57 protein-coding genes and 1 tRNA gene (2 of these 58 running past the window's edge) are annotated in these 55,986 nt (G+C 59.4%); 32 read left to right on the top strand and 26 right to left on the bottom strand.

What is annotated here, in order from left to right; translation table 11 throughout:
* Positions 1-61, top strand: the 3' portion of a protein-coding gene (gene soxR, locus FMN63_RS13625) for a redox-sensitive transcriptional activator SoxR (protein WP_148584507.1). 404 nt of this gene lie to the left of the window's left edge; 61 of the gene's 465 nt are visible here — the last part of the coding sequence; its start codon lies off the left edge, out of view; the stop codon is at positions 59-61.
* Between the two features lie 60 nt (positions 62-121).
* Here the strand turns inward: soxR and FMN63_RS13620 are convergent, their stop codons facing one another.
* Positions 122-379, bottom strand: a complete 258-nt coding sequence (locus FMN63_RS13620) for a YjhX family toxin (protein WP_148584506.1) — start codon at positions 377-379, stop codon at positions 122-124.
* 833 nt (positions 380-1,212) lie between these two features.
* On the opposite strand from FMN63_RS13620, the gene FMN63_RS13615 reads away from it, so the two are divergent.
* Positions 1,213-1,515, top strand: a complete 303-nt coding sequence (locus FMN63_RS13615) for a phosphatidylglycerophosphatase (RefSeq protein WP_148584505.1) — start codon at positions 1,213-1,215, stop codon at positions 1,513-1,515.
* 70 nt (positions 1,516-1,585) lie between these two features.
* Here the strand turns inward: FMN63_RS13615 and FMN63_RS29850 are convergent, their stop codons facing one another.
* Positions 1,586-1,768, bottom strand: a complete 183-nt coding sequence (locus tag FMN63_RS29850; protein ID WP_286192686.1) for a DUF6455 family protein — start codon at positions 1,766-1,768, stop codon at positions 1,586-1,588.
* Between FMN63_RS29850 and FMN63_RS13605 the strand changes: the two genes are divergently transcribed.
* The 10 genes from FMN63_RS13605 (at position 1,767) to FMN63_RS13560 (ending at position 11,844) form a co-directional block, all read left to right on the top strand.
* On the top strand, positions 1,767-2,084 hold the full coding sequence (locus FMN63_RS13605; RefSeq protein WP_153297098.1) for a hypothetical protein: 318 nt from the start codon (positions 1,767-1,769) through the stop codon (positions 2,082-2,084). The two genes, FMN63_RS29850 and FMN63_RS13605, sit on opposite strands and share 2 nt — an antisense overlap.
* Before the next feature lie 1,661 nt (positions 2,085-3,745).
* On the top strand, positions 3,746-4,810 hold the full coding sequence (gene fliK / locus FMN63_RS29500; protein WP_162530041.1) for a flagellar hook-length control protein FliK: 1,065 nt from the start codon (positions 3,746-3,748) through the stop codon (positions 4,808-4,810).
* Positions 4,811-4,823: 13 nt separating this feature from the next.
* Positions 4,824-5,108: an EscU/YscU/HrcU family type III secretion system export apparatus switch protein gene (locus FMN63_RS13595; protein WP_148584502.1), complete on the top strand. Its 285-nt coding sequence runs from the start codon at positions 4,824-4,826 to the stop codon at positions 5,106-5,108.
* A gap of 229 nt (positions 5,109-5,337) precedes the next feature.
* Complete coding sequence (gatB, locus tag FMN63_RS13590) at positions 5,338-6,816, top strand: Asp-tRNA(Asn)/Glu-tRNA(Gln) amidotransferase subunit GatB (protein ID WP_148584501.1); 1,479 nt, start codon at positions 5,338-5,340, stop codon at positions 6,814-6,816.
* A gap of 4 nt (positions 6,817-6,820) precedes the next feature.
* Entirely contained in the window at positions 6,821-7,216 is a 396-nt protein-coding gene (locus tag FMN63_RS13585) for a GFA family protein (protein WP_148584500.1), read from the top strand.
* A 246-nt stretch (positions 7,217-7,462) separates the two neighbouring features.
* Positions 7,463-8,143, top strand: a complete 681-nt coding sequence (locus tag FMN63_RS13580; protein ID WP_148584499.1) for an amino acid ABC transporter permease — start codon at positions 7,463-7,465, stop codon at positions 8,141-8,143.
* Positions 8,140-8,850: an amino acid ABC transporter permease gene (locus FMN63_RS13575; protein ID WP_148584498.1), complete on the top strand. Its 711-nt coding sequence runs from the start codon at positions 8,140-8,142 to the stop codon at positions 8,848-8,850. The genes FMN63_RS13580 and FMN63_RS13575 overlap by 4 nt, the downstream gene beginning before the upstream one ends.
* 39 nt (positions 8,851-8,889) lie before the next feature.
* Positions 8,890-9,678 carry a transporter substrate-binding domain-containing protein gene (locus FMN63_RS13570; protein WP_162855029.1) on the top strand — a complete coding sequence of 263 codons (789 nt, stop codon included), beginning with the start codon at positions 8,890-8,892 and terminating at the stop codon, positions 9,676-9,678.
* 109 nt (positions 9,679-9,787) lie between these two features.
* Positions 9,788-11,332 (top strand): glycosyltransferase family 39 protein, encoded by a 1,545-nt coding sequence (locus FMN63_RS13565; RefSeq protein ID WP_148584497.1) that lies wholly within the window; start codon positions 9,788-9,790, stop codon positions 11,330-11,332.
* Between the two features lie 35 nt (positions 11,333-11,367).
* Positions 11,368-11,844: a GNAT family N-acetyltransferase gene (locus FMN63_RS13560; protein WP_148584496.1), complete on the top strand. Its 477-nt coding sequence runs from the start codon at positions 11,368-11,370 to the stop codon at positions 11,842-11,844.
* Positions 11,845-11,848: 4 nt separating this feature from the next.
* Here FMN63_RS13560 and FMN63_RS13555 read toward each other — a convergent pair whose 3' ends face one another.
* The 3 genes from FMN63_RS13555 to FMN63_RS13545 all read right to left on the bottom strand — a co-directional run bounded on the left by FMN63_RS13555 (position 11,849) and on the right by FMN63_RS13545 (position 13,291).
* The gene (locus FMN63_RS13555) at positions 11,849-12,247 is read right to left on the bottom strand and encodes a nuclear transport factor 2 family protein (protein ID WP_148584495.1); all 399 of its coding nucleotides are present in this window, start codon (positions 12,245-12,247) and stop codon (positions 11,849-11,851) included.
* 33 nt (positions 12,248-12,280) lie between these two features.
* Positions 12,281-12,754: a DUF2147 domain-containing protein gene (locus FMN63_RS13550; protein ID WP_148584494.1), complete on the bottom strand. Its 474-nt coding sequence runs from the start codon at positions 12,752-12,754 to the stop codon at positions 12,281-12,283.
* A 114-nt stretch (positions 12,755-12,868) separates the two neighbouring features.
* Positions 12,869-13,291 (bottom strand): DUF2147 domain-containing protein, encoded by a 423-nt coding sequence (locus FMN63_RS13545; protein ID WP_148584493.1) that lies wholly within the window; start codon positions 13,289-13,291, stop codon positions 12,869-12,871.
* Positions 13,292-13,859: 568 nt separating this feature from the next.
* Between FMN63_RS13545 and FMN63_RS13540 the strand changes: the two genes are divergently transcribed.
* Positions 13,860-14,099, top strand: coding sequence for a hypothetical protein (locus FMN63_RS13540; RefSeq protein WP_148585568.1), 240 nt, complete (start codon positions 13,860-13,862; stop codon positions 14,097-14,099).
* Positions 14,100-14,211: 112 nt separating this feature from the next.
* Here the strand turns inward: FMN63_RS13540 and FMN63_RS13535 are convergent, their stop codons facing one another.
* A complete protein-coding gene (locus FMN63_RS13535; RefSeq protein ID WP_148584492.1) occupies positions 14,212-14,976 on the bottom strand; it encodes a DUF930 domain-containing protein in 765 nt (254 codons plus the stop codon).
* A gap of 341 nt (positions 14,977-15,317) precedes the next feature.
* Positions 15,318-15,611, bottom strand: a complete 294-nt coding sequence (locus tag FMN63_RS13530) for a hypothetical protein (RefSeq protein WP_148584491.1) — start codon at positions 15,609-15,611, stop codon at positions 15,318-15,320.
* A 452-nt stretch (positions 15,612-16,063) separates the two neighbouring features.
* Between FMN63_RS13530 and FMN63_RS13525 the strand changes: the two genes are divergently transcribed.
* A tRNA-Ser gene (locus FMN63_RS13525) sits at positions 16,064-16,153 on the top strand.
* Between the two features lie 112 nt (positions 16,154-16,265).
* On the opposite strand, the gene FMN63_RS13520 is transcribed toward FMN63_RS13525, so the two are convergent.
* Positions 16,266-17,138 carry a LysR family transcriptional regulator gene (locus tag FMN63_RS13520; RefSeq protein ID WP_162530040.1) on the bottom strand — a complete coding sequence of 291 codons (873 nt, stop codon included), beginning with the start codon at positions 17,136-17,138 and terminating at the stop codon, positions 16,266-16,268.
* Positions 17,139-17,269: 131 nt separating this feature from the next.
* Here FMN63_RS13520 and FMN63_RS13515 point away from each other — a divergent pair, with 131 nt between their 5' ends.
* Entirely contained in the window at positions 17,270-17,995 is a 726-nt protein-coding gene (locus FMN63_RS13515) for a type 1 glutamine amidotransferase domain-containing protein (RefSeq protein ID WP_148584489.1), read from the top strand.
* A 60-nt stretch (positions 17,996-18,055) separates the two neighbouring features.
* Positions 18,056-18,772, top strand: a complete 717-nt coding sequence (locus FMN63_RS13510) for a dienelactone hydrolase family protein (protein ID WP_148584488.1) — start codon at positions 18,056-18,058, stop codon at positions 18,770-18,772.
* 921 nt (positions 18,773-19,693) lie between these two features.
* Here the strand turns inward: FMN63_RS13510 and FMN63_RS13505 are convergent.
* The 10 genes from FMN63_RS13505 to FMN63_RS13460 all read right to left on the bottom strand — a co-directional run bounded on the left by FMN63_RS13505 (position 19,694) and on the right by FMN63_RS13460 (position 30,056).
* Positions 19,694-21,193 carry a methyl-accepting chemotaxis protein gene (locus FMN63_RS13505; protein ID WP_148584487.1) on the bottom strand — a complete coding sequence of 500 codons (1,500 nt, stop codon included), beginning with the start codon at positions 21,191-21,193 and terminating at the stop codon, positions 19,694-19,696.
* A 51-nt stretch (positions 21,194-21,244) separates the two neighbouring features.
* Positions 21,245-21,604: a hypothetical protein gene (locus FMN63_RS13500; RefSeq protein WP_148584486.1), complete on the bottom strand. Its 360-nt coding sequence runs from the start codon at positions 21,602-21,604 to the stop codon at positions 21,245-21,247.
* A 216-nt stretch (positions 21,605-21,820) separates the two neighbouring features.
* The gene (gph, locus tag FMN63_RS13495) at positions 21,821-22,483 is read right to left on the bottom strand and encodes a phosphoglycolate phosphatase (RefSeq protein WP_209001107.1); all 663 of its coding nucleotides are present in this window, start codon (positions 22,481-22,483) and stop codon (positions 21,821-21,823) included.
* Positions 22,480-23,034 carry a thioredoxin family protein gene (locus FMN63_RS13490; RefSeq protein WP_148584484.1) on the bottom strand — a complete coding sequence of 185 codons (555 nt, stop codon included), beginning with the start codon at positions 23,032-23,034 and terminating at the stop codon, positions 22,480-22,482. The genes gph and FMN63_RS13490 overlap by 4 nt, the downstream gene beginning before the upstream one ends.
* Before the next feature lie 244 nt (positions 23,035-23,278).
* Positions 23,279-24,082, bottom strand: a complete 804-nt coding sequence (locus FMN63_RS13485; protein ID WP_148584483.1) for an ATP-binding cassette domain-containing protein — start codon at positions 24,080-24,082, stop codon at positions 23,279-23,281.
* Positions 24,079-24,957: an ABC transporter ATP-binding protein gene (locus FMN63_RS13480; protein WP_148584482.1), complete on the bottom strand. Its 879-nt coding sequence runs from the start codon at positions 24,955-24,957 to the stop codon at positions 24,079-24,081. The genes FMN63_RS13485 and FMN63_RS13480 overlap by 4 nt, the downstream gene beginning before the upstream one ends.
* Positions 24,954-25,805, bottom strand: coding sequence for an ABC transporter permease (locus FMN63_RS13475; RefSeq protein WP_148584481.1), 852 nt, complete (start codon positions 25,803-25,805; stop codon positions 24,954-24,956). Before FMN63_RS13475 ends, FMN63_RS13480 begins: the two co-directional genes overlap by 4 nt.
* Positions 25,798-26,808, bottom strand: a complete 1,011-nt coding sequence (locus FMN63_RS13470; protein ID WP_148584480.1) for an ABC transporter permease — start codon at positions 26,806-26,808, stop codon at positions 25,798-25,800. The genes FMN63_RS13475 and FMN63_RS13470 overlap by 8 nt, the downstream gene beginning before the upstream one ends.
* A gap of 101 nt (positions 26,809-26,909) precedes the next feature.
* Positions 26,910-28,436, bottom strand: a complete 1,527-nt coding sequence (locus FMN63_RS13465; RefSeq protein WP_148584479.1) for an ABC transporter substrate-binding protein — start codon at positions 28,434-28,436, stop codon at positions 26,910-26,912.
* Between the two features lie 51 nt (positions 28,437-28,487).
* A complete protein-coding gene (locus FMN63_RS13460; RefSeq protein WP_148584478.1) occupies positions 28,488-30,056 on the bottom strand; it encodes a phytoene desaturase family protein in 1,569 nt (522 codons plus the stop codon).
* 111 nt (positions 30,057-30,167) lie between these two features.
* Here FMN63_RS13460 and FMN63_RS13455 point away from each other — a divergent pair, with 111 nt between their 5' ends.
* Genes FMN63_RS13455 through FMN63_RS13435 form a run of 5 tightly spaced genes read left to right on the top strand, consistent with a single transcriptional unit; the run spans position 30,168 to position 36,742 of the window.
* Complete coding sequence (locus FMN63_RS13455; RefSeq protein WP_148584477.1) at positions 30,168-30,959, top strand: cyclase family protein; 792 nt, start codon at positions 30,168-30,170, stop codon at positions 30,957-30,959.
* An 11-nt stretch (positions 30,960-30,970) separates the two neighbouring features.
* Positions 30,971-32,527 carry a phytoene desaturase family protein gene (locus FMN63_RS13450; protein WP_148584476.1) on the top strand — a complete coding sequence of 519 codons (1,557 nt, stop codon included), beginning with the start codon at positions 30,971-30,973 and terminating at the stop codon, positions 32,525-32,527.
* Positions 32,524-33,018: a MarR family winged helix-turn-helix transcriptional regulator gene (locus tag FMN63_RS13445; protein ID WP_148584475.1), complete on the top strand. Its 495-nt coding sequence runs from the start codon at positions 32,524-32,526 to the stop codon at positions 33,016-33,018. The genes FMN63_RS13450 and FMN63_RS13445 overlap by 4 nt, the downstream gene beginning before the upstream one ends.
* Before the next feature lie 23 nt (positions 33,019-33,041).
* Positions 33,042-35,192 (top strand): thiamine pyrophosphate-dependent enzyme, encoded by a 2,151-nt coding sequence (locus tag FMN63_RS13440; protein WP_148584474.1) that lies wholly within the window; start codon positions 33,042-33,044, stop codon positions 35,190-35,192.
* Positions 35,192-36,742, top strand: a complete 1,551-nt coding sequence (locus FMN63_RS13435; protein ID WP_162855028.1) for an indolepyruvate oxidoreductase subunit beta family protein — start codon at positions 35,192-35,194, stop codon at positions 36,740-36,742. Before FMN63_RS13440 ends, FMN63_RS13435 begins: the two co-directional genes overlap by 1 nt.
* Positions 36,743-37,106: 364 nt before the next feature.
* On the opposite strand, the gene FMN63_RS13430 is transcribed toward FMN63_RS13435, so the two are convergent.
* Positions 37,107-38,240 carry an aminotransferase class V-fold PLP-dependent enzyme gene (locus FMN63_RS13430; protein ID WP_148584473.1) on the bottom strand — a complete coding sequence of 378 codons (1,134 nt, stop codon included), beginning with the start codon at positions 38,238-38,240 and terminating at the stop codon, positions 37,107-37,109.
* A gap of 243 nt (positions 38,241-38,483) precedes the next feature.
* Between FMN63_RS13430 and FMN63_RS13425 the strand changes: the two genes are divergently transcribed.
* The 7 genes from FMN63_RS13425 (at position 38,484) to FMN63_RS13395 (ending at position 44,934) form a co-directional block, all read left to right on the top strand.
* Entirely contained in the window at positions 38,484-39,191 is a 708-nt protein-coding gene (locus tag FMN63_RS13425) for a GntR family transcriptional regulator (protein WP_209001106.1), read from the top strand.
* Positions 39,192-39,223: 32 nt separating this feature from the next.
* Positions 39,224-40,312, top strand: a complete 1,089-nt coding sequence (locus FMN63_RS13420; RefSeq protein WP_148584471.1) for a cupin domain-containing protein — start codon at positions 39,224-39,226, stop codon at positions 40,310-40,312.
* 75 nt (positions 40,313-40,387) lie between these two features.
* Positions 40,388-41,590: an ABC transporter substrate-binding protein gene (locus tag FMN63_RS13415; protein WP_148584470.1), complete on the top strand. Its 1,203-nt coding sequence runs from the start codon at positions 40,388-40,390 to the stop codon at positions 41,588-41,590.
* A 17-nt stretch (positions 41,591-41,607) separates the two neighbouring features.
* The gene (locus FMN63_RS13410) at positions 41,608-42,381 is read left to right on the top strand and encodes an ABC transporter ATP-binding protein (RefSeq protein ID WP_148584469.1); all 774 of its coding nucleotides are present in this window, start codon (positions 41,608-41,610) and stop codon (positions 42,379-42,381) included.
* On the top strand, positions 42,378-43,097 hold the full coding sequence (locus tag FMN63_RS13405; RefSeq protein ID WP_148584468.1) for an ABC transporter ATP-binding protein: 720 nt from the start codon (positions 42,378-42,380) through the stop codon (positions 43,095-43,097). Before FMN63_RS13410 ends, FMN63_RS13405 begins: the two co-directional genes overlap by 4 nt.
* Positions 43,094-43,984 (top strand): branched-chain amino acid ABC transporter permease, encoded by an 891-nt coding sequence (locus FMN63_RS13400; protein WP_148584467.1) that lies wholly within the window; start codon positions 43,094-43,096, stop codon positions 43,982-43,984. Before FMN63_RS13405 ends, FMN63_RS13400 begins: the two co-directional genes overlap by 4 nt.
* Positions 43,984-44,934 (top strand): branched-chain amino acid ABC transporter permease, encoded by a 951-nt coding sequence (locus FMN63_RS13395; protein ID WP_148584466.1) that lies wholly within the window; start codon positions 43,984-43,986, stop codon positions 44,932-44,934. Before FMN63_RS13400 ends, FMN63_RS13395 begins: the two co-directional genes overlap by 1 nt.
* Before the next feature lie 17 nt (positions 44,935-44,951).
* Here the strand turns inward: FMN63_RS13395 and FMN63_RS13390 are convergent, their stop codons facing one another.
* A complete protein-coding gene (locus FMN63_RS13390) occupies positions 44,952-45,410 on the bottom strand; it encodes an Lrp/AsnC family transcriptional regulator (RefSeq protein WP_055659083.1) in 459 nt (152 codons plus the stop codon).
* A 113-nt stretch (positions 45,411-45,523) separates the two neighbouring features.
* Here FMN63_RS13390 and FMN63_RS13385 point away from each other — a divergent pair, with 113 nt between their 5' ends.
* Positions 45,524-46,726 (top strand): methionine gamma-lyase, encoded by a 1,203-nt coding sequence (locus FMN63_RS13385; protein ID WP_148584465.1) that lies wholly within the window; start codon positions 45,524-45,526, stop codon positions 46,724-46,726.
* Positions 46,727-46,997: 271 nt separating this feature from the next.
* Here the strand turns inward: FMN63_RS13385 and FMN63_RS13380 are convergent, their stop codons facing one another.
* Positions 46,998-47,468 (bottom strand): Lrp/AsnC family transcriptional regulator, encoded by a 471-nt coding sequence (locus FMN63_RS13380; RefSeq protein WP_148584464.1) that lies wholly within the window; start codon positions 47,466-47,468, stop codon positions 46,998-47,000.
* A gap of 122 nt (positions 47,469-47,590) precedes the next feature.
* On the opposite strand from FMN63_RS13380, the gene FMN63_RS13375 reads away from it, so the two are divergent.
* The gene (locus FMN63_RS13375; protein WP_148584463.1) at positions 47,591-49,948 is read left to right on the top strand and encodes a thiamine pyrophosphate-binding protein; all 2,358 of its coding nucleotides are present in this window, start codon (positions 47,591-47,593) and stop codon (positions 49,946-49,948) included.
* A gap of 311 nt (positions 49,949-50,259) precedes the next feature.
* On the opposite strand, the gene FMN63_RS13370 is transcribed toward FMN63_RS13375, so the two are convergent.
* From FMN63_RS13370 to FMN63_RS13355, 4 genes are all read right to left on the bottom strand, one after another.
* Positions 50,260-51,093 (bottom strand): amidohydrolase family protein, encoded by an 834-nt coding sequence (locus FMN63_RS13370; protein ID WP_148584462.1) that lies wholly within the window; start codon positions 51,091-51,093, stop codon positions 50,260-50,262.
* Entirely contained in the window at positions 51,090-51,521 is a 432-nt protein-coding gene (locus FMN63_RS13365; protein ID WP_148584461.1) for an RbsD/FucU family protein, read from the bottom strand. Before FMN63_RS13365 ends, FMN63_RS13370 begins: the two co-directional genes overlap by 4 nt.
* Positions 51,511-52,563: an aldo/keto reductase gene (locus tag FMN63_RS13360; protein WP_148584460.1), complete on the bottom strand. Its 1,053-nt coding sequence runs from the start codon at positions 52,561-52,563 to the stop codon at positions 51,511-51,513. Before FMN63_RS13360 ends, FMN63_RS13365 begins: the two co-directional genes overlap by 11 nt.
* A gap of 83 nt (positions 52,564-52,646) precedes the next feature.
* Positions 52,647-53,360, bottom strand: coding sequence for a GntR family transcriptional regulator (locus FMN63_RS13355; RefSeq protein ID WP_148584459.1), 714 nt, complete (start codon positions 53,358-53,360; stop codon positions 52,647-52,649).
* Positions 53,361-53,569: 209 nt separating this feature from the next.
* On the opposite strand from FMN63_RS13355, the gene FMN63_RS13350 reads away from it, so the two are divergent.
* Together FMN63_RS13350 and FMN63_RS13345 are read left to right on the top strand one after the other, a co-directional pair.
* Entirely contained in the window at positions 53,570-55,096 is a 1,527-nt protein-coding gene (locus FMN63_RS13350; RefSeq protein WP_148584458.1) for a UxaA family hydrolase, read from the top strand.
* 45 nt (positions 55,097-55,141) lie between these two features.
* Positions 55,142-55,897 carry an SDR family oxidoreductase gene (locus FMN63_RS13345; protein ID WP_205514090.1) on the top strand — a complete coding sequence of 252 codons (756 nt, stop codon included), beginning with the start codon at positions 55,142-55,144 and terminating at the stop codon, positions 55,895-55,897.
* Here the strand turns inward: FMN63_RS13345 and FMN63_RS13340 are convergent.
* On the bottom strand, positions 55,887-55,986 hold the final stretch of the coding sequence (locus FMN63_RS13340) for a hypothetical protein (RefSeq protein ID WP_148584456.1). 203 nt of this gene lie beyond the right edge of the window; 100 of the gene's 303 nt are visible here — the last part of the coding sequence; the start codon falls outside the window, past its right edge; its stop codon occupies positions 55,887-55,889. The genes FMN63_RS13345 and FMN63_RS13340 overlap by 11 nt on opposite strands.

The following is a 55,986-nucleotide window of genomic DNA, read 5'->3' as shown; positions in this document are numbered from 1 at the left end:
CAGCAAAGGGCGGGGCCCGCGCTATCTGCTTGGCGACCGTCCGGAAATCACTGAAGACTGAACCGGTTTCAGGTTTCGGAAAAGCCGCCGGGAAGCGCACAGGCACTCCCGGCGGTTGCTCTCATCTGTTGTCCAGCTGTGCCCTCACGCGTTTCAGCCCAAGCGGGGTAATGCGATAGGGACCACTTTTTCTGGAGGCGATCAGCCGTTTGTATTTCAGCTTCCGGAACAGGTGCGGCGAACAGCCTCCCCAGTACCAGCCATCGCGCGTAACGGTTTCATGTTTGACGACACGGCCGTCCTCGTCCTTTTGCACAAGGATATGGCCGCCTTGAGCCAGCAGGTGCAGGACCCGCTGCTCGGCTTTGGAAATGTCCATTGATGTGAAGTTGCCTGAAAGTATGCACAGAAATGCAGCCGCTGCAGCAAACCGCTTGCAGCGCTGTTGTGACTGTCCCCGGCTAACGTCAGCCGGGGTTTACCGGGACTGTTGCAATCCGCGCATAAAACCTCTCAGTTGGAAAAATTCTCGTAGCACAGGCATCAAGATGCGGCAACGCGCCGAGGTTCAACGGAGAGGCGAGGCGTGAGATATGTCGGTGGCTGTTGTAAATCCGCAGCGATCCGGACCATCGGTGTTCGTTTGTCCGGCTTCAGGCGTTGATAGGCCTCAGCTGTGTTCGGCGGGCCAGTAGCCGTTGTCGGGGTCACGGGAAACAGCGACAGCCTCGACATCCTGCGAGCCACAAGAGGCGCAAGTCAGTTTTTCGCTCAAAGACGATACTCTTTGATCTCCCGTGAACCGGGCAAAGTTCATGTAACGGAAGCGGCCACAGTGATGGCAGAATATGGCGAGACGCCTGTCCGTCCTGTAGAGGGTCTCAACCGTGGGATCGTCAGTTTCAATAGAGGAATGCAAAGTCATGGTTTTAAATACTTGCTACAGGTAATGGGAACTTTCGGTGGCAATTCATGGTAAATACTTACTGAGACAAAAGTAGCATAGAGTTTTGCTATGCAAAACCATTTTAATTGATATGAGTGATCGTTCATGTTTCGGAGCCTTGCCGGGACAGGCGGCCTGTTTCATGAAATTACATAGTCTTACGGTAAACCGTTCAGACGGTGCCTGCAGCAATTTGCCACCAATTTAGTGACGCCAAAACCGGAAACCGGCTCGCATTTTGCCCCGTGCGCGGGTATGAGAGGCTCATGATGACGCTTTCCGAAACCTGGTACGACCTCTTAGGCCTTGCTGGCCTGCTCAACCCTTTTGCGCTGCTGATCGGCGGATATTTGGGATGGAAGGCAGACCGGCCGCAAAAGCTCTGGATCGCGGGATTTGCTGCTGCAGCGCTGACGCTTATTCTGGACGTCGCAATAGGCGCGCTGCCTGTACCGCAGCCATTTGCTCATGACGCGGGTGCGCTGGCGGTCTTTCCATTCCGCTTTGTCGGTGGCCTGATCGCCTCTGCCGTGACTTATTGGCTCAGCCGCCGCGCAAAACGCGCCTGAGGCACATCAAAGCCCGGCCCCTGGGTGGAGATGCAAGGGCCAGCGCGGGCCACAGCCTTGAGCTGAAGGATCAGCTTTTGATCCAGCTGTTGAAGAGAGACGCGTTGGGGCAGTTTCGCAGCGCCTCGTCGGCACCGTCCGGATGGCTCTCCAGCCAGGAACGACAGGCTTCTGTCTCAGTGCAATTGATGCAGCGATGAGCGGCAGATCTCAAGGCCGCGTCCGTGTGCGCGCCCGTTGGGACATGGTTCATGGCGCCGATTGTTTCCAGCATTCTGCCCATAAGTTCGGCACGCTCGTTGAGGCGATTCATCCAGTTCAAGCCGTTTCTCCTTCCCATGGGACATGTGCAGACCATGTCTGCCAAGGCCTTCTGTCTGTTGGCACCGTTCTGGTTTTTGGCGCCGAATAAGGAGGACACTCTGCTGCAGAAACAACTGCGTTACCTTGATCAGGGTCAACTCTGGGCAAGCATCGCGAAAGCGGCCATACTGAAGGTTCATGATTCTGCGACCCTGCCAGGCAGCCTCCTGCACTTCGGAGCGCCGCAACACCTGGAGACGGTGTGATGGTTGAAACGGTGAGCGCATCGCCGCTGCCTCAGGCATCCGGCAATGGCGCGGTAAACCAGGGGCTTGAGCCGGGAACGGAACTCAAGGCCAAGGTCGAGGCGAACCTGCCGGGAGGCGTGGTGCGCCTGGCAACTGCCGATGCAAAGCTGGAGCTGCGCGTTCCTGCGCCTCTCCCTGAAGGCGGCGCGGTGACTGTAACCGTATCCGGCACCCGGCAGCAGCCCGCCATCCTGATAACCGTCGGCAAGGAGCAGGCGCAGACGCAGCAGCCGGCCACACCAGCGCCATCGTCGCCAAATCCGGGATCCCAACCCCAGACGCCTCAGGCCCAGTCACCCCAGACACAAACCGTCCAGACTCAGACACCCCAGACTCAAGCACCACAAACTCAAGCACCACAAACTCAAGCACCACAAACTCAGGCACCTCAAGCTCTGGGATCACAAGGCCAGATACCCCAAGCTCAGGGATCGCAAGCGCCAGCCCCAATAGGCCAGGCCGGCCAGGCCCTCTTGCTGTCGGAGGCCGGCGCGCAATTGCAGCCACAGCCCTCGACGGCTGCGGCCTATCCCAAGCCGGCGCCGGTTCTGGCGCATTTGATACAGGTCCTGTCCGTCAACACGGCGCCGGGGCAGGCAACCGGTAGTGGCCAGCCTCTGCCACAGGCTCCACCTTCGGCAGGTCCTGTTCCTGCCTCTGCCCCACAAGGGGGCGCTTCGGCGCAGCCAGCAGTTCCCGGAAACACGGCACAGGCTCAACCTCTGCCCCCGGTGACCGCTTCGGTACAAGTTCCTGTCAATGCGACACCTCCGGCAGGTCCTGCAGTTCAAGGTTCTGCGGTGCCTCCGGTTGCAATCGGCCAAGCTCAGTTTTCCGCGCCGGTTCCAAACAGTGCAACCTCAAGCGCAGGTGCCGGGCAACTGGCGGCAGCTATGCCGCAGACAGCGACCGCGCCGGCCCCAGCAGGTACGACACCTCAAGCAGGGGGCCCTGTCACCACAGCTCCTCAGTCCTCGTCGCCTGCCGCCTTGACGAACACTGCAACCGGTGTGGTTCAGCCGGGGGCAGGAGCCCCGGCACCAAGCAGTTCAGGTCAACCCGGGGTTGGTTTGCCGGGCCAGCAAATCAGCCAACCGGTGTCGACGCCGGCGGCAGCGACCGCTCCAGCCGCTACGGGCTCACCCCTGCAAGCCGCACCGGTGGCGACCGCACCTTTTGCTTCCCCCACCGTCGCATCTGCTCAAGGACTGCCGACCTCACCAGCAACAGGCTCAGCGGTTGCTTCAACGCCGCCCGCTTCGCAGGGCAATCCGGCATCAGCGCCACTGCCAGGTGGTGTTGCTGCAGGAAACCCCAGCCCGCCAGCCGGAAGCACGCCTGGCGCTCCAGCTCCGGTCGTCGGACAGGCATCGGGTTCGATGCCAGCAAGTGGGGGAGGAACGGCTACCCCGCTTGCCAACACAGCACCGGGGCCAGGTCCGACGTCAGGCGTGATCAGTAACAGTTCCAATCTGGGTACACAGCCGCCGCCGCTCGTCTCAACGTCAAATGCCGGTCCGTCTTCCGCGCCCGCCGCATACCCGCCTGGGCCTGGAGCGGCCAATCAAGCCACTGCACAGACAAGCAGCACCTTCTTGTCATCGGGGGGACAAGCGGCAGTGCTGACGCGCACCGCCGTTTCCCAGCCCTATCCGGCTTCTGCAGGCGGATCCGTTTCACAAGCCGCCACTTCTGCCGGACAAGGGCAAGCCGCCAGTCTGCCGCCGGCAAGCTCACAACCGGCCAGCCAGATCGCAGACATGCTCAAGCAGCCGCTGAGCGAGCAGCAGGCCGGTCTGGGCAGTCTCTTTGCCCAGATTGGAAGCCTCATGTCGGCGCAGAGCAGCGGAAACGTTTCTTTGCCTGATCCCGTGGTCAAGGCAATGCAGCAGATCCTCGGGTTTCGCCTGCCGTCCACCCAGGCACCGACAGCGCAGGACTTGCAGCAGGCCGTACGCCTGTCCGGACAATTCCGCGAAGCACAATTGGCTCTGCCTTCTGGCGCGCCTGTAGCGGGGCAAGCTGCGCTGCCCGACCTGAAATCCGCCCTGTTATCGTTCAAGGCCCTGTTGCAGCAACTGGGTGCGCGCTCCGAAATCAGCCGTCCCGCGGGACAGCCCCCGGCGCCCTCCCGGCATGGGGCGCCGCACGGGCAGGCGCAACAGACCAGCAGCGGCTTCTGGGCAGGGGCGGCCTCGCAAAATCTTCAGGCTCTTCTGAAGGAAACCGATTCTGCCTTGGCACGGCTGCGGCTCACCCAGCTCAGCAACACGAAACTGTCGAGGGAGGATGCGCCGCGCGTAGGCTCGCGACCGATGGATCTTGTGGTTGAGCTGCCGCTTGCGTTCGGTCATGAAACGGCCGTCCTCCAGATGCAGGTCGGCCGCGATGGCGCTGGAAACAAGGACGAAGACGAGAGCGAACCGGCCTGGCGCCTGCGTTTTGCGCTCGATCTGACGGCCACAGGCCCACTGGAAGCCGCGATCAGCCTGCGCGGTGGTGGTACCTATGCCAGCTTGTGGGTTGACCGCAAGGAGACCTTCGACAGTCTGAACGCAGTGCGCGAAACCATGGAAGCCGCTTTTGCCGATGCGGGGCTGGATCTTCAGGAACTGCGTCTGATCCGGGGACTGCCGCCAAGAACCGCCGCCAAATTTGGCGCGCTGATCGACAGGCAATCATGAGACGGAACCGGCCATGAGCGAACAGGACAAACCAGGCAAGAAGCTGGCGGTCGCGCTACAATATGCGAATGAGGGCGCTCCTGTCCTCACCGCCAAGGGCACCGGATCCGTGGCGGAGCAGATCGAGCGGCTTGCACGTGAAGCAGGCGTGCCGATTGAACAGAACCCGATGATGGCGGAGGCCCTGTCGCAGATCGAGGTCGATCAGGAAATTCCGATTGAGCTGTATCAGGCGGTTGCCGTGTTGATCGGATTTATCATGCGCACCGGGCATGCCAAGCACCCTCCGCAGGAATGACCCAATCTGGCTGGCCCCAAGGTCAGCCGCTGCAGGGAGGGGATTGTCAGGCCGTTCAGCGACGAAGTTGCGTCCTGCTGTGCGAAAGCCGACGTTTCGGGCAAGGAAAACCTTGCAGCCGGGACAATTCCCGACTAGGTCATCAAACGGCTACAAATTCGCGCCGCAGCAAGTCTTCCCCGCTGTTTGATCGAGCGCGAAATCAAAACGAACAGGATTTTTGACGACTATGACGATTGTCGACGTACGCACACCCGATCCGAAGAAATTCATCAAGGGCGCGACGGGCGATTGGGAAATCGTGATCGGTATGGAAGTCCATGCCCAGGTCACGTCCGAAGCCAAGCTCTTTTCCGGCGCCTCCACGGAATTCGGCAAGGACCCAAACGATAACGTCAGCCTTGTCGACGCGGCGATGCCGGGCATGTTGCCGGTGATCAACGAGGCATGCGTGCGTCAGGCGATCCGCACCGGCCTCGGGCTCAAGGCCGAGATCAATCTGAAATCCGTGTTCGACCGCAAGAACTACTTCTACCCGGATCTGCCGCAGGGCTACCAGATTTCCCAGTTCAAGCAGCCGATTGTCGGCGAGGGCAAGATCCTGCTCGACATGCCGGACGAACAGGTCGAGATCGGTGTCGAGCGTCTGCACCTGGAACAGGACGCCGGCAAGTCGTTACATGACCAGCATCCGACCATGTCGTTCGTCGACCTGAACCGCTCCGGCGTGGCTCTGATGGAAATCGTCTCCAAGCCGGATCTGCGCTCTTCTGACGAAGCCAAGGCCTATCTGACCAAGTTGCGCACCATCCTGCGTTATCTCGGCACCTGCGACGGCAACATGGACCAGGGCTCCATGCGGGCTGACGTCAACGTTTCTGTGCGCCGCCCGGGCGGTGAATTCGGCACCCGCTGCGAGATAAAGAACGTCAACTCGATCCGTTTCGTCGGTCAGGCCATCGAATATGAAGCCCGCCGTCAGGTTGCCATTCTGGAAGACGGCGGCTCCATCGATCAGGAAACCCGCCTGTTCGACGCGGTAAAGGGTGAAACGCGGTCCATGCGCTCCAAGGAAGAAGCGCATGACTACCGCTATTTCCCGGACCCGGATCTGCTGCCGCTGGAGTTCACGCAGGAATTCGTCGACGAACTGGCACAGCACCTGCCGGAATTGCCGGATCAGAAGAAGAATCGTTTCGTTTCACTTGGCCTTTCCCCTTACGATGCCTCCGTGCTTGTATCGGAGAAAGAATTAGCTGACTATTTTGATAAAATGATTGCAACAGGTGTTGACGCGAAGCGAGCAGCTAATTGGTTGATAAACGAACATTTGGGCCGGGTTAACAAAGACGTACCCGTCAATCTGATGGTTGTTTCACCAGAAGCAAACAGTGCCATTGTGCAGATGATATCGAACAGCACAATCTCTGGAAAAATTGCAAAAGATGTCTACGAGATCGTCTACGAAACGGGCAGAGATCCCGCAGAAGTCGTTGAAACAGAGGGCATGAAGCAGGTGACCGACCTCGGTGCCATTGAAGCCATCGTCGACGAGATCATTGCCGCAAACCCGGACAAGGTTCAGCAGGCCATCGCCAAGCCGGGTCTGCTCGGCTGGTTCGTCGGCCAGGTGATGAAACAGTCTCAGGGCAAGGCTAACCCGCAGGCCGTCAGCGACATGCTGAAACAGAAGATCGGTCTGGAATAAGACCATGGCCGGTGAGGGGACAGCTTCGAAAGTCGAGCTGCCCATCACCGGTTCCTGCCATTGCGGGGCTGTGTCTTATGAAATGAAGACACCGCCTCGTCACGCTGTTGAATGCAACTGCTCTCTCTGCCGCCGTCTTGGCACCATCTGGGGCCATGGGAAAACCGGCGATATCGAGATCAAGGCAGCACCCGGTGCAACGCTCAGTTATTCCTGGGGTGACAAGGGGCTGGCGTTCTATACATGCAGCACCTGCGGCTGCACCACGCACTGGCAAAGCCTGTCGGCAGACTATCCCGACCGCCTGGCCGTAAACCTCCGCCTTGCCCCTCCCGGTACCATCGAAGCCATCGGCCTGCGCCATTTCGACGGTGCCGATACCTGGACCTTTGTGGACTGAAGCGGCCCGCTCTTGCTGACGGCCCTGATTTCCGTTTATGTCGGGCGATTACAGTTTGCTCAAAAAAGACCCTGATCAATAAATAGGCAAATGCCTTCGTCGTTCGCTTATACTTAAAGTAGTGTCGCAGATTTACTGCGCAGACCTCCAATTCTTTCCTTTGGCACAAGCCTTGCTTTTTGGGCTCAGGTTCGAACCATTGGAAGAATGAGATGAAGGGTGGCCTTGCTTCTCTGGTTGGCATGAATGTCAAACCTTAGATTTTTCGAGATATACCGGAATCCGGAATACCTGTGGCTTCTTGCCAAGGGGGCTTTCATCAGTGCCGCGCTGACGATCGGCGGCGGCGTTCTCGGGTTTCTGCTGGCCGTACTGTTGGCCGCTGTCCGTCATTACAAGATCCCGGTTCTGGCCCAAGTGGCGGCGGCTTATGTGGAATTCATCCGGAACACGCCCCTGATCGTGCAGATGTTTTTCGTCGCTTTCGGGCTGCCGCTGCTGCTTGGCTATCAATGGCCCTTCTGGGCCCATGCACTGCTGGCGCTCTCGATCAATTTTTCCGCCTATTTTGCCGAGATCCTTCGCGCGGGGTTGGCCTCCCTTGATGATGGTCAGACTGAGGCCGCCGATGCGCTCGGCCTGCCGCGCTGGCTCAGCTTCGTGAAGGTGTGCCTGCCTCAGGCGGTCGCCTCCATGTTTCCCTCGCTCAACAGTCAGTTCATCTTCCTGTTCCTGACGACCGGCATCATTTCGGAAATTGGCGTTACCGACCTGACCTGGGCAGGCCTGTTCATCGACAGCCGGAATTTCCGATCTTTCGAGATCTTCTTCACGCTCACGATCATCTATCTGCTGATGTCGCTGGGGTTCAAAACAGTCCTGTCGCTGCTGCATGACTGGCTGTTCAAATGGAAGGTGGTTCGATGAAAGACGCCTTTGTCGCTATCCTTGGCAAGCCTTTTGGCATCGTCCTGTTCCAGCTTGTGGAAGCGACCCAATATACGATCTATCTGTCGCTGATCGCTTTCATCGGTGGCGGCTTGATCGGTGCGTGCGTCACCGCCGCTCGGGTCTCGCCGGTCAGGACACTTCGCCGGATCTTCACTGCCTACACCTGGCTGTTCCAGTCAGTCCCCCTGTTGATGCTGCTGTTCCTGCTTGGGCTGGGTGTTCCGCATCTATTCAAGATCCAGGTGGATCCGTGGCGGGCGGCCGGCATTGCCCTGACGCTTTATACCAGCGCCTATCTGGCTGAAGTCTGGCGCGGGGCACTGACAGCCATTCCTGCAGGTCAGCATGAAGGCGGCAAGGCGCTGGGCATGACCTTTGCGCAGATCATGCTTCTGATCATTCTGCCACAGGCGTTTCGCCTGGCCATTGCGCCTACGGTCGGCTTCATGGTGCAGATCATCAAGGGTACGTCTCTTGCCTACATCATCGGCTTTCACGACCTTATGACGATTGGCAAACGCTGGGCGAACGCACCCGTGCCCGGCACTCAGCCCTTCGTCATCTATCCGCTGATGGCGATGATCTACTTTTCTCTGTGTTTTCCGTTGTCTGTGTGGTCGCGGCGTCTGGAAAGGCGTCTTGGGTCCGCATCGTCCAGAGGTGGGGCTGCCGCCGCCACCTGACAAATCGCGCTTGAAGAACAACCGAAGGAGGGTCGCGTAATGTTGAAAAGATTTCTGGGGCTGACCGGCTTGGCGGTATCTGCCGCCTTGATGATCGCAAGTCCCGCATCCGCAGAGCTGAAGGACATTCTGGAAGCCGGCAAGATCAAGATCGCTACACCGGAAAACTTTCCGCCATTCGGCTCGCTGGGCAGCGAAGGCGAGTATGAAGGCTACGATATCGACGTCGCCAAGATGATTGCCGAAGATCTCGGCGTCGAACTGGAACTGGTGCCCGTCACCTCCAAACAGCGCATTCCGTTTCTGGAAACAGACAAGGCGGATCTGGTAATCGCGACGCTCGGTGCCAATCCGGAAAGGGCAAAGTCGATCTGGTTCTCTTCTGCCTATGCCCCGTTCTTTTCCGGAGCCTTTGCCAAGCCTGACGTTGAAGTATCCGCCATCGAGGATTTCTCGGGCAAGAAAATCGCCGTCACCAGCGGCACGCTTGAAGATCTGGCAATCACGGCGGATGCGCCGGAAGATGCCGAGATCATCCGGTTTGGCGACAATGCCGCCACCATCGCTGCCTATGTTTCCGGCCAGGCAGATGTCATCGTGACCGGCAACATGGTCGCGCTGGGTATTTCCAATGACAACCCGGACTTCGATCTGGAAAACAAGTTCATCATCGCCAACTCGCCGTCTTTCATTGGTGTGAAGACGGGCAACATCGACCTGCTGCAGTGGGTCAATGTTTTCGTTCTGCACAAGAAGCTGAACGGCAAGCTGGATGAACTTTCGAAGAAATGGCTGAAGACACCACTGCCGCCGTTGCCAGCCCTTTGAAGCCATCCGGATGAACGCTTGAAACGCGCGGTGCCAAGCCGCGCGTTTTTTGTTTTCGCATGGGAAAATGCGAGGTTACAGGCTTCTGAAAATCTTGTATCCCCCTGCCATGATGTTTCGCAGTTCGACCGCCGGGACAAGGCCGGCTCCGTTTTATGCAACGCCTGCTGGCGTCTGGGCCATCGTCGCCCTCTGGGGGCTCGCGCATATCCTGCTGAGGGCACTGAACACGCCGGTGCTCGGCACGGACGACATGTTCGAGAACGTTCTGGTGCAGACCCTGGAGCCCGGTTACATGCTGCGTCAGCCGCCGCTTTACGAGTGGCTGCTCTGGTCTGCGCAACAGGTGTTCGGCCCGACGATCTGGGCGGCGCTTTTCGTCAAATACACCCTGATTTCCATAGCCGCGCTGTTTCTGTTCCTGATCGCGCGCAAGGCCATTCACGACACGCGCCTTGCGGCGCTGTGTGTCTTTTCCTATTCGCTGTTCTACCAGTTCGGCTGGAACCTTCATGAAGGTGTGACCCACACGGTGGTTCTGACCACCGCTTGCGCCATGAGCGCTTTCTTCTTCCTGAAGGCACTGGAGACGGGGCGGCTCGGCTTCTACGTGTTGTTCGGCATGGCGGCCGGGGCAGGGCTGCTCGGCAAGCATTCCTACCCGATTTTCGTTCTGGCCCTGATCCTGGCCGCGGCAAGCGACCAATCCTGGCGCAGCCGGCTGCGTGTTTCAGGTCTGGTGCTCGTGCCCTTTGCGGCGGCACTGATCTACAGCCCTTACGCCTACTGGATCTTCAGCGAAGGGCTGAAGCTGCTGGCATCGGTCTCCGACACCATGGGCGTCAGCGCACAAACATCCCATCTGATGCGCGCCGGCGAAGGGCTCGGGAAGCTTGCCTTCGGACTTGTCGGCTTTTCCGTTCCGCTGGTTCCGCTACTGCTGCTGTTGTTCTGGCCACGCTATCTCGGTCGCAGGCAACCCGAAACACCCCCCGTCAGTAACGTGGCGCGCCTGTGCGGGCGCACGGTTCTGGTGATGATCCTGCTGACCGCGCTGATGATTGCGCTTACCGGCGCGACCTACGTGAAGGAACGGCACATGCACCCGCTGCTGTTGCTGTTGCCCGTGTGGCTGTTCGCCGATCTCGAGCGCTTTGGTTTCCAAAGACAGTGGCGCTGGCTGACAGCCATTCTTCTGGCAGTCGTCGCCGTTGCCTTTCTTGCCCGCGTTCCCGGGTTGATAGCCCCGGACAAATTCTGGTGCGGTGGCAAGTGCCGGCATATGAAGCCCTACGCGGACCTGAAAGCGCCACTGGCCGAACTGGGAGCAGCGGACGCGACCCTGGTTGCTGACGATGGTTACACCGGCGGCAACCTGAGGGTTCTCTTCCCTGACGCCCGCCTTGTAACCAAGGCCATTCCGGCCAGAACGCCGCCACGTTCAAGCTGTTTCTTCATCTGGGAAGAGGGCGACAGGGAGCCGGATGCGCCTGCCGCAGAGCGCTTTCAGCAAGCCGCTTTCTGGGGCGCTGCCGAGCCGCTGGAGGCAACATATCTGACCGGCGCCTGGCCGCATTTGTGGAAGGCAACCGGTTGGCGGACGAGCTGGTGGGGCGTTGCCAAGCTCCCGCCTGAAAGCCCCGTCTGCCGCTGACCGAACACTTTCCCGACCAAAGGCGCGAACCGATCATGCCGGACACAACACACTCAGCGATTTCCATCGAAAAAGCCCGCCCGGAACATCTGCGTGAGATTGTTGCTATCATCAATGCGGGCGCAACCAGCGTGCGCAAGGACAAGGAGTTTGCCGACTGGCAGGACTACCGAGCAGCTTTTGATGCTCTGGTTACGGCTCCTGAGTGCGACATCTATGTAGCGCTTTCGGAAAGGGGCGAGGTGGTTGGTACCTTCCAGATTCATTTCATGAAGGGCCTCGCCTTTCAGGGCCGCCCCAGGGTGGAACTGGAAAGCGTTCATGTGCGCGCAGACCAGCGCGGCGCCGGCATCGGCAGGTTGATGATGGAGAAGGCCGAGGACCTGGCACGACAGGGCAACGCCTGCATGGTGCAACTGACGTCGAACAAGGAACGTGAAGGCTCCCATCACTTCTACAAACGCCTTGGCTATGATCAAAGTCATCTCGGCTACAAGAAGATGTTCGTCTGAGCCTTCAGGTATCAGCCGGTGTCTGGATCGGCGTGCCCTGATGGAACCTCAGTTTCCAGGCTCCGTTATGTCTGCTCCAGATCGAACTGCGGTTCGCCCGTTCAACCTCACCGCTCTCGCGTCGGACTTCGCTGACATAGGTCACGAGCACCGAGTTCGTGTCGATCAGCGTGAACCTCAGGCGGGGCAGGGGCAAACGCATATCGATGGGCCGCTTGGCACTTGCAGGCAGGATCAGGTCTTCACGCGTGTAAACACGGCCGGATCGGCCGAATTCCAAAAAGTCGTCCGCAAAAAGCTGATCCATCAGGACCGGATCGTAACGCGTTTCGGTCTGCCACAGGCTTTCTTCCAGCCTTGTGAGCGTTTCGACATCCGCTGGCTGGAGGCTCGTGTCAGGCATGGTTCACCGGGCTGATCTTGGAAATTGGCGTGGTCAGTCGACCCGGCGCCAGGTTTCCTTCTCGCACACATTGAAGACAACGCGGACGCAGCCCTGTACTTCCAGGGCGGATGCGCTTTTGCGGTGTACGGTGGCATTTGCGCTGAAGCCGCGCCGAGGGTCGTAGACCCGACCTTTCCAGCTATTCTTTTGCGGTGCAAGCCGCCAGAGCACGGTCAGGCCGAGCACCTTCCGCTTGCGCTTGCTTGGGTCATTGTTTTTGAGATCCGGCGTGGATTCCATGGAATAGCCTTTGGGCGCCGGAAACCGGACGATCTTGCCACAGGGCACCTTGCCGCATTTTTCAATCTTGATGACGGCCCCTGCCGGTGTCTGCCATTTGCCGTTGATGTCCGGCGCGGCCGCGGCTTCTCCACCAGCCCCCGCAAGCAGAAGCGCAAACAGACCCGCGCGTGAATAAAGTTTGGAAGCTGGAAAAGCAGACACAAAGAAAGAAAAAGGAACCAAGATTATCCCCCGCCGCAATGCTGGTGACGACTGCGCCACAATCTGTGACCGGCAATTGCGACGGAGGAAAGGCCAAATCAGTTGATTTGGCAATTTCAGGCTCTGGTCAGGCGTTTATTGCACCCGTTTCCAGGTTTCCCCCTTGCAGATCAGGCCACCCATGACGCAACCCTCCAGCTTCAGCGCGTTGGCGGACGTCAGTTCAATGAAACCGGTATAGGTCTTGCCATCCTCGGCGTTATAGACCTTGCCCTTCCACTGATCTTCCTTGTCGGTCGGCTTCATGGCGTGAACGATCTGCACGCCCAGTAGCGGCCGATCCCGTTTGGCCGCGTCCGGGTTCTTCGTGTCATTGCGCGGGTCTCTCAGCCAGATCAGCTTGCCGCACAGGGAGCTGCCGCAGGAGCTGATCCGGATCTTGGAAGCGCCGTTGGGCCGGACCCAGTCGCCCGTGGCATCGCCGGCCAGGGATATCGTTGCCGTTGTGGTGATGAGGGCGCCCGCCAGAAATGCGGACGTCAGAATGGTCTTGAGCATTTGTTCCTCCCAAAGCGGAAAGCCTTCCGTTTACGGAAAGGGAATGTATAGGCCTGAAAACCCGCTGAAAAGCCGTCACCCAACGTCACCTCTACCGAAAACCTTGTGCTGGTGGAGAGAAAGCGAAGCGCTGCGATCTGGTAGCCCCGGAGAGGGACACAGTCAGACAAAGAGATGTGGAAACGAATCCATGGTGAACAGAAGGTTGATCGACCTTGTCAAATTTTCGGAGAATGTGATTGATTGAAAAGAGGAAATTTCAACCACATACTTACCGCATTGTGAATTTCAGACTTATTTAAAATTTTATTCGCATTACGTTAAACCTGTCTCTTAACGCCCCTTTTAACTGCTGCTGATGAAGTAGAGATCAAGAAACAACGGGGAAAGCTTCGTGAAAGCTTGTGTTTCTTGGGTCGGTCCGTGGCGGGCATTTGTGTTCAGCAACGCGACCGATAGGCAGTAGGAACCGGAACGGTCGATCCAGAAGGATCGGCCCGTTCCACAGAAGTCGAAAAGACGACGAAAGGGGAGCGTTATGGCTCGTTTTGAAATCAACTCGGCCGATATGGCCATCATCGGCGAAAAGCCGGTTACCGCTGACATCCTGTTCCAGATGGGTCTGGACAGCGCATGTGGCCGTCATGGCGCGACGGACCTGATCACCGCGCATAAGTGGTTCAACATTGCCGCTCTCAAGGGCAACAAGGACGCAGCACGTTACCGCAAGGAAATCTCCGGTGAAATGTCCTCGACCGAAATCGCCGAAGCGCAGCGTTCGGCCCGTGAATGGCTGTCGATGCATTGAACTGCGTGAAGGCTGCCGGCCATACGGCACCTGAACCAAATTTCACACCCTGACGCGGCAGCACAGTTTTCTGCCGCGTCCAGTTCCCGGACCTTTGCCGGGACCGATCCCGTCAATGGATCGGCGCCAGACCGTATTCGTCCCAGAGCGATCGGTCGATGGGCGCACCAAGCGCATATTCGAACCAGTTGACGACCTTGCCGCTGGCGTCCAGCCGGCACCTATAGGCGATCTCATACCAGACCCTGTTGCTTCTGAGAGCACCGGCGGGCACGACGATCGTATCTTCCTTTTGAAATGAATTTCGGAAAGCATGCGGCGCAAGCCGTGTTGGCTTGAACCCCGGCCGTGCATGGCGCACCTGCTCCATCGCCTCCAACGCGCATATCTGCTCGCGCCCGTCTTCACTAGTAAGTGTCGGAAGAAACTCACGTGCCTGCGCGGAGCGCGGGTCGTCCAGCACGTCAGTGGCAAAATAGGTTTTGGCAGTAACCCACTCCTGTTCAGGTTTGGGGGCAGAAGACGGCGGGGCTGTCTGTTCCGGCACACGGGCACTAGAGGAGGGCGGCTGGTCCGAAGCGCCCGTCGAACCGGAAGCAGGATCGGGCAAACTCTGCGGCGGAACCGCTGCCGTTTGCGGCCGGCTTTCTTGAGGTTCCTCCGCTGGCACTTCCGGCGGGGATGGTGGCAGGAATTCCGGAATGATCTCGACCGAGACAGGCTCAGGCGGAACCGGCAAAACGCTCCGCCACAGGGCTGCGTCGCTCAACACCACATAAAGCACAAGGTGCAGCCAAAGCGCACAGAGCCACGGAAACTTTTCCGCGACAAAGCGTGTCAGGTGTGCCGGATGTGTCGGAGGAGTGAGCTCGGCCATGGCACTTCTCCGATACTCGGACAAGTTGAAGAGTGCCCATCGCACCAGAGGACTGCGGCTTAATTATGAAGGTGCGATGGAACATGAGCGCGTTCAAGAGTGGCACAGGAAGAAGGTCAGAACACGCGCACACGCAGCCGGCTGATTTGCGGTTTGTCTATTGGGCCTGAAGCTGTCTACGGCCCAGTTCCGCCGCGCTGCTCAGCGGGTAATTGAACCGGAATATCAGGGGCGTGACAACATTCTCCCGGAGGCAAAATCAGATGAGTGTGCCATCGCCCGAACGCTTGAAAGTGAGAGAAATTTCACACCGCTTTCAAGGTAAATCTGCCAGGATGCTCTCATTCGCTTGACTGAAAATCGGGCGATACAACCGTGGAACCGGATGGGTCGTCTACCGCGGAAACTTTTCCGACCACGGTTGCCGTGCCGCCTTTGTTGCGTAGCGTTCCGTTGATCATGCCGTCAAACGTCACCCGACTGTTTTCCCCCAAGATCAGATCGCCGTTCAAAATGCCGGACATTTTGAACGAGACGTTTGGCGCGACAGAGATATCTCCGTTTGCGATACCGCTTAAGCGGCTGTCGTCGGTAATCGTCAGCGGCCCCTCGATAATTCCTTCGATCTGTCTCATCGGAATTTCCTAAGTATACGGCCCGGGTTGGGGGCAGCGATGGTATCGACTGATCCTACGAGCAAAGCATACTGCCGTACAACCGGTTGCCGGGTTTCTTCGAAGATGTCGAACAGCCGGATCTTGGCCATGTTCTTCGACAAATTGATTGCGTTCGCAGCGTCGATGTTTCCAGGGCGGGAAAAACGGGTTTGTCCGGTGCGCACAACGAGCCTCAATAATCAGTCCGCGTTTCAAACGAAGTCACAAACCGAACGGTGAGAACCGCGCGCAGCCGCGCGTAATCCGGCAGCGTGGACATCGGTGGTGATTTGCCAGGACAAACCCGTGTATCTCCATTCGCCCGCCGATTATTTCGGCACACGGTTACGCAGCAGGGGGCGTGGAAAACCTGCTCTGTAAATCAAAAAGGGCTTGCTTCCCAAGGCTTCGGGCACTAAACGGGACGGACCGGAGAGGTGGCCGAGTGGTCGAAGGCGCTCCCCTGCTAAGGGAGTAGACGGGCAACCGTCTCGAGGGTTCGAATCCCTTCCTCTCCGCCATTGGCCGCCGATTGCCGCTTCCAATAGCCATCGCGCCGCCGATTGTACGCTACTGACCCCCCCCTCATCGGGCTCGGCTGTTGAGTGCGTACTATCGAATGACTCCCGAACCTTATCTGGCTTCCAGCTTTGCAAGTTCTACGAGGCATCTGTCTCGGGTGAACACGACACGGGGGCTGCGGAGCGCGGCCTTGCGCCATGCGAGGAAGATGCGATTGGCCGGAAGCCGGTTTATCGGGTCGACATGGACTAGCTTTCCCTCGCTGATCGCGGCGCTGCAAAGATAGTCAGGAAGAACCGCGACGCCAGCTCCAGCCATCGCGGCATCCCGCAAAAAAGTCAGCGACCCTGCGATCAGAGCCGGGCGCGCTGGAATGTCGGTGTGAACGGCGGCAAGATAGCTGCGGATCAGTGGCAATGTTTCATCATAGGCCAGCCACGGCCAGTCAGCGCGAGGGATCGAAGTTAGATCGAGATTCGGGGCTGCAACGACAAGCAGCTCTTCCTCGAAAACGGATTGATAGCCAAGCGCCCGATCATCGGGTTCGGAGGCCGTGATCGCAAGCTCTATCACCTCATCCGCGAACCACTGATAGATTGCATCCCGCCCACCCAAGCGGATATGCAGGTCAATTCCCTGCGTGGCCAAGACGGCGGTAACGGGCGGCATTGAAGCCCCCACGAACTCCGCAGGTCCGGCGAAGTGAACGACGCCTTCCAACGCATCCGAACGCAACCGCAGCCGTTCAAACGCAGCGTCAGCACCATCAAGCCTGTCGCCGATCATGTTTACCAGCTCATTGGCAACCACAGTCGGCTCGACGCCTCTCGCGTGACGACGAAACAGGGCATGGCCAAGCTCGGCTTCCAGCGCCCTGATCTGGCCCGACGCGGCGGGCTGGGTGATGTTCAAAATGTCCGATGCGCGCGAAATGGATCTCGTGCGCCAGACCTCGGCGAAGGTGCGAAGATGATTGAGGTTCATGGCCAAAAACCGCGGGTCGACATAAGATAAATTATGGCAGCTACATGAACTTCTTGCTACTGCGAATAACTGGAGCGACCTACATCCTGAGCATGGCTTCTGATGCCGAGCCCTCATAAATGGATGAACGAATGACTTTCGCACCAAATCGAGCCTTGATTGTTCTGACCTCCGTCGGCGCCTTTCCCGCCGAGGCCGGCGCGCAGGCGGGACGCAGGACGGGTTTTTACATGGATGAGATGGCAACGCCCTATTGGGCCTTGCATGATGCCGGCGTGACCGTCGAAATCGCTTCAATTGCCGGTGGCAGACCGCCTGCCGATCCAGTTTCGATAGGCGAGGAAGGAAGCCGTAAATCCTCGGTTCAGCGGTTTCTGGACGATCCTGCCGCGATGGCTGCACTGCAGAGCTCCATCGCCATCGCAGATGTCGATCCCGATGCCTATGGCCTGATCTTCCTTCCCGGTGGCCATGGCACCATGTGGGATTTCGCTCAATCCGCCAATCTGGCCCGTGTTGTTGGCCGCATGTTTGATCGAAATGCCATTGTCGGCGCCGTTTGCCATGGCCCCGCCGGATTGATCGAGGCAAGGACTTCTAGCGGGACCCCCATCGTTCAAGGGCGGCGCGTCAATTCCTTTACCGACGCCGAAGAGGAGGCCGTGGGATTGACGAAAACGGTGCCATTTCTGGTTGAAAGCGCATTGCGGGCCAATGGAGCGATCTTCGAAGGCACCGACAATTTTGCCAGCTACGCTATCCGTGACGGGAATCTGATCACCGGCCAGAACCCGGCTTCGGTTCAGGCCGTCGCCGAATTGCTGGTGGCGGCAATCGACCCGCCGGTCGCGGCTTAAATCCGGGGCCATCCCGTCTGCCGGACCCTGATCGTCGTTACTTCACACGAGGGACAGGTCATGACTGACACAGCTATCCACTACTCCGCTGGCGCGCGCAATTATATCGGCACCTTCATAGCCGCGAGGGTCGAGACACCGCGTGCCGGCGTGGTCCTGCTCCCCGATTGGCGCGGACAAGGTCCGTTGGCGCATGACCATGCCCAGCACCTCATCGCCCTCGGTTGCACGGTCGTCATCGCCGATCTCTATGGCGACGGATTCAACCCGGACAGCCCGGATCAGGTCGGCCCGATGGTGCAGCACCTTCTCGGCCACCGGCACGAAGGAGCGGCCGCAGTGGCGTCCTGCGTCGCAGCTCTGAAAGCGGCACTGCCTGAAGGCACGCCGATCTTTTGCCTCGGGTTCAGCGCCGGCGGCACGGCGGCGCTGGATTTCGGACGCAGTGGCGGCGCTGTTGCCGGGATCATCACATGTTCGGCGCTCCTTAAGGCGGCAGCGGAGGGGATGGGGACGCGGATCGCGGCACCGGTGCTGGTGTTGCAGGGAACGCAGGATCAGGTCTCGCCGATGGCGGTGATTGCCGAACTGGTTGCCGAAATGGATGCCGCGGGCAACGACCTGCGTGTCATGCTGTTCAGTCAGACCGGCCACGCCTTCGACAATCCGGAGGCTGGAAGCGACCCAAAAGCGCGCCTTTGTTATTCACCGCTGTCCGCGGCCCGCGCCCGCTCGGCTATCAAGGCCTTCATAGACGAACAGGTAGAAGCGTCGTAAAAACCGGACCGCTCCGGCGGGGAGATTTCCTGCGACGAAGGATTGAGTCGCCTTGGAGGGCTATGGCGTAGACATGGTTCTCATCGCTATCCCGCATGGCCCGCCACTTGCCCCCGGGCCCATTTTTCTCTCTATTTCTCCCCGATACGTTCAGCCAGTTTTCCTGCCGGGAACTTGTGATCCCTGGTCGAGCCGACAGCAATGTAACGCGCTTGTCTCGGTGTCCTGGAAGCGTGTCTGTTTGAAGACCTATTCTTCCCCACGGCTGCTGGACTGCTTTCTAAGGTGGCTGCAACCCGTTCTTTGATGCAGAGCGCATCACGAACGCCCTTCAGGCGTATGGATCGCGGACCTTTGAGACAGTCACCTTAGCTCAGACGCACACGGCCAATCCAAAACCAAATCAATATCTGGGCGGAGAGCAGTTATATCCCGCTGATGCTATGCCTCAGCTGCCGTTGGCAAGAACGGACATTGGCGGGCCGCTTTGAAGGCGGGGGAGGCTAATGGGGCGATTACGATCAGCGTTGGGTCTGGAGAGAGGCGTGGTATTGATGCCGGCGGGATTTTGGGAGCCGGCGAGACAGATAAATGGAACCTGCCCAGAACTGCCGTCTGCCGGGTCCACGAAAGGGCGCACCGCTATCAGTTGACCGGTTCGTTATGGCCAGCGTTGCGAGGCCCGGGACTTAAGAGCAGGAGCGTTCACCGCGAGGGTTGAATGTTTCCCGTTGGTACACTCTGGATCAATGAAAAGATGTTCGGGTCCTTACCCAGTCACGGCTCTTCATTGCCAGTCAACACGCCATGATATCTGCTTCGCTGTCTCGCGATGCGCCCCTGGAAGCACTCGTGAAAATGGCAAATATTCTTTCTGTAACCTGAAAAAATATTTGCCATTTTGTGGGAGTTATTTGCCAATCAAATGGCTTTTGTTTTGTTCAGATAGTCGTCGACTTCTGTCCGCAAAGCTTGGGATTGGTTGGAAAGTTCCTCAGCCGTATCGGCAAAGTTTCCAACCGATTTGAGATTTCTTTCAGAAACACTGGCGACATCTGAAAGGTTGTCGGCAACGTCTTTTACGCCGTTTGCAGCTTGTTCGACATTGCGAGCAATTTCGCGGGTGGCGCTGTCCTGTTCTTCAATGGCGCTGGAGATGGAAACCGAGATTTCCTTCACCTTGTCGATGGTCTTGCCGATGCCATCAATGGCATCAACAGCTTCCTGTGTGGCGCTCTGAATTTGAGAAATCTGGTCCACGATGCTGTCCGTAGCGCTCGAGGTCTGATTGGCCAGTTCCTTGACTTCCGCTGCCACAATGGCAAAGCCCTTACCGGCATCCCCGGCTCTGGCAGCTTCAATCGTGGCGTTGAGAGCCAGAAGATTGGTTTGTTCTGCAATGGCAGTGATCAGCTGGACAACCTCGCCAACTTTTGAGGAGGCCTTGGCCAGACCCTGAATCTTCTGGTTGGTTTCTTCTGCTTCCCTCGCAGCCCCACTTGCAATGTCGGTTGACTGGCTAATCTGCCCGCTGATCTCGGCGATCGAGGCGGATAGTTCTTCAGAAGCTGCTGCCAATGTTTCGAGATTGCTTGAAGTCTCGTTGGCTGCTTGAGACATGGTCTGGCTTTGTTGGTTTGTTTGTGTCGCTCCGGCGGCCATTTCCTGGGCGGACGCCCGGAGTTGGGTCGATGCGGAGGACAAAGATCCGACAACTTCTGCCACGCTCGTATCGAGTTTCTCGGCCAACGCAAACATGGCTGCCCGCTTGGTCTCTTCTTGTTCTGCGCGGATTCTGGTTTCTTCTACCAGTTGTCCAGCCTCGGTCTGAGCCAGATTCAGATCTTTCATCGCCTGATAATTGTCTGTGAACTGGCGATTGATGCGAAAGGCTAGCCAGAGCATCGGCCCGCCCACCAGCACAACATATGTGGCATGGATGAGGAAATGATGCAGAACATACTCAGCCGACGGCCAGATATAGAGCGGCAAAAGCAAGGAAAAGACCAGGTGGTGCACAGTCGCCAATACGTTGACGATGAGGATTGTGCGCCAGCAGCAATAGATGACCAGCACTGCATTCAAAACGAAAAACAGCATGTGGGCATCCAGAACCAGTCCATCCGGCAATCCACTTGCGCAATAGACCAGGAGCGCCCAGTCAGTGGTCAGGGATGCCCCAATGGCAAATCTGGTCGACGGTCCAATTGGATCCTTGAGAAACATGAGCGTCGAGATGCCGGCAAGAGCTGCTGCGATCACAGATGTCGTCAGAGCTGGTGCAGACGTAAAAGAAGAGACGCCTCCAATGACCGCGACCATGAGCCAAAGGCCGGCAACGAATGCCTTGCTCGCTATTTGGCGAAGTCTTACCAGTTCAGGGGCGGTTTCAACGTCGGATGATGCGGAGGTAGCGTGCATTTGTGGCCTCTGGATAAGCTTGATCAGGATTAAGCTGATTTGGTGCTTTTCTTAAATGTTGCTGCCGTAGCTCGTTGAAGGTTTCGGATTGCAGCCTCCGATACCCAGGGAACTGATGACCGCCCATGCACCAAGCGCCCGGACCTTTGCCGGGTAATCCTGTTGCTCAGGCAAAACTGTCACAAATGTTCCGTCAAAGTCGGATCGTATAAGTTTGGATGCAGGTGTCAGCGCTCTGGTAACCGCCTGTCGTTCGCTGTCCCACGGAGATGAAATGACAATCACCGGGGCATCTTCGGCGAAACTAAACAAGGTCAGATAGCCAACAACCAGAAATCCCGCCACGCTGATCAGGGCAAATGGTACGTAGGTAGAGATTGAATACTCTGAGACGATTTGAGGTTTTACCATCGTCGTTTTTGCTGATGTTACCATATTTGTACGACAAATTATCTTGCGGAACTTCGGTGTTTGCTGGACTTTACGTAATCGAACAATAATACAATCGTTTTAATGAGGGCTTAATTTAACCGAAGACGATATCAACTTTGAGTTGAGATCGGTCGGGGTAAATGCAAGGAGCCGCAATTCGTTTGGACGGGGGGCCGGAATTGTCGCAAACCCGCTTCAGGCCGGGGCGGACAAAAGGTTCTCGGCAAGGGACGGAAGGTCGGTGAAGTTCGAAAAGACCACCGTGTGCGGGATCTCGGAGACCGGGCTTTTGCGGTAGCCCTCGCTGAACAGCGCGAAGGGCATGCCGGCGTTGACGGCGCTTTCGGCATCTACCTCGCTGTCGCCGACATAGACGACGGGGCCACCTCCGAGGGACGATTGCAGATAGTGCAGGCCTGCCGGATCGGGTTTGCGGGTGGTCAGACTGTCACCGCCCACCAGCGCGTCGAAGAAATGCGACAGGCCAAGGTCTTCGATAATCTTCTCGGCAGGCCGCTGTGGCTTGTTGGTACAGATTGCCAGAACATATCCGGATTTCCGCAGTTGGGTGAGCGTCGCTTCAACGCCGGGGTACGGCGCGGTCAGGTCTGTCGCATGCGCCTGGTAGTCGTCTAGGAAGGCCGAAATCAGGCGGGTGCGATCCCTGGGCTGAAGGTCTGTGGCATTGATCATGCGGTCGACCAACGTCGGAATCCCGTTGCCGATAAAAGACCGGATGGTCTCAAGCGACAACGTCGGCAGGCCTTCGCCTTGCAGCAGGCGGCTTGCCGCTGCGTGCAGATCCTGTGCGCTGTCAATCAGCGTTCCGTCGAGGTCGAAAATCAGGATCGGTGTCACGCAGTTTTCCATTTGATGGAGCATCCCATGGACGGGATCTGGTCTTCCGGTCCCTTGCCCGTTTCCGCCACCTGCCGCATGGCTTCGAACAGGTCACGCCGCAGGTCCGCAGGCCCGGTTTCCCGGCGAGACGCATCAAGACGCCCGCGGTATTGCAGTTCCAGCGCGGTGTTGAAGCCGAAGAAATCCGGCGTACAGACTGCATCATAGGCGCGGGCGACAGACTGGTCTTCGTCGTAAAGATAGGGGAAGGAGAAGTTCTCCCGCTTCGCCAGTTCGGTCATTTTCTCAAAACTGTCTTCGGGATAGCTCTCCACATCATTGGCGCTGATCGCGGCAACGCCAATTCCAATCGCCTGAAGATCGCGGGCGTCGCGCAGGATCCTGTCACGCACGGCAACCACATAGGGGCAGTGGTTGCAGATGAACATGATCAACGTGCCCTTGGGGCCGGCAATGTCGGACAGCTTGTAGGTTTTGCCATCGGTTGCAGGCAGCTCGAAATCGGGAGCTTTCCAGCCGAAATCGCAAACGGGTGGAATGGCAGCCATCGTGTCGTCTCCCCCTGGGATGATGCGTTGTTTCAAATGAGAGTAGGTCAGCCCTTTGAAGAATTGAAGGGATGGGCGAGCTGAATTTTGCCAGCGGAAAAAGCCGATGCACAAGCACCTGGCTGGTTGAGAAGGGCTTCAGAAGATCACCAAAAGCCAGACAAGCGCTGGCGAATGCTGAAACAGCACATCTTTCCGCCGGAGATGGAACGCCGATCCGACCGTGCAGACCAGCGCCCCTTCTTCAGAACCAGGCCTGCTGTGGATCTGGCAATGGAATGGCGTCGAGCAGGGTGCGCGTGTACTCCGCCTTTGGATTGGCAAAAAGCTCTGCCGTTTCGGAGTTTTCGACGATCTCGCCCTTGTAGAGCACCAGGATGCGGGTACACAGCCGCCGGATGACCGAGAGATCATGGCTGATGAAGGCCAGTGTCAGGCCAAGGTCCTTGACGAGGCTCTCGAGCAGGTTGAGCACCTGCGCCTGGGACGACACATCGAGCCCGGACACGATCTCGTCTGCCAGGATGAAGTCGGGTTTCAGGGCAATTGCCCTTGCGATCCCGACACGCTGGCGCTGTCCGCCGGACAATTCGTGTGGATATCGGGACGCGAAGTGCCGGAGCAGGCCAACCATGTCCAGAGCTTCCTCGACACGCCCCCTGATATTGTCGAGCCCCTGAAGACGCAGCGGCCCGGCGATGATCCCGCCGACACGCCGACGCGGATTGAGCGAAGACATCGGGTCCTGAAAGATCATCTGGAAGCGCCGGCGGAGGGGACGCAGGTTGTCCTCATGAAGATGGGTGATGTCGGTGCCTTCAAACAGGATCGCACCGCTGTCGGGCTCAATCAGGCGGATCAGCGCCCTGCCGAGTGTGGATTTGCCCGACCCGGACCCACCGACGATACCGAGGACTTCACCCCTGGGAATGTCGAAGGTGAGCCCTTTCAGAACATCGATCCGCGGTGCTGCCCCCAGAAGCGGTTTGCGGGACATATCCGGAAAGGAAACGCGCAGGTCCTTCAGCTCGTAAATCATCTCGCTCATGGCCGGGATCCCGCCTTCACTTGATCATCAAAAGCAGCCACTTCGGCTTCCACTGCTGCAATCACGCTTTCGGGCACCTGCGTCAGCGACCCTTCCGGGTCTGTGTACTTCGGCGTTGCCGCAAGCAACGCCCTGGAATATGCGTGAGACGGGGAGGCAAAGAAATTCTCGACCGTGGTTTCCTCGATTACCTTGCCCGCATAGAGCACGCTCAAGGACTGGGCGATCTTCGAGACGACGCCCAGATCGTGGGTGACGAACAGCAGCGCGGTGCCGTGGCGTTGCTGCATTTCGCGGATCAGCTTGAGGATCTGCTTCTGCACGGTCACGTCGAGTGCGGTTGTCGGCTCATCAGCGATGATCAGCTTCGGTTCTGCTGCAAAGGCGGAGGCGATCAGAATGCGCTGGCGCATGCCGCCGGAAAGTTCGTGCGGGTAGGCCTTCATTACCCGGTCCGGCGACTGGATGTGAACCTCCTCCAGAAGTTCCAATGCCCGCTTCTCTGCATCCGGACGCTTCCAGCCGAGAATATCCACCAGCCTGTCGGTGATTTGCGGTCCGACGCGGCGGGAAGGGTTGAGCGCGGTGAGCGGGTCCTGCGGTATCAGGGCCGCCCGGGCACCGATCCGCTGACGTCTGGCCTTCTGGGGGAGCGTCTGGAGGTCTTCACCATCCAGCAGGATCTTGCCGCCGGTCAGCCTTGCAGCCTTTGGCAGAATGCCGAGAACGGCCTTGCCGATCATGCTCTTGCCAGCGCCGCTTTCTCCAACGAGGGCCCGCACTTCACCCGGGGCGACATCAAGCGAGACCTGCCGGAGCAGCGGCATGCCGTTCTTCAACTGGACCGTCAGGTCCTGAATGGACAGAAAGCTCATCGCAGCACCGGATCGAAATGGTCCTTCAGGCCTTCGCCAAGCTGGGAAAAGCTCAGCACCGTCAGGAAAAGGGCGAACAAAGGAAACACCAGAACCCACCAGGCCTGATAGATCGAGGTGCGGCCTTCAGCGATCATGCCGCCCCAGGTCGGCTGGTCGGTGGAAATGGAGAGGTTCACGAAGGACAGGATTGCCTCGACGATCACCGCAATGCCCATTTCCAGCGTCAGCAGGGCAACGATGGTCGGCAGTACGTTCGGCAGGATCTCCGTCAGGGCCGTACCAAAACGGGTGCGGCCGGCCACCTGCGCCGAAGCGACATAGTCCATCGCCCCTTGGCCCATCGCCTCCGCCCGAACCACGCGGGCAAAGCGCGTCCAGTCGATGACCACAATGGCGATGATGACGGACATCAGCCCGGTGCCGAGCACGGCAATCAGCAGGATCGCGAACAGGACCGGCGGAAAGGCCATCCAGATATCGATGAAGCGCGAGATCACCAGATCCGCCCAACCCCGATAGTACCCGGCGATCAGGCCGAGGGTCGCGCCGATAAGGCAGGTGAGCGTTCCGGCAACCAGCGCCACGATCAGCGCCAGCCTTGCGCCATAAAGCATGCGGCTGAGCACGTCGCGGCCGAGGCTGTCGGTGCCAAGGAGATAGGCTGGATCGGCGCCCTGTTCGAAGAAGGGCGGCAGCCGTCCGGCGAACAGGTCCTGCGCCAGCGGGTCATGCGGGCTGATCAAGGGGGCGAAGACGGCTGCCAGCACCAGGAAGGTGAGCCAGCCCCCGCTGAGCCAGAGTCTGAGGCCGGGCAGGCGGCGGATATGTCCACGGGCATCACGCATGGCGCAGCCTCGGGTTCAGGGCGGCATAGGCCATGTCCACCACCAGATTGACCATTGTGAAGAGCAGGGCAAAAACCAGAACGATGCCCTGGATCAGCGGCAGATCGCGGTTGATCACCGCGTCAATCGCCATGTTGCCAAGGCCTTCGTAGGAAAACAGACGTTCGATGATAACCGTGCCGCCGATGAGGAAGGTGAACTGCACGCCGATCAGCGTGAGTGTCGGCAGGATCGCGTTCGGCAAGGCATCACGCAGAATGATGGAGCTTTCCGCGTAGCCCTTTGTCCGGGCAAGGGTGATGTAATCGTCGTGCATGCATTCCTTCAGGGATTGCTTGAGGAGCTGCAGAATGATGGCTGCCAGCGGGATCGCCAGCGCAAGGGCGGGCATCAGCATGTGGCCCATGAGGTCCAGCACCACGTCGAAGCGGAAGCGAGCGAGCGCTTCGAACAGATAGAAGTGGGAGGTGAACTCGAACCCGAGCGATGGCGAGATCCGGCCGGAAATATGAAACAGCGGCCACAGGACACCGAACAGCAGGATCAGGGCCAGCCCCCACAGGAAATCCGGCAGGGACAGCGCGATGCCTCCGGCAACGTCGATCCCGCCTTCCACCTTGGAACCGCGGTAGAGCGTAGCTGTGAGCGCGGCTGCACCGCCGATGAAAACGGCGATCAGCAGTGCCATTACCGATAGTTCCAGCGTGGCGGGCAGGCGACCGATCACCAGGTCGTAAACCGGCTGGCGCAGGGTGATGGACGTGCCGAAATCGCCCTGGACCACATTGGAGATCCAGATCACGAATTGCTCGAAGATGCCCTTGTCGAGCCCGTAAAGCGCTTTCAGTCGGTCTATGTCGGCCTCGCTCGCCCCGGGCGGGAGCATCATGGCGATAGGGTTGCCCGGAACGACACGAATGACCACGAAAACGATGATCGCGGCCCCGAACAGGGTGATGAATGTTGTGATGAGGCGCGTCAGCAGCGCGCGCACGATTTGCATGGCAATATTTGGCCCAAAAAATCGGAAAAAAGCCGCCGCAACACCCCGGGAGCAAGCTTTGGAGGGTGTTGCGGCGAAGGCGGGTTCGAAAATTCCGGTTTTTAAGGACGCGTCATCAAGGCAGGCAGCAGCGCGCCGGAAGCATGCGGCGTGACCTTGACCTTGTCGCTGTGCAGGATCGGCTGGACGTACTGCAGCAGAGGAATGACCAGGGCGTTGTCTGCAATGTAGCGGTCAACGTCCTTCCAGCCTTCGATGCGCTTGTCCTCGTCGGCCTCGCCCCATAGTGGCAGGATCTTCTGCATCAGCTCTTCGCCATCCCATACGGAATGAGGCGAGGGACCGAACATGGCAAAGCCGGTCGAGGTCGTCGGGTCGCCGATGGCATTGCCCCAGTTGTAGAAAGCGGCCGGAGCAAGCTGGTCGGCTGCGCGCAGTTCGTAATGCTTGGCGATCTCGTAGACTTCGATTTCCGCCTCGATTCCGATCTTGCGCCACAGGCCAACGATCGCCTGGATGATTTCGTAATCCTTGGGCTTGAAGCCGCGCGTGGTCTGGATCTTGAACTTGACCGGATTGTCCGGGCCATAGCCGGAAGCAGCCAGCAGTTCCTTCGCCTTTTCCGGATCGTAGGGAACGGTGATGGAGGCATCATACGCGCTGTACTCGGGTGTCTGCAGCGTGTCGATGGGAACGCCATAGCCGGACAGGAGACGCTCGATGATGGTCTTCTTGTCGATGGAATAGGCCATGGCCTTGCGCACGTTCTCGTCCAGCATCGGATCGACATCGTTGATGAAGATCATGCCGATATCGGAGATTGGCGCGGAGGTGCCGACAATGCCGTCTTTCTCCTTCAGTCGGTCGAATTCCTCGTAAGGCATTTCCAGCGTAACATGAGCGTTGCCGGACATCACTTCAAAGGTACGGCTGGAGGCATCGGTGACGAACTTGATCGTGACCGTCTTGAACTCCGGTACGTCGCCCCAATAGTTTTCGTTGGCTTTCAGGCGAACGAAGGCATTGCGCTCGAACTTGTCGACCATGTAGGGCCCAGTGCCAATCGGCTTGGCTTCAAAGCCTTCTGCGCCGACTTCCTCAAAGTATTTCTTCGGCAGGACATAGCCGGTCAGGAAGCTCATCCATTTGAAGATGGTCGGCTCGTATTCCTTGACGTCGGCAGTGATCCTGTTGCCGTCGATCTGGAAGTTGCCGATCTTGCCCCAGATGAACTGGATCGGGTTGCCGGTGTCCGGATTGCCGGCGCGTTCCAGCGACCAGACAACGTCTTCCGGGGTCAGCGGATCGCCATTGTGCCAGGTGACGCCCTCGCGCACATCCATCCAGATTTTCGACTTGTCGTCGTTCCAGCCCCAGGCGGTGATGATGCCCGGTGCAAAGCTGAGATCGGTGTTCTGATGGATGAACATGTCGAACACGGACTGGTAGATGCCCTGGATGGTCGGGTTGACCGCAGACGGGCCAACAGTCGGGTCCCAGCTCGGAAGGTTGACGTTGTAGGCGATTACCAGTTCATCGATGTCGCTGGCAAAGGCAGGTGTTCCGACGGCTGTCAGCAATCCACTGGCAGCCGCACTTTTAAGCAGTGTGCGTCTTGAAACTTTCATTGTTACTGTTCCCCATTCTTACCTCTGGAGCCGGTGCGTTTCTTTTTGTCGCTATCCGGCAAGTTTTTGTGCGAGCAGATATCCGGGCCCCGCGCCGGTTCCCGCACCCGGCCAGACGGCAGCGCCGGTGTGGTAAAGGTTTCCTACCGGTGTCGTACCGTCGGCAAAGCCGCGTACGGGCCTGAACATGAAATGCTGGCTCAGATGATGGCTTCCACAGACCTGATCTCCGCCGACCAGATTGGGATTGTCCGCCTCCAGCTGGGCGGGCGATACGATATGCCGGCCGAGGATCTTTGCTCTCGTGCCGGGAGCATAGCCTTCCAGGATGTCGAGGGCGCGCTCGGCAAAGGGCTCCGCCGCTTCGCTCCAGTCCGTGGCCGTAATCTTGCCGGCGGCGTCCCCCTTGATGGTGCCAGGCGCCATGCGCACCTGAAGCCAGAGCACATGCTTTCCCTCAGGGGCCCGGCTCGGGTCGACGACGGTTGGCTGGCCGCAGACGATCACCGGTTCATCCGGCAGCAGACCGGCCTGTGCCTGTGCATAGGTTCGGGCCATCTGGTCGAGATCCGGCGCCATATGCACATAAGCGAATTTTTTCAGCTCTTCGCCGGCTGCCCAGTCGGGCAGGGCGTCCATCGCCAGATGGATCATCATCGTGCCGGGCGCATGGGTGAATGTCTTCAGTCCACTGTCATAGCGCTTGTCGCCCGTCTCGCCGGTGAGTTTCAGCAAGGCAGACGGGGCGACGTTGGCAATAACGGCCTTGCTTGCCATAACCTGCCGCCCGTCGCTCAGTTCGACGCCGCGTGCTTGCCCGTTTTCGACAATCACGCGCGTTACCTCTGCGTTGCAGGTCACCGATCCGCCGCCTGCCTCGATCCGCGAGATCATGGCCTTGACAATCGTGTCCGCGCCGCCCTGACCCAGCACCATGCCGAAGGCCTGATTGGTCATGCCTTCCAGATAGGGAAACAGGGCGCCGCCTGACATGTCGGGCGCGAAATCAAGATGCATGCCCCAGGCGGCAAGAAGCGCGCGCACCTTGGGCGAGGTGAAGGTTGTGGTCAGCCAGTCGCGCGGGGCCGAGAGCAGGAAGCGGCCAAGGTCCATGACGCCGCCCGAACCGTTTTTACGCCACTGCTTGAACAATATATATGCAAATGCACGTTTTTTTGCCGGACTGCCAAGAATAGAGAACAATGTCTCTGCATGCTCGGGAAATTCTGACGCCAGTGTCCGCCAGACACGTGCATCTTCCGGGCTGACCTGTTCGATTCTTGAAGCGGTCGTCTCCAGGTCGTTGCTGACGCCAAGCCAGGTCCCGTCCGGGAAAACAGAAGAGAAACAATCGGATACCGGAGCGAATGCAAGACCGTGACCGCCCAGTTCCTCACCGTATTTCTTGAAGAAACCGGAGCCTGCGAACATGGACAGGTTCATGGCGGCCCAGTCGTGGCGGAAGCCCGGAAGAGTGTACTCACCGGTTTTGACGGCGCCGCCGGGTTCTGCAGCGCGCTCGAAAACGCCAATTTTCCAGCCCTGAGCGGCAAGATGCACAGCACAAGCGAGGCTGTTGTGCCCGCTGCCGATAATAATGCCGTCAAACGTCTCCGTCACGATTAATCCCCTCCATCGTTCGAAGAAGATAATTGCAAATACAAATAAATCTGTCTAGCATTGAATTGTGATAACAAGCCGACAGGCTACAGAGGTACAGAGGGAACGAATATGTCTGCACAGAGCGCGCTCAGCGGGCTTGGAGCAAAACTCCTGTCCGGAGAAGTCGAAGTGGTGGATTGCACGGGCGTTCTGGGTCCGAATACGCCGATCCTGCAGCTTCCGCCCGATTTTGCAAAGAATACGCCGAAGGTCGAGATTCACAAGATCAGTGAGTATGACTCTGACGGCCCGTTCTTCGCCTGGAACTGGATGGTGCTGGGAGAGCACTCTGGAACTCACTTCGATGCGCCGCATCACTGGATTACCGGCAAGGACTACAGCGACGGCTTTACCGATACCCTGGACGTGCAGCGCCTGATTGCGCCGGTCAACGTGATCGACTGCTCCAAGGAGAGCGCGGCTGACCCTGATTTCCTGCTGACAGCGGATTTGATCAAAGCCTGGGAAGCCGAGCACGGCGAGATCGGAGCCGGCGAGTGGGTGGTGATGCGCACCGACTGGGACAAACGCGCCGACGACGAGGCAGCGTTCCTCAATGCCGACGAAACCGGCCCGCACAGCCCCGGACCGACCCCGGATGCCATTGAATATCTTCTGTCCAAGAAGATTGTCGGTTGGGGCAGCCAGTGCATCGGAACCGATGCTGGTCAGGCTGGTGGCATGGAGCCGCCGTTCCCGGCGCATAATCTGCTGCATCGGGACAATTGCTTCGGTCTGGCCTCGCTTGCAAATCTCGACAAGCTGCCGGCCAAGGGGGCGATCCTGATCGCCACGCCGCTGAAGATCGAGCGCGGCACAGGCAGCCCGATCCGTGCGCTGGCTCTGGTCGCGAAAGCCTGAGGCGATCCGGGATGGCCGCTCCGCATGTCATCGTAGGGTCCGGCATCAACGCTCTTGTCGCGGCAGCCATGCTGTCGCGACGGGGAGAGCCGGTTCTGCTTCTGGAACGCTCTGACGTCCTCGGTGGCTGTATGCGGACCGAGGAAATCACGCTGCCGGGGTTTCGGCATGATGTGATGGCGGCAACCTTTGTGCTTTTCCTGACCTCTCCTGCCTATGCGGAATTGGCGGAAGATCTTGGCCGTCACGGCCTCGACTTCTGCCACTCTCCGCATCCGACCGCCGTTTTGCGGCCGGGAGGCGAGGCGCTTAAGCTGACGACGGACCGCGCGACCAACATTGCCGCCTTCGAAGCCCTTGCGGCTGGAGACGGCAAACAGCATGAAGCTGATGTCGGCGGTATCGAAGCCGACGCGGAGTTTCTGTTTGCCTTGCTGGGCGGTCCACTCTGGTCCGGCAAGATGGCGCGCCTGATGCTCAGTCAGGCCTGGAAGCGCGGTCTCGGCGGTTTGAAAGCCTGGCTCGGTTCCTGTCTCCAGCCGGCTCGCGGCTGGCTGGAAGGAAGCTATCAGAGCGAGACCCTTCAGGCGCTTTGGGCGCCCTGGGTTCTGCATACCGGTCTGACACCGGAAAGCACCTATTCGGGCCAGATGGGCCGGGTAATCGCATTTGCGCTGGAAGCTGCCGGCGCACCGGTGGCCAAGGGTGGCTCGGGTTCCGTACCCGAGGCATTCAGAAGCCTGATCGAGGCCAAGGGTGGCAAAATCCGCACGGGTGTCGATGTCGAACGTGTCCTGGTCAAGGATGGCAAGGCGGTCGGCGTAGAAACAGTGGACGGTGAAACCATCAAGGGCCAGTCGGTGATTGCTTCCGTCACGCCGACACAGCTTTACCAGCGGCTCTTGAAACAGGAAGCTCTTCCAGAACAAACCCGGACCTATCGCTACGGCCGTGGAAATTTTCAGCTTCACTATGCCCTGGACGGGAATCCGGACTGGATCGCCGATGGCTTGGAAGATGTCGCGCTGGTTCATCTGGCGGACGGCATCGACAGTGTTTCGAAGTCTGCCAACGAGGCCGAGCGTGGCCTGTTGCCGGAAGTTCCGACGATCTGCGTTGGCCAGCCCCATAGGCTGGACCCGTCGCGTGCACCGGCCGGCAAGGGCATCCTGTGGCTTCAGATACCCGATGCCCCGCGCACGATAAAAGGGGATGCGGTCGGCAAGATCGAGACCGGGGCCGAATGGACCGAGGCTGTTCGTGAGGCTTTCGCTGACCGTCTGGAAGACATCCTGAGGCATCACATCCGCAATTTCGATCAGATCAAACTTGCCCGGCGGGCCTATTCTCCGGCGGATCTGAACGACCTCAACATCAATCTGGTCGGCGGCGATCCCTATGGCGGGGCCTGCAGCATCGATCAGTTTTTTGTCTGGCGCCCCTTTGCGCATTCAGCTAATAGCGCCACCCCAATCCGGAATCTCCACATGATCGGAGCTTCGACCCATCCTGGGCCGGGGCTCGGCGGCGGTTCCGGTTACAATCTGGCGAAGGGGATGGGTGCATGAGCGACGAGGATCTGACGGACGTAACTTTGGACGAGGCCCGCTTGCCGCGGCTCGGTGAAATCGGACTGGAAAATTTTCCACCGTATCTGATGAACCGCATCATGGGCCGCTACAACGCCGCGCTGCGCGAGGAAATGGCCAACCTCGGCCTGACGACACCGAAGATGAGAACCCTGGCCGTGTTGTCCGTGATCGACGGCCTGTTGATCCGGGAACTTGCCATCTACGCGGTTGTTGAAGTCTCGACGTTGAGCCGGGCGCTGGACGCGCTTGAGCGGGGCGGTCTGGTACGCCGGGTGTCCGACAAGGAAGACAGTCGCGCTGTCCGTATTCATCTCACGTCCAAGGGACGGGACACTCATGAGCAGCTTTGGCCGCATCTGGCCGGCGCCTACCGGCAGATGTTCAACGGCATCAGCGAAACGGAGCAGAGAGCCTTCGTCGCCACGCTGCAGGCAATTTTGAAGAACGTGCGCAAGCACCCGATATAAGTTGATCGCGTAAGGAGGGGCCTATGGCCGAAAGGTCGTTCAAGGCTGAGGTAGAGCATCTTCGCAAGGGAACCGGAGACACCTTCACGGGTGAGGGTATTCTGGCCATCACGAAGGCGCTTCTGGAAAACGGTGTTGGCTATGTCGGCGGCTATCAGGGCGCGCCGATCTCTCATCTGATGGATGTGCTTGCCGACGCAGAGGATCTTCTGGGTGAACTCGGCATACGTTTCGAGGCCAACGCCTCCGAAGCGGCCGCAGCCGCCATGCTGGCCGCCTCCGTGCATTATCCGATACGCGGGGCCGTCACCTTCAAAGGCTCGGTCGGTGTCAATGTTGCCTCGGATGCGCTGGCCAATCTGGCGTCTTCCGGCGTCAATGGTGGCGCGCTTGTCATTGTCGGCGAGGATTATGGCGAAGGCAGCTCCATCATGCAGGAGCGCTCCTACGCCTTTGCCATGAAATCGCAGTTCTGGCTGCTGGATCCAAGGCCCAACCTGACGTCAATCGTCAAATCCGTCGGCGATGGTTTTGCCCTGTCGGAGGCCAGCAATTCGCCGGTCATGCTGATGGTGCGTATCCGTTCATGCCACGTCACCGGCCGGTTCGAGACCAGGGATAACGTGCCGCCGCCGCTTTCCGTGCGCGATGCGCTGTCCAGTCCGATGCGCGACTTCAAGCGGGTGGTGCTGCCGCCCATGTCCTATGCCCATGAGCATGACAAGATCGACAACCGCTGGCCGGCAGCCGAAAAGTTCATTCTGGACAACCGTCTGAACGAGCGTTTCGGACCGGACGAGGGCAAGGTCGGTATCGTCTGCCTTGGCGGTATCTACAACAGCGTCATCCGTGCGCTGCAACGGCTCGGGCTCGCCGATATCAGTGGCAACACCTCGATCCCGCTTCACGTGCTCAATGTGACTTATCCGCTCGTGAAATCCGAGCTTCTGGAGTTCTGCGCGGGCAAGGAAGCCGTGCTGATGATCGAGGAAGGCCAGCCGGAATTCATCGAGCAGCAGCTGGGGGCCATGCTCTACAAGGAAGGCCGGACGACGAAGCTGGAAGGCAAGGGCATTTTCCCGCGTGCGGGGGAATACACCGGCCAGATCATGCTCGACGGCCTGGATGCCTTTGTCCGCCAATATGCGCCGGAGCTTCTTCCGGGCAAGGTGCTGGCGCCGAACACGCCCAAGCCGGAGTTGCCGGATCTTTCCAAGACGGTGCCGATCCGCCCGCCCGGATTTTGCACGGGCTGTCCGGAACGTCCGATCTTCGCCTCGTTGAAGATGGTGGAGCAGGAAGTCGGCCAGCATCAGATCACCGGTGACATCGGCTGCCACCTGTTTGCCTGCTTGCCGCCCTTCGAAATCGGCGGCTCAACCATGGGATATGGCCTCGGGCCGGCCTCAAACGCTGCCTTCGATGGCGGCGGAGAGAGACGGGCGATCTCCATCATTGGCGATGGCGGCTTCTGGCATAACGGTCTCAGCAGCTCCATCGGCAACATGGTGTTCAACAAGTCCGACAGTGTCGCGATTATCGTCGATAACTATTATTCGGCGGCAACCGGCGGGCAGGACATTCCCTCCAGCCGGGCAAAGAACGAGACCAAGTCGACCAACAATCCAATTACCAGGGCGCTTCAGGGCGCCGGGGTCAAGTGGATCCGACAGATCGACCGGACCTATGATGTCACCCGGATGCGCGAAACCATCCGCGAAGCGCTGACGACCGAATATGACGGTCCGAAGGTGATCGTTGCGTCGTCCGAGTGCATGCTCAACCGCCAGCGTCGGGAAAAGCCCTTGCGCAACAAGGCGATTGCGGGTGGTGAACGGGTCGAGATACCCCGGTTCGGTGTCGATCAGGACGTCTGTACCGGCGATCACGCCTGTATCCGGCTGTCCGGCTGTCCGTCGCTCTCGCTGAAGAAGCTGGACGATCCGCTGCGCGACGATCCGGTGGCCCACATCGACCAGTCCTGTGTCGGTTGCGGCAACTGCGGCGAAGTCGCCGATGCGGCAATCCTGTGTCCGTCCTTCTTTGAGGCGAAAGTGGTTCATAACCCGACCGGTTTCGAAGCCTGGTATGCCGGCCTTCGGACGAAAATCATTTCCTGGCTGCAGACACGGCGGGCCGGTGCCCGGCTGACCTTTACCGGGGAGGGCGCGTGATGTCGCTTGCATTGCCACTGGATGCCAGACCGGCCGATCCCGCGCTCGAAGGGGTTATCAAGCTCGCCATTCTCGCCGTCGGCGGGCAGGGCGGTGGTGTTCTGACCAACTGGATCGAAAGCCTGGCGAGATCGCAGGGCTATCATTGCCAGGCCACGAGCGTGGCCGGCGTTGCCCAGAGAACCGGCGCGACCATCTATTACATGGAGATGGCCCCGGGGGACGTTGACGCTCCGGTCTTTTCGCTCGCCCCGTCTGCGGGTGATGTCGACATCATCGTTGCCGCGGAAATGATGGAAGCCGGCCGTGCGATCATTCGTGGCTTCGTGACCCCGGACCGCACCACGCTTATCGCATCGAGCCACCGCATGCTCGCGGTGTCCGAAAAATCCGTGCCGGGTGACGGCATGGCCTCATCCGAAGAAGTGAGAGCCGCCGCCGAACTGGCGGCACAAAAGCTGGTTCTGGCCGATATGGATACCGCTGCCCTAAAGGTCGGCTCCGTGATTTCCGCTTCCCTGTTCGGGGCACTGGCTGGCTCCGGTGCTCTGCCCTTCGAGCGGGCAGCCTTTGAAGACGCTATTCGTGCAGGCGGCAAGGGTGTGGAAGCCAGTCTCAGGGCCTTCTCTGCCGGTTTCGATCTGGCGAAATACGGCGAGGACCCGAAGGCCGAAGCCGTTAAACCTGCACAGCAGGAAATCGTCAGGCCTGCCGGCCCGGACATGGCGCAAAAGGCCTGGGCCTCGCTGGAAGCCAAGGTCGCGGGCTTGCCGGAACCGGTGCGCGAAATGGCCCATGCCGGACTGCGCAAGGTGGTCGATTTCCAGGACACGGATTACGGTGCGGAATATCTCGGCCGGCTGGAAGATCTCGTCAGCCGGGATAGCGCGGAGAAGGATTACGAACTGTCCCGCGAAGCCGCGAAATACATCGCCAATGCCATGGCCTACGACGATGTTATCCGGGTTGCCGATCTGAAAACACGTCCTCAGCGGTTCAATCGGATCGAGACGGAAATGAAGGTGAAGGACGGCAAGCTGCTGCATCTGACCGACTATCTTCATCCGCGCGCGGAAGAAATCGTTGGCCTGCTGCCGGAAAAGATGGGCCGCAAGATGGAAAGCGATCCGGCGTGGATGAAACGCATCGACCGCTGGTTCAACCGTGGCCGCCGCATCCGCACCGACAGTCTGCGCGGCTTTGCCATGCTTTACTTTCTGGGCGGCTTGCGCGGCTGGCGCCGCAGAACCCTGCGCCACCGGATGGAGCAGGACCATCTGGAGAGCTGGTTGAAGATGGTGTCGGGCTATTTGCCGGACCGCTACGCCATGGCCGTTGAAGTGCTGAGGTGCCGACGCCTCATCAAGGGCTACTCCGACACTCATGCAAGAGGCCTGTCGAAATTCGACAAGGTGCTGGCTGGGGCACGGCTGGTGGAAAACCGGGACGACGGCCCGGAATGGGTCGCACGCCTGCGCGAAGCGGCTCTCAAGGATGAAAAGGGCGCGGATCTCGACGGAGCGCTGAAGACCGTTGAGAGCTTTGCATGAGCCAATTCCGGTCCTGACTTAAGTGACGGATCATCCCACTCGATTGTGACCCCGGGCGAGCTTGGCGAGACCCGGGTGTCGCTCATGCGCGGAGCAGCTGAGCTCCAAGATCGGTTCTCGGGAGAAGGACCGCGAAGCAGGCGAGTGGCTACGTAAGCTGTATCAGATCAGGGTGTGTGGTTGCTGAGTTTGCAGCCCATCCTTCGAGACGGCCTCACGGCCTCCTCAGGATGAGGGGTAGGTTGATGTGAGGCTGAAAGTTCCCCGAGTAAACCTGTTAACTTGTGCCAACCTCATCCTGAGGAAGCGCGAAGCGCTGTCTCGAAGGATGGGCGACATCCGCTGACGAAGCTCCCTCCCGGGGTTACCGGGGAAGCACCGTCCCCAGTTCCACCACAACTTCACGTGCGGCGTCTTCCGACGTCTGAATGCCGGGAGAAAGGCGTAGGGTCGCGCCGCGGGTATCGGCAATGAGGCCCGCATGGCGTAGATGGTCCAGCACGAGCGTGGCCTGTTCGGCTGAGGCGAGACCGAACATCAGGCTGCCACCTCTGTCTTCTTCCGCCCGGGGTGTGAGAAGTTTCAACCCGAGCGCATCTGCCCCATCGATCAGAATACTGCAAAGATGCCTGTTGCTGCGCAAGATGGCGTCCCTGTCGGCGCTTGCATGCCATTGGAGCGCAGGCACGGAAGCTGCGGCAGGCATGATCGACGGTGTGCCGTTGTCGAAGCGGCGAATGTCCGGCGCGTATTCGAAGGCGTCGATATCCCAGTTGAACGGGTTGTCCTGACTGAACCAGCCACGTAGCTCCGGTCTGCAATCGCGGATCAGGTCCGGATGAACGTAAAGGATGCCGGCGCCAGGTGTGCCGCACATCCATTTGAGGCTGGTCGATACGACAAAATCCACATTCGGCGCGTCGACCGAAAAGGGCAGCAGGCCCGCACCCTGGGTAATATCCACGCCGATGATGCTGCCCATCGAACGGCCGTGGGCAACGAGGCTTTCGAGATTCGAACGGCGGGATGTGGTCGAGCTGATCCAGGTAATCAGGCAGAGCGCGACATCGCGGTCCCACTCGGCAATCATGTCTTCATCGGAGACGAAATTCGCACCCTGACGGGCGCGTACGGTCACCAGCTCGAAGCCGAGCCGTTCCTGCAGGCGGGTCAGAAGGAAATGGTTGGACGGGAAGCAGTCCGCGGCCACCAGAACCTTCCGGCCGCGCAGCAGGCCGTCCGGCAGGGCCCGCATCACCATGTCCACGCCCTGGGTGACGTTTTCACACGTTGTGGCAGACCCGGCAGGTGCTTCGATGATTGCGCGCCAGTGATCAATGAAAGCTTCACGCTTGCCCAGCAGATAGGACCACTGCTGATCGTTCGGGGCGCTCCAGACCGAGGCAAATTCCGCCATCGCGGCGCTCAACCCGGCGGCCTTGCCGGGATACTGGCCGATGGAATGATAGAGGAAGTAGCCGTCTTCTCTGGTTGTCATGCGTTTCCCCGAAAGCTCGTGTCCGCAGGTCGGTGAGAGTGCCGAACGCAGTTCCTTCCTGCATCAAACACGCTATTGACCAGTAAGGAAATATTCGTATACAGTTTTTCCGATAGTTCAAGCTTAAAGGACTTTTCAAGTGCGGGAAAATGGGTTGAACATGCGATTGATCCGATTTGCCTTGAATTGTTTCGTATACGATTTTGGTGGTGTGTCGCTGTGTGTGACAGGGGAGGCTTGCTGGTGATTGCTGGAAAATCATCCGCCAACGCGTCTGCGGCTCAAAGCACCAGCGGACAGATCCACGATCTGCTGATGGGGCGCATACAGCGCGGCGAGCTTGGTCAGGATGTCCGTCTTGTCGACACGGCTGTTGCCGCCGAGTTCGGTGTTTCTCGCATGCCGGCACGCGACGCCTTGATGCGCCTGGCTCACGAGGGGTATCTGGAGCCCACGACGCGCGGCTTCATGCTGCCGAGGCTCGATCATCAGGAAATTCTGGAAATCTTCGACCTGCGCCGGCTGCTGGAGCCGCGGGCGGCGGCCATGGCAGCTCTCAGCCTGTCGGAGGAGGAATTGAAGGGTCTGGACGACATCCAGGCGGAAGCACACTCCGCCATGGCAGCGGACGATTTCGAGCGGCTGCATCGGGCTTGCGAGACCTTCCGCAACAGCTGGATCGCCGCTGTCCCCAATGTTTCGCTGCGCAAGGCGTTGCAACGCTACATGACACAGGTTCAGGCCGTTCGCCTGATGACCTTTGCAGACAAGGCCAACCACCCGTTGATCGTCGCCGGCAACACCCAGCTTTATCAGGCGTTCTGCCGCCGGGATGCGGTTGCCGCCAGCGACAGAATCCTGCGGTTCGTCTTCGAGGGGGAGGCGGCCTACCTCCAGGCGCACGGGGAAATCCGCAATCAGAACCAAAACTCATCCGCGCAAGCAGGCTGACGCGCAGTAGGAACAGGAGCGATGGACAGGACATGAGCGAAACCCGCGGGGAAGTCAGACTGCCGACACAGGACCTTTCCAAGGATCTGCCGTTCTTCACCAAAAAGCTGAACATGCGGCTGGACATGATCTATCCGGCCGATAATCCGGAAATCGCTGTTTTTTCAGGCCACGGCCTGCGTGTGCGGGTGGAAAAGGGCGCGAGCGAAGCCCCCGGCACGCTGCGCATCCTCACCGAAAATCCGGATGAATTTGCTGGCGGCGAACGTCTTCTGGTTTCTCCAAGCGGGACGCGCGTCGAGATTGACGAACTCAATCCGCCACTGGTCATGCCGGAAACGGAACACGCTTTCGTGGTGCGCCGCCTCGCCGATCAGGCGCCCTGGGTGATCGGACGGGCCGGCATGTCCTATCGGGATCTGGTGCCCACGCGCCTCGGTGGCGCGATGATCGCCTCGCATATTCGGGTGCCGGACGGTCCGGTGCCGGACATGGTCCATTTCCACAAGGTCGGTTTTCAGCTGATTTTCTGCGTTAACGGCTGGGTCGACGTTCTGTACGAAGACCAGGGCGGCATGCGCCGTCTGAGGGCAGGCGACTGTTTCATTCAGCCGCCGGAAATCCGCCACCGGGTGATGCATGCGGCCGAAGGCATCGAGGTGGTCGAGATCGGTGTTCCCGCGGAACACATTACCGAGATCGATCACGAGATGACCCTGCCAACACCCCATGAGCGGCCGGACCGCGAGTGGCAGGGCCAGAAGTTCGTTCACAGCCTGGCAAAAGACGGCGCCTTCAGTCCGTTCCGCATACCGGGTTTCGAAGCGCGAGACACCACCATCTGCGACAACACGAAGGGCGTGGCGTCTGTTATGGTGGCACGTCCGGCCGGGGAGGCTGCTCCCTGGACACGCCATGACTGCGATATTCTATTCAACTTTGTGCTGGCAGGTGAAATGACCCTGGAGGGCGAAGGCAAAGATCCTTACCGCCTGTCTGCCGGAGACGCTTTCGTAATCCCGCCGCACATGGCGACGCGATACGCGGATGCAACTTCCGACCTGGAACTGCTGGAAGTCAGCTTGCCGGGCCGGTTCGAAACAGAAGTCCTGCGCGACTAAAAAAGACAAGGCCTTTCAAGGAGGAAAGAAAAGGCTGTGCAGGAATTCAAGGTCAAGCAATGAGGGGATGACAGTATGAAAAAGTTGACGACAATTGTGGCCGCAGCGGCTTTGCTCGGCACGGGAACAGCCGCACTGGCGGACGACACCAAGATCGGCGTCCTGATGGACATCACGGGGCCGATCGCCAATTTCATTCCGCCGCTTCAGAACGCGGCCGATCTCGCGGTCAAGCAGGTGAACGAGCAGGGTGGCCTGCTCGGCGGCTCTGCCATTGCCGTTTATGGTGACACCACCGGCACGGCACAGGGCGCGGTCGACGCCGCCCAGAAACTCGTGAACGTTGAAAACGTGCCGATCATCATGGGCTCGCTCATGTCCGGCACCACCATTGCCGCGGCTGAAGCCGCAATCATTCCGGCGGGCGTCCCGCAGATCTCGCCGACCGCCACGTCACCTGCCATGACCACCCTGGAAGACGGCGGCCTGGTGTTCCGCATCGTGCCCTCCGATAACTATCAGGGGGAGATCCTCGCCAAGATGGTGTTGGACGAAGGCCTGAAGAAAGTCGCGCTGACCTACGTCAACAACGACTATGGCGTCGGCATTGGCGAAACCTTCATCGACGCCTACACCGCAGCCGGTGGTGAGATCGTTGCCGAGGCGAAGCACGAAGAAAAGAAAGATTCCTACCGCTCCGAACTTGCCAGCCTGGCCAAGGGCGATGCGGAAGCACTGGTCGTGATCGCCTATGCCGGCGACAGCGGCGGCAAGATCGTGCGTCAGGCCATTGAAGGCGGTCTCTTCACCAAATTCATCGGCACGGATGGTCTGCGCGACGAACTGCTGATCCAGAACGTTGGTGCGGATGCCCTGAAGACATCGTTCTTCTCCTCACCAACGTCTCCGGCCGAAAACCCGGCCCAGAAGGCGCTGCATGATGCCTTCAACGCGGAATATGGCGAAGGTGCAGACAAGGCCTTTGTCGACCAGACCTATGACGCAACTTTCCTGGCGCTGCTGGCGATTGAAAAGGCCGGCTCGACCGACCGCGCCAAGATTGCCGAAGCCCTGAAGGAAGTTGCCATGGCTCCGGGTGAGAAAGTCGGCCCGGGCGAATGGGCGAAGGCGATTGAGCTTATCAAGGAAGGCAAGGACATCGACTACGAAGGCGCCAGCGGCTCCGCGGAGTTCGATGAAAATGGTGATGTCGGCGGTTATATCGGCAAGTTCGTCGTCGATGGTGACGGCTACAAGCAAGTCGAAATTGTTGAATAAGCCGAGCAGGCAACAGCGTGATTGAGCTGGAAAAAATCTGCGTCGATTTTGGCGGTTTGCGGGCCATTGACCATGCAAGCTTCAAGATCGGCGCAGGCCGCATCACCGGCCTGATCGGGCCCAACGGTGCGGGAAAAACAACCGCCTTCAACGTCATTGCAGGCGCCATTCGGCCAAGCGCTGGTCGGGTGCTTCTGGACGGGAAGGACATCACTTCGCTCAAACCCCACCAACGGGCCAAGGCAGGTCTCGCACGCACCTTCCAGATACCGCATGAATTCGGGCATCTCTCCGTCCTTGAAAACCTGATGGCATCCGCCTCCGCACCGGAAGGCGAGAATGTCTTCAACGTGATCTTCCGCCGAGGGCACTATGAGTCCGAGGAAAGGCAGATCTATGAGACGGCGCGCGATACCGTCCACCTGCTGGAACTGGATCATGTCATCGACGAGAAGGCGGGCAATCTTTCCGGCGGTCAGAAGAAGCTGGTCGAACTTGGTCGCGCGCTGATGCGCAACCCGAAGATCATTTTGCTGGACGAGATCGGCGCCGGCATCAACCGAACGCTTTTGTCCAAGCTGGCGGACAAGATCCTGATGTTGAACAGGGAGCGGGGGCTGACCTTCTGTCTCATCGAGCATGATCTCGATTACGTTTCCAAGCTGTGCGACCACGTGCTGGTCATGGCGCAGGGCACGCTCCTGACGGAAGGCTCGGTCGATGAAGTGCGGAACGACGAACGCGTGATCGAAGCCTATTTCGGCGGCGGAAAATATGAGGCGCAGCTATGACCGAACGACTTTCCGTTGCGGCTGTCAGCGCCGGCTATGGCGGACCGCCGATCATCGAGGACGTATCGCTGACGGTCGAGCCGGGTGAAATCGCGGTCATTCTCGGCCCGAACGGCGCCGGCAAGTCGACCCTGCTGAAAACCATTTTTGCACTGACCACCGTGTCCGCGGGGTCGATCAAGCTTGGAGAGAAAGAGCTTGCGGGCTGCAAGACATCAGCCCTTGTTCCGCTCGGCGTTTCAGCCGTGCCGCAAACGAAAAACGTTTTTGCGACCATGTCCGTGGACGAAAATCTTGATGTCGGAACCTACGCAGCTCCACCAAAGGACAAGGCGGCAACGCGCGAACGCGTGCTGTCCCTGTTTCCGGATCTTCGGGACAAATTGAAACAGCCTGCGGGCGAACTTTCAGGCGGACAGCGTCAGATGGTGGCCATGGGCCGCGCCCTGATGAGCGATCCGAAGCTGGTGCTCCTGGATGAGCCGACAGCCGGTCTGTCGCCTGCCTATCTGGAGCGGATCTTCGACCTGCTCATCGACATCCGCAAAACCGGGATCACGATATTGATGGTGGAACAGAATGCCCGCCAGGCTCTGCAGATTGCCGATCATGGCCACATCCTGGTGAATGGCCGGAACTATGCCAGCGGCACCGGCAAGGAATTGCTGGCGGATGACGATGTCCGGCGCCTCTTCCTCGGAGGAGCGGCCGCATGATCGAGTTCGTCAATTTCTATCTGTTTCCGGCGCTGGCCATCGGCAGCATTTATGCGCTTGGCGCTGTCGGCATCTCCATGATCTTCGGCATCCTGCGGTTTGCCCATTTCGCCCACGGCGATCTGATGACCCTGGGGACCTACGGTGTCCTGGCCATGGCCGCAATTGTCCCGGTCAATCCGCTTTTGCTGATCCCCTTCGGTATTGCGCTCACCATCGTTTCGGCGCTGCTGGTCGACCGCTATTTCTACAAGCCCTTGCGTGAGTTGCCGACCATTTACACGGTGATCTCGTCCTTCGGCATCGCGCTCGTCTTCCGCTCCATCGTCCAGTTGGTCTGGGGATCGCAGAACCAGGTGTTCTTCACCGGTGTCAAACCGCCGATGGTGCTGTTCGACACATTCCGGGTGTCCGTCCTGCATCTTCAGGCGGTCATCCTGACGGCGATCATTGCCGTGCTTCTGCACTACTTCCTAACCGTCACAAGAACCGGCCGGTCCATGCGGGCGGTTGCCGACGATCCGGAACTGGCTGAGGTTTCCGGCCTCGACACGGCCAAGGTCATTCGCTGGACCTGGATCATCGGTGCCTCTCTGGCGGCCATTGCCGGAACCTTTGCCGCACTGAACACCAGCGTGCACCCCAATCTGGGCTGGAACCTCTTGATGCCGATGTTTGCCGCCGCCATTCTCGGCGGGATCGGCAAACCTATGGGCGCCATGGCAGGCGGATTCATCATCGGCCTGGCCGAAGAACTTTCCTCCTATCACTGGATTGGCGACGATGCGCTCATTTCGCCGTCCTACAAGACAGCGGTCGCTTTCGTGCTGATGATCGGCCTGCTCATCTTCCGGCCCCAGGGTCTCTTCAAGGGGAGGTTGCTCTGATGGAACTTACCGGTCTCTTTTTCTATGCGGTCAGCCTCCTGATCCTGGGCGGCATCTACGCGATCCTCTGCCTTGCGCTGAACGTGCAATGGGGCATGGGCGGTCTCTTCAATGCCGGCATCGCCGGGTTCTATGGCGTGGGGGCCTATACCTCCGCGATCCTGACAACCCCGGCCTCGTCCAAGCACCTTGGCGGCTTCGGTCTGCCTGTGCCGCTTGGCCTGATTGGGGCTGCCATTCTCGCCGGGCTCGCCGGCTGGGCGGTTGCCAAGATCTGCGTGCGCCTCAAGAGCGACTATCTGGCGATGGCTTCCATCGGGATCGCGGAGATCCTGCGGCTCGTCATCGTCAATGAAAGCTGGCTCACCAACGGCAGCCTTGGCCTGTCCCGCATTCCAAGACCCCTGGCGGATCTCACCACCGGGCGCATGGGCGACGTTGTGTTTCTTGGCTTTGTCTGGTTTGTGGTGCTGCTGGTCTATCTGGCGGCTTCGCGGTTGCACGACAGCCCATGGGGACGCAGCCTGCGCGCGATCCGTGACAACGAGGCTTCTGCGGCGGCCACCGGCAAGGATGTCGAGAAATTCCGGATCCAGACCTTCGTTATCGGCTGCGCCATCATGGGGATCGGGGGCGCTCTATCTGCGCATTATTTCCGATTTCTGTCGCCGACGGCCACAGATCCGTTGCTGGTGACCTTCCTGGTCTGGGTGATGCTGATGGCCGGCGGTTCCGGCAACAACAGGGGCGCCATCCTTGGGGCTCTGACCATCTGGACGCTGTGGTCGGTGACGGAGATCTTCACCAACCGCCTGCCGCCGGAATGGGCAACCCGCAGCTCCTTCATCCGCATGCTGCTGGTTGGCCTGCTTCTTCAGGTGGTGCTGCAGCGCTTCCGGTCCGGGTTGTTGCCGGAAAAATCGCCACCGGTGAAATTCCGGAAGGAATAGGAACACCGCTCGTCAGGTCAGGCGAGCGGTGGAAACACCGCCGTCTTCTTGACAGTGCCATAAACGAAACTGGTATCGATTGACGCAATCCCGCCAATCGGATGAATGCGGTTGCGGATGAAAGTCTCATAGGCTTCAAGATCCGACACCACCACGCGCAGCTGATAATCCATCGCGCCGGTCAGGACGTGGCATTCCAGAACCTCCTCGATGGTCTGCATCCGGCTTTCGAACCGGCGGACGTCCTCCTCGTTGTGTCGCTCCAGACGGATGCGGACGAAGACCGTGATCGGCAGTCCGTAGGCCGCGGCGTCCACATCCACCGAAAACCCCTTGATTGCCCCGGAGGCTTCCAGATTACGCAGCCGGCGCAGGCAGGGTGAGGGCGACAGGTTGACCGCCTCCGCCAAATCCTGATTGGTCATGCGGCCATCCCGCTGCAAGGCGCGGATGATCTGGCGGTCTTTCTTGTCCATCTCGGTCTCAATTGGCAGATTATGCTAATTTGAGTTCTATCACTGACAGATTTTGAAATCTATCACCCCTGAGGTTGGATCATATTGCTCAGGCTGAAGTCAGGGAGACAGCCATGAGTGCCTACAAGGGTTTTGCCAGCCGCGCGATCCACCTCGCTTACAATCCGCACGAAAATGAGGGGGCGCTGACGCCGCCGTTGCATCTGAGCTCAACCTTCGTATTCGAAACGGCCGAGGCCGGCGGCGAGATGTTTGCCGGTGAACGGGCAGGGCACATCTACAGCCGCATTTCCAACCCGACGCTGGATCTGCTGGAGCGCCGCATCGCGGATCTGGAAGGAGCGGAGGCGGGTCTCGCCCTGTCGTCCGGCATGGGAGCGATCACCTCGACTCTCTGGACGCTCGTGGCACCTGGAGACGAGATCATCGTCGATGAAACCCTGTATGGCTGCACCTTTGCCTATATGCGCCACGGCCTGACCAAATTCGGCATCAAGATCACCCATGTGGACCTGACCGACCCGGAAAACCTGCGCAGCGTCATTTCCGACAAGACCCGCGTTGTCTATTTCGAAACCCCGGCCAATCCGAACATGCGCCTTGTCGACATCAGCCACGTTTCGGAAATCGCCCATGAAGCTGGCGCAACGGTGATTGTCGACAACACCTATGCCACCCCTTATCTGACGCGCCCGATCGAACTCGGCGCCGACCTCGTCCTGCATTCAGCCACCAAGTATCTGGGCGGTCATGGTGACGTCGTGGCCGGTCTGGTTGCCGGACGGGCCGAACAGATCCAGGAAATCCGCCTTGTCGGCATGAAGGATATGACCGGCGCCGTGATGGCCCCGTTCAATGCCATGCTGATCCTGCGCGGCCTGAAAACGCTTGCCCTGCGTATGGACCGGCACTGTGCGTCGTCTCAGAAAGTCGCCGAATGGCTGGAAGCACACCCCGCGGTGTCAAAGGTCTATTTCCCGGGTCTTGAAAGCTATGAGCAGCACGAGTTGGCCAACAGGCAGATGAGCCAGCCGGGCGGCATGATCGCCTTCGAACTAAAGGGCGGACTGGACGCTGGAATTTCAATGATGAATGGCCTGAAGATGATCCAGCGGGCCGTGTCCCTGGGCGATGCCGAAACGCTGATCCAGCATCCTGCCTCCATGACCCATTCCACCTACACCCCGGAAGAACGCGCCGACCACGGCATCAGCGACGGCCTCGTGCGCCTGTCCGTCGGGCTGGAAGATCTGGACGATATTCTTGAAGATATGGCGCAGGCCATGCCGCAGGTTCCTGCGGCCGTTGCTGCCTGAGCCACAGGCTATATCCATCCACTCTTCAGTCTCTCCTCTCGTCCCCTCAACCTCATCCTGAGGAAGCGTGAAGCGCTGTCTCGAAGGATGGGCGGCAAGTCCGGGAGCAAGCGGCCCATCCTTCGAGAGGGGCCGTTGGCCCTTCTCAGGATGAGGGAGTCGGAGAGGTTATACGAGGGAGTTGGGGATACGAAGGAATGACGAAGGAGAGGGAGTGAGGGGACGTGAGCTGAGGGCGTGAGCAAGTGACAGGGCCGGCAGCTGGCCCAAATCAGGGCGTCCGCGCCACGCCGGATTTCACGCGTCGCAGCGGTATTGAGCTTTCGATGTTGGCAACGCCCGGAACCTTGGTCAGTTTCCCGGTCAGGAAGGTTTCGAAGGCTGCGAGCCCGGTGGTTGCCACGCGCATGAGGTAGTCCCGGTTGCCGGTCATTAGCCAGCAGTCGACCACTTCCGGAAACGCCTGGATGGCGGCTTCGAACTGGTCCAGCGTGATGTCGATCTGCTTGTCGAGTTCGACGGACACGAAAACCGAGACCTCGTAGCCGAGCTTCACCTCATCGATCAGAGCGCAATATCCTGTCACGATGCCGCGTTCTTCCAGGTTTCGCAGGCGGCGGGCAACCGGCGTCGGGCTCAGTCCGATACGTTCGGAAAGATCCTGAATCGATATTCTGCCGTTCTGGCGCAACTCTCGCAGGATCTGGATATCAAATGTGTCGAGCGTGTCGGAAATCGCCAAGGAAAGCTTCCTTCTTGGTGAAAGTCTCCGAGACTTAGCTCAAAAGATTAGGAATTAGCAAGAAACCGGTTCTTGCCTGAAGCTACAGTAACGGCGAGTACGCACTTAACGGGAACGCCTCCATGAGCACCGAACACCTGAAGACCATAGAACAGCGCCTGTTATGGCTGTCACACTGGATGATCCACCATGCCAACCACATTCGTCCGAAGGTGGACGGCATCAAGGTTGGCGGGCATCAGGCAAGTTCGGCGTCCATGGTTTCCATCATGACGGCGCTCTACTTCTCGGTGCTGAAGCCGGAAGACCGGGTGGCGGTCAAACCGCACGCCTCGCCGATCTTTCACGCGATCCAGTATCTGATGGGCAATCAGACGCGCGAGAAGATGGAGAATTTCCGTGGGTTGGGTGGCGTCCAGTCCTATCCATCCCGCACAAAGGATATCGATGACGTCGATTTCTCCACCGGCTCGGTCGGTCTCGGTGTCGCGATCACCTCCTTTGCCTCATTGGTACAGGACTACATCGCAGCCAAAAGCTGGTCTGGCGACAAGCCGCTTGGCCGCATGATCGCTCTGGTCGGCGATGCGGAACTCGACGAGGGCAATATCTATGAAGCCCTCCAGGAAGGCTGGAAGAACGACCTGAGGAACTGCTGGTGGATTATCGATTATAACCGTCAGTCGCTTGACGGCATCGTCCGCGAGGGGCTGTTCGACCGGGTCGAGAAGATCTTCGATGCCTTCGGCTGGCAGGTGGTTCGGGTCAAATACGGTACCTTGCAGCGCGCTGCCTTTGCAGAACCGGGTGGTGACAAGCTGCGCCAGTGGATCGACGAGTGTTCCAACCAGGAATATTCCGCGCTCACCTTCATGGGCGGGGCCGTCTGGCGCAAACGCCTGATGGACGACCTGGGCGACCAGGGGGATGTTACCGCGCTGATCGACCGCCGGTCGGACGACGAACTGGCGGATCTCATGGAAAACCTCGGCGGCAATTGCACCGAGACCATGGCCGAAGCCTTTGCAGCCATCGATAACGACAAGCCAACCTGCTTCCTTGCCTATACCATCAAGGGGTGGGGCACGCCGATTGCAGGCCACAAGGACAATCACGGCGGCCTGATGAACAAGACCCAGATGGCCGAGTGGCAAAAGCACATGGGTGTTGCCGAGGGGGAGGAATGGGAGCCCTTCGCGACCGTTCCGGACGTCGGCGCGCTGAAGGCATTCCTGAATCAGGTTCCGTTCTTCGCCAAGGGCACGCGGCGCTTTTCCGACGACAAACTCGCCGTGCCTGCCATCGAGCTGGCTTCGGATCGGGATATTTCCACCCAGATGGCCTTCGGCAAGGTGCTGGACGATCTCTCCAAGGGTGACAGCAAGCTGGCGGAACGTATCGTCACCACGTCCCCAGATGTGACCGGCACCACCAACCTCGGGCCCTGGGTCAACCGACGCAAGCTCTTCGCCCGCAAGGCGTTGGCGGATGCCTTTATCGAACACCGGATTCCCTCGACCGCAAAGTGGGACTTCGCGCCGGAAGGCCAGCATATTGAACTTGGCATCGCCGAGATGAACCTGTTCCTGCTGCTGGGCGCTGCCGGTCTTTCTCACTCGCTCTTCGGCGAACGGCTGATCCCCATCGGCACCGTGTATGATCCCTTTGTCTGCCGCGGTCTCGATGCACTCAACTATGCCTGTTATCAGGACGCCCGTTTCATGATTGTCGGCACGCCCTCCGGCGTGACCCTGTCTCCGGAAGGTGGTGCGCACCAGTCCATCGGGACCCCGCTGATCGGCATGAGCCAGGACGGGCTGGCCGCTTTCGAACCGGCCTTTGCCGACGAGCTGGCCGTGATCATGGAATGGGCCTTCGATTACCTGCAGCGCGACGGCGAAGGTGATCCGGATGAGCGCACCTGGCTGCGCGACGAGACTGGCGGCTCCGTCTACCTGCGCCTGTCGACCAACCCGATCGAACAACCGGGAAAACGGGCTGACGATGCTTTCCGCCAGGGCGCCATCGATGGTGGCTACTGGCTGCGCAAGCCGGGACCCAATTGTGAAGTGGTGATCGCCTATCAGGGCGTCGTTGCGCCCGAAGCCATCAAGGCCGCAGGAGAACTCGCCGGTAATCGGCGTGATGTCGGCGTGCTGGCCGTCACCTCCGCCGACCGCCTCAACGCCGGCTGGACGGCAGCACAACGAGCAAGATCACGCGGCCACGCGGCGGCCAGATCCCATATCGAGCAACTGCTTGGCGATCTCCCAGGTCATTGCAAACTGATCACCGTAATCGACGGTCACCCGGCAACGCTCGCCTGGCTCGGCGGCGTCGCCGGTCACCAGACCATTCCGCTCGGCGTCGAACATTTCGGCCAGACCGGCACGATTGGCGACCTTTACCAGCATTTCGGCATCGACGCGGCGTCGATCATCGAGAAGGTGAATGGACTGACGCCAGGGCGGCGCGTTTAAAGTGCTGGGTCGGTCACCAGCAGCCAACATGATGCCGGTCGCCAGCGCCAGACTTTGACGTCACCTCGGCCGACCGAAGGAAGGCCCTGCGCTTCGCTTATCCGGGGCAACGCAGTCGCAAGGTGTCGAAAGTCAGTCAGTGGACTGGCCGGGTGGCCGTATCAGCCTTGCTGCAACGGATGGTTCCGGGCTCTCCAACACTCAGCCTGAAGAAATCCGTCAGGACCGTCTCGAAGGGGGGCGGCATCGTCAAAGCAAGTGGCCCTCCTTCAAGACAGCGCCCGCACACTTCCTCAGGATGAAGGGCAGGTTCAAGCGGACTTGCTCAAATACACCCGCTCGGCATTTCCACCGAGAACAGCCCGCCGGTCCGCGGCACCCAGGTCCCGCAGCAACTCATCGGTGATCCCGATCCAGTCCTCATAGGAGCAGGCGAGGGTACAGACCGGCCAGTCGCTGCCCCAGATCAGGCGGTCCGGGCCGAAGGTGTCCAGCAGGTGCGCCACATAGGGGCGCAAGGTTTCCGTGGTCCAGTTGCTGCCTGCTTCCGTGACCAGACCGGAAAGTTTGCAGTAGGCTGTGGTGTCCCGCGCAACGGTGGCCATATCCTCTGCCCACCCGGTCATACGGCCATCCGCGATATGCGGTTTGGAACCATGGTCGATGACGATGCGTATGCCGGGATAGCGCTCCGCGATTTTCAGGAGGTTCGTCAGATGCTGTGGCAGGGTGAGGGCATCGAACACGAGGTTCTGCTCGATCAGCGCCTCATATGCCGGCACGAGGTCCGGGCGCAGCATCCAGTCCGGATCTTCAATATCCTGGATCATCGGCCTCAGCCCGACCAGCTTCGGATTGCCCGCAAGTTCGGTGATCTGGTCCGGCGCTTCCGCAGCCTCGAAATCGACCCAGCCGACCACGCCCTTGATGAAGCTGTTCTGTCTGGCCAGGTCCAGCATGTAGCGGGTTTCCGCTACGGTTGGCGCCGCCTGAACGAGGATTGTTCCTTCAATCCCGAACTGCTGCAGATACGGTGTGAGGTCGCCAGGGCCGAAATCGCGATAGATCGGTTCGAGCTCGGGCGTCAGCCAGCCATAGTCTCCGCGCTCAAGGGCCCAGAAATGTTGATGTGCATCCAGTCTCATGGCTCGATAATGCCCTTGGTCAGGATGATGTTGCCATAAAGGCGGCTTTCCCCTGTCTGGACCACGGCGAAGGCATTACTGGCCGCTTCATAGAAGGCGTGACGTTCCAGGGTCTGGATCTGCGCAGGTTTGTCGGCGGTTTCATTGATGATGGTCTGAAACTCCGCGACGATCCCCGGCACCGCATCGGGATCGCCAACCACCTGCATTGTCCTGGCGGGCGCCGGAACGAATGTGTCGAGCGGCATTACTGACAGGATCGCCTTCAGCGTATCGGTCGCTGAAATGCCGTCAAGACGGACGCAATCGGGGCCGGAGCTTTCCGCCGGAAAATTGGCGTCGACAATGACGATCTCGTCGCCGTGCCCCATGGCCCTGAGGGCATAAAGCAGCGAAGGGCTCAGGAGGGGTGGAAGGTTACGCAACATGGGAGGTCTCGTTCGGCAAGGGGGCATCGGGACGGATCAGCTCGGCTGACCTGAGGTCCGACCAGAGGGCTGCGGGAATGTCGGTCTGTAAAAGCGCGATATTGGCTTCCACCTCGGCGGCATTCACCGCGCCGGGGACGACGGTTTTCACGCTTGGATGCCCAAGCACGAATTGCAGGGCGGCAGCGATCAGCGGCGCCGAGTGGCTCCGGCAGACATCCTCGATCTTGCGCACGCGTTCGAGGATCTCTGGCGGTGCGTCGGCGTAATTGTATTTCGCGCCGGGAACCGCGCCCGTTGCCAGAATGCCGGAATTATAGGGCCCGCCCAGGATGATGCCCACATCCCGCTTTTCGCAAAGCGGCAGGAAGCTCTCAAGGGCGTCCTGTTCCAGAAGCGTGTAGCGGCCGGCGAGCAGGAAGCAGTCGAAATCGGCAAGACCCAGCAGCTTCTGGCAAACCTGCCACTCGTTCACACCGGCGCCAATGGCGGCAACTTCGCCAGCCTCTTTCAACTCGGTCAGGGCCTTGTAGCCGCCAAGGTCGAAGAGTTCGCGCACGCGGGCATCGCTTGCTTCCTGGGATCCTTGCGAAAAGGCACAGACGTCATGCACGAAAAGAATGTCTGCATTTGCAACCTCAAGGCGCTGTCGGCTTGCCTCGTAGCTGCGCATGACGCCGTCGTAGCTGTAGTCGAAGACGATCCGCTTTTGCGGCACGTCGACAAAGGCCTCCGGCGTCACTTCATGTGGCTCGCAGTCCAGCAGAAGACGGCCGATCTTGGTGGAAAGCTGGATGGTTTCACGACCGAAGCGCTTGATGGCGGTGCCAAAGCGCATTTCCGAACGGCCAAGGCCATATTGCGGCGCCGTGTCGAAATAGCGAATGCCGTTGTCGTAGGCCGCCTGTAACGCAGCCTGGGCATCGTCTTCAGAGACTTTTCGATAAAGATTGCCGAGTGGTGCGCCGCCGAAACCCATCTCCGTCAGGTCGATGGGTCTTGCGGTTCTGCCGTTCAGCCGCTGCGTTTTCAAGGCGGTCATGTGTTTCCTTTGGACATTTCCTGGATCAGATTTTGTTTTGCGCCGCATGACCTGCGGTCTGGTGCCCGGCCGGTGGGCCAGGATCAGTCGAACAGATCAGGTCTGGTTTCAACGAGCGGTTCCAGTCGGCTGACAACCTCACTCAGGTGTTTCTGCATGGCCTGGCGGGCCCGCTCCGGATCGCGGTCGCGGATCGCCTCAACGATGACCCGGTGTTCGTCATAGGCTTCAAAGGCGCGGCCCCGCATGGGCAGCAGCAATTGCCGCGCCCGGTTCACCTGCACCCAGCCGGTGGCGGCAAGCGAGTTGAGTTTCGGATATCCGGTGAACGAGAAGATGAGTTCATGCATGTGCTCGTCCTCCCGATAAAAGCCGGCGTCGTCATGGTCTTCCAGACATAGAGCCTGAAGGCGCATGTTGCGGTTTAACTCCAGAAGTTGTTCCTCGGTGCGATCCGCGGCGACTTTCGCCACGGCCGCCAATTCAATGGCTTCCCGCAGAAAGGCGCCTTCACGGATTTCGGACATGGAAAACCTGGTGACGCGCGACCCAGACTGGGGAACAACCTCCACCAGACCTTCGCCGGCCAGCCGGGTGATCGCTTCCGTCACGGGGGAGCGGGAGACGCCAAGCTGATCGCAGATGACCTGTTTCTTGAGCAGGGTTCCCGGCGGCAGGTCCATGGCCAGAATGGCAGAGCGCAGGGCCTCGTAGACACGCTGTGCCAGCGAGCCGGACAATTTGCCGATGTCGGGCAGGGTGATCTCGGGAAAGTCTTGTTCGTTGGTCAGGGGCATCGTCAACTCGATTTGAATGCTAACATGTTAGTTGACACAGTTGGCGTGTCAAGCTAATCGTGACCAAAGACCGGCCGGATCGGCAACCTATCTCAGATGCCTTGGTTGAGGCGAAAAAGGTGTTTTTCGTCAGAGGGTTATCATGAGGCTCCATCATCGGTTGGTGATGGGGTAGATGGGCCGAGGCAGCCGTAACGGGAGAACAAGACGTGTTGCAGCCACATGCCAATTCAATCCTTCTGAATGCCGATGACAACGTGGTCATCGCCCTTCAGGACATTGCTGCCGGCGCCAGCGTCTCCCATGTCGACGCGCCTCTTCCCGGACAGGTCCAGCGCGGCCACAAGATCGCCTGCAAACCGATCCCTGCTGGTGGAAACGTCATTCGTTATGGTCAGATCATTGGTCAGGCGAAGGCAGATATCCAGCCGGGAGAGCATGTACATGTCCATAACCTTGGCATGGGCGACCACAGCCAGGACTATCAGCACGCCGAAGCGTCCGTTCCACTTGATCCGGCAACGCAGGAGCGGACCTTTCTGGGCTACCGCCGTCAGACAGGACGGGCCGGTACGCGCAACTACATCGGTATCCTGACCTCGGTGAACTGCTCCGGTTCCGTCGCGAAATTTATCGCGGAAGCTGCCGAGAAGTCCGGTTTGCTGGACGAATTTCCGAACGTGGATGGCATCGTCCCCATTGTTCACGGCACCGGCTGTGGCATGTCCGGCAAGGACGAAGGGTACGCGACGTTGTTCCGGACCCTATCGGGATATGCCCAGCATCCGAATTTCGCGGCCATCCTGCTGATCGGTCTCGGTTGCGAGGTTATGCAGATTGCCGACCTCGTCGGCGATCGCAAGATCCGCCCGGATGGCGATCTGCGCTACATGACGATCCAGCAGACAGGCGGCACACGCAAGACCATCGAGGCAGGGTTGACGGAGCTGCGGGCACTTGCCGAACTTGCCAACAAGGCCGAGCGCACACCGGTGCCGATCTCCGAGATCACCGTCGGGATGCAGTGCGGCGGTTCGGACGGATATTCCGGCATCACCGCCAATCCGGCCCTCGGGATTGCCTCCGATCTTCTGGTCCGTCATGGCGGCACCACGATCCTGTCCGAAACCTCGGAAATCTATGGTGCGGAACATCTTCTCACCCGGCGCGCCGTGTCCGTTGATGTCGGCGAGAAGCTGATCGAACGCGTCCGCTGGTGGGAAGATTACACTGCGCGAAATGGCGGGGAGATGGACAACAATCCCTCGCCGGGAAACAAGCGCGGCGGCTTGACGACGATCCTGGAAAAGTCGCTCGGGGCTGCTGCCAAAGGCGGCTCGGCGCCGCTGGTGGACGTCTACAAGTTCGCCGAGCCGGTCGACAAGAAGGGCTTTGTCTTCATGGACAGCCCGGGCTTCGACCCGTGCTCTGTCACCGGTCAGATCGCCTCCGGTGCCAACATCATTGTTTTCACGACCGGGCGCGGTTCCGTCTCGGGTTACATGCCAACCCCTTGCATCAAGCTCGCCACCAACAGCGAGATGTATGGCCGAATGTCGGAAGATATGGACATCAATTGCGGTGACATCATCTCCGACAACGTCAGCCTGGATGCCAAGGGGGAGGAGATCTTCGAAATGATCATTGCCGTCGCCTCCGGAAAACACTCCAAGAGTGAGGAGCTCGGCTTCGGCGGTGTTGAATTCGTGCCGTGGCAGATCGGTGCGGTGATGTAGTCGCATCAAGCTTGATGTGAAGAAAATACCCAGGCCTTCGGGAGAATTTCAGTGCGCTTGAAAGATAAGACAATTTTGGTAACAGCGGCGGGACAAGGCATCGGCCGTGCAAGCGCGATTGCCTGCGCAAACGAAGGCGCGAAGGTCTTTGCTGCGGACGTCAACGAGGAAACGCTGTCGACGCTCCCCGCGGAGTGTCCCGGTATCGAGATCCACAAGCTGGACGTTCGCGACCGCGCGGCCATTGATGCCCTGGCTGCCGAACTGCCGGCGCTTGACGGCCTCTTCAATTGCGCGGGCTTCGTGCACAACGGTACTGTTCTCGACATCAGCGAAGACGATTGGGCCTTCAGCTTCGAGCTGAACGTCACGTCCATGTACCGCATGACGCAGGCTTTCCTGCCGGGCATGCGCGAACGCGCCAAGGCCACCGGAACCGCGTCGATCCTGAACATGGCGTCAATGGCATCGTCCATCAAAGGCTTTCCGATGCGCACGGCCTATGGCGCTACCAAGGCGGCTGTGATTGGCCTGACCAAGGGTGTCGCGGCAGACTTCGTCAAGGAAGGCATCCGCTGCAATGCCCTGTGCCCGGGGACCGTCGACACCCCGTCCTTGCGCGGACGGATCAACTCTGCGCCCGATCCCGTGGAAGCTGAGAAGAACTTCATTGCCCGGCAGCCCATGGGCCGTCTTGCAACCGTCGATGACATGACACCGATGGTCGTTTACCTGCTGTCCGATGAGAGCAAGTTCGTTTCCGGTCAGGCTCTTCTGGTCGATGGAGGTGTCACCATCTGACGGTGACTTCTTCGTCGCGGTTTGGGAGGATCGCGCCATGACAAACCTTGTGAGGATGATGGGGATCGAAATTCGTTTTTTCGGTCTGC

Origin of the sequence: Stappia sp. BW2 (assembly GCF_008107695.1) — a bacterium.
Lineage (GTDB): Bacteria > Pseudomonadota > Alphaproteobacteria > Rhizobiales > Stappiaceae > Roseibium.
This window is presented reverse-complemented; position numbering and strand designations above follow the sequence as displayed.

Coding starts and splice junctions, on each gene's coding strand:
- FMN63_RS13500 (WP_148584486.1), bottom strand. CDS start 21,604: ATGGTAAAACCTCAAATCGTCTCAGAGTATTCAATCTCTACCTACGTA.
- FMN63_RS13605 (WP_153297098.1), top strand. CDS start 1,767: ATGGCGCCGATTGTTTCCAGCATTCTGCCCATAAGTTCGGCACGCTCG.
- FMN63_RS13505 (WP_148584487.1), bottom strand. CDS start 21,193: ATGCACGCTACCTCCGCATCATCCGACGTTGAAACCGCCCCTGAACTG.
- FMN63_RS13620 (WP_148584506.1), bottom strand. CDS start 379: ATGGACATTTCCAAAGCCGAGCAGCGGGTCCTGCACCTGCTGGCTCAA.
- FMN63_RS13385 (WP_148584465.1), top strand. CDS start 45,524: ATGAGTGCCTACAAGGGTTTTGCCAGCCGCGCGATCCACCTCGCTTAC.
- FMN63_RS13585 (WP_148584500.1), top strand. CDS start 6,821: ATGGCCGGTGAGGGGACAGCTTCGAAAGTCGAGCTGCCCATCACCGGT.
- FMN63_RS13370 (WP_148584462.1), bottom strand. CDS start 51,093: ATGAGACTGGATGCACATCAACATTTCTGGGCCCTTGAGCGCGGAGAC.
- FMN63_RS13470 (WP_148584480.1), bottom strand. CDS start 26,808: ATGCAAATCGTGCGCGCGCTGCTGACGCGCCTCATCACAACATTCATC.
- FMN63_RS13435 (WP_162855028.1), top strand. CDS start 35,192: ATGTCGCTTGCATTGCCACTGGATGCCAGACCGGCCGATCCCGCGCTC.
- FMN63_RS13375 (WP_148584463.1), top strand. CDS start 47,591: ATGAGCACCGAACACCTGAAGACCATAGAACAGCGCCTGTTATGGCTG.
- FMN63_RS13405 (WP_148584468.1), top strand. CDS start 42,378: ATGACCGAACGACTTTCCGTTGCGGCTGTCAGCGCCGGCTATGGCGGA.
- FMN63_RS13595 (WP_148584502.1), top strand. CDS start 4,824: ATGAGCGAACAGGACAAACCAGGCAAGAAGCTGGCGGTCGCGCTACAA.
- FMN63_RS13420 (WP_148584471.1), top strand. CDS start 39,224: ATGAGCGAAACCCGCGGGGAAGTCAGACTGCCGACACAGGACCTTTCC.
- FMN63_RS13485 (WP_148584483.1), bottom strand. CDS start 24,082: ATGAGCGAGATGATTTACGAGCTGAAGGACCTGCGCGTTTCCTTTCCG.
- FMN63_RS13445 (WP_148584475.1), top strand. CDS start 32,524: ATGAGCGACGAGGATCTGACGGACGTAACTTTGGACGAGGCCCGCTTG.
- FMN63_RS13580 (WP_148584499.1), top strand. CDS start 7,463: ATGTCAAACCTTAGATTTTTCGAGATATACCGGAATCCGGAATACCTG.
- FMN63_RS13555 (WP_148584495.1), bottom strand. CDS start 12,247: ATGCCTGACACGAGCCTCCAGCCAGCGGATGTCGAAACGCTCACAAGG.
- FMN63_RS13395 (WP_148584466.1), top strand. CDS start 43,984: ATGGAACTTACCGGTCTCTTTTTCTATGCGGTCAGCCTCCTGATCCTG.
- FMN63_RS13490 (WP_148584484.1), bottom strand. CDS start 23,034: ATGGCTGCCATTCCACCCGTTTGCGATTTCGGCTGGAAAGCTCCCGAT.
- FMN63_RS29850 (WP_286192686.1), bottom strand. CDS start 1,768: ATGAACCATGTCCCAACGGGCGCGCACACGGACGCGGCCTTGAGATCT.
- FMN63_RS13400 (WP_148584467.1), top strand. CDS start 43,094: ATGATCGAGTTCGTCAATTTCTATCTGTTTCCGGCGCTGGCCATCGGC.
- FMN63_RS13510 (WP_148584488.1), top strand. CDS start 18,056: ATGACTGACACAGCTATCCACTACTCCGCTGGCGCGCGCAATTATATC.
- FMN63_RS13615 (WP_148584505.1), top strand. CDS start 1,213: ATGATGACGCTTTCCGAAACCTGGTACGACCTCTTAGGCCTTGCTGGC.
- FMN63_RS13520 (WP_162530040.1), bottom strand. CDS start 17,138: ATGAACCTCAATCATCTTCGCACCTTCGCCGAGGTCTGGCGCACGAGA.
- FMN63_RS13540 (WP_148585568.1), top strand. CDS start 13,860: ATGGCCATCATCGGCGAAAAGCCGGTTACCGCTGACATCCTGTTCCAG.
- FMN63_RS13450 (WP_148584476.1), top strand. CDS start 30,971: ATGGCCGCTCCGCATGTCATCGTAGGGTCCGGCATCAACGCTCTTGTC.
- FMN63_RS13560 (WP_148584496.1), top strand. CDS start 11,368: ATGCCGGACACAACACACTCAGCGATTTCCATCGAAAAAGCCCGCCCG.
- FMN63_RS13480 (WP_148584482.1), bottom strand. CDS start 24,957: ATGAGCTTTCTGTCCATTCAGGACCTGACGGTCCAGTTGAAGAACGGC.
- FMN63_RS13475 (WP_148584481.1), bottom strand. CDS start 25,805: ATGCGTGATGCCCGTGGACATATCCGCCGCCTGCCCGGCCTCAGACTC.
- FMN63_RS13415 (WP_148584470.1), top strand. CDS start 40,388: ATGAAAAAGTTGACGACAATTGTGGCCGCAGCGGCTTTGCTCGGCACG.
- FMN63_RS13465 (WP_148584479.1), bottom strand. CDS start 28,436: ATGAAAGTTTCAAGACGCACACTGCTTAAAAGTGCGGCTGCCAGTGGA.
- FMN63_RS13455 (WP_148584477.1), top strand. CDS start 30,168: ATGTCTGCACAGAGCGCGCTCAGCGGGCTTGGAGCAAAACTCCTGTCC.
- FMN63_RS13530 (WP_148584491.1), bottom strand. CDS start 15,611: ATGAGACAGATCGAAGGAATTATCGAGGGGCCGCTGACGATTACCGAC.
- FMN63_RS13355 (WP_148584459.1), bottom strand. CDS start 53,360: ATGCCCCTGACCAACGAACAAGACTTTCCCGAGATCACCCTGCCCGAC.
- FMN63_RS13360 (WP_148584460.1), bottom strand. CDS start 52,563: ATGACCGCCTTGAAAACGCAGCGGCTGAACGGCAGAACCGCAAGACCC.
- FMN63_RS13565 (WP_148584497.1), top strand. CDS start 9,788: ATGATGTTTCGCAGTTCGACCGCCGGGACAAGGCCGGCTCCGTTTTAT.
- FMN63_RS13570 (WP_162855029.1), top strand. CDS start 8,890: ATGTTGAAAAGATTTCTGGGGCTGACCGGCTTGGCGGTATCTGCCGCC.
- FMN63_RS13430 (WP_148584473.1), bottom strand. CDS start 38,240: ATGACAACCAGAGAAGACGGCTACTTCCTCTATCATTCCATCGGCCAG.
- FMN63_RS13575 (WP_148584498.1), top strand. CDS start 8,140: ATGAAAGACGCCTTTGTCGCTATCCTTGGCAAGCCTTTTGGCATCGTC.
- FMN63_RS13440 (WP_148584474.1), top strand. CDS start 33,042: ATGGCCGAAAGGTCGTTCAAGGCTGAGGTAGAGCATCTTCGCAAGGGA.
- gatB (WP_148584501.1), top strand. CDS start 5,338: ATGACGATTGTCGACGTACGCACACCCGATCCGAAGAAATTCATCAAG.
- FMN63_RS13515 (WP_148584489.1), top strand. CDS start 17,270: ATGACTTTCGCACCAAATCGAGCCTTGATTGTTCTGACCTCCGTCGGC.
- FMN63_RS13545 (WP_148584493.1), bottom strand. CDS start 13,291: ATGCTCAAGACCATTCTGACGTCCGCATTTCTGGCGGGCGCCCTCATC.
- FMN63_RS13365 (WP_148584461.1), bottom strand. CDS start 51,521: ATGTTGCGTAACCTTCCACCCCTCCTGAGCCCTTCGCTGCTTTATGCC.
- FMN63_RS13390 (WP_055659083.1), bottom strand. CDS start 45,410: ATGGACAAGAAAGACCGCCAGATCATCCGCGCCTTGCAGCGGGATGGC.
- FMN63_RS13535 (WP_148584492.1), bottom strand. CDS start 14,976: ATGGCCGAGCTCACTCCTCCGACACATCCGGCACACCTGACACGCTTT.